This window comes from Roseateles sp. T103, assembly GCF_057219915.1.
Window position 1 is genome coordinate 54729 of sequence record NZ_JBXVVS010000006.1, and the last position, 57671, is coordinate 112399.

Annotated in this window: 40 protein-coding genes (2 of these 40 cut by a window edge); 20 read left to right on the forward strand and 20 right to left on the reverse strand. The window is 67.9% G+C overall.

Annotated elements, in window-relative coordinates; genetic code table 11:
• Nucleotides 1-1154, forward strand: the 3' portion of a protein-coding gene (locus tag AC2EBS_RS16370) for a M3 family metallopeptidase (RefSeq protein ID WP_484729510.1). 880 nt of this gene lie to the left of the window's left edge; only the last 1154 of its 2034 coding nucleotides appear in the window; the start codon falls outside the window, past its left edge; the stop codon is at nt 1152-1154.
• A 12-nt stretch (nt 1155-1166) separates the two neighbouring features.
• Here the strand turns inward: AC2EBS_RS16370 and AC2EBS_RS16375 are convergent, their stop codons facing one another.
• From AC2EBS_RS16375 to AC2EBS_RS16390, 4 genes are all read right to left on the reverse strand, one after another.
• Nucleotides 1167-2015: an HAD family hydrolase gene (locus AC2EBS_RS16375; protein ID WP_484729511.1), complete on the reverse strand. Its 849-nt coding sequence runs from the start codon at nt 2013-2015 to the stop codon at nt 1167-1169.
• Nucleotides 2016-2128: 113 nt separating this feature from the next.
• On the reverse strand, nt 2129-3862 hold the full coding sequence (locus AC2EBS_RS16380) for a PhoH family protein (RefSeq protein ID WP_484729512.1): 1734 nt from the start codon (nt 3860-3862) through the stop codon (nt 2129-2131).
• A gap of 267 nt (nt 3863-4129) precedes the next feature.
• Nucleotides 4130-4609, reverse strand: a complete 480-nt coding sequence (locus tag AC2EBS_RS16385; protein WP_484729513.1) for a peroxiredoxin — start codon at nt 4607-4609, stop codon at nt 4130-4132.
• 120 nt (nt 4610-4729) lie between these two features.
• Nucleotides 4730-5104, reverse strand: coding sequence for an Mth938-like domain-containing protein (locus AC2EBS_RS16390; protein WP_484729514.1), 375 nt, complete (start codon nt 5102-5104; stop codon nt 4730-4732).
• A 123-nt stretch (nt 5105-5227) separates the two neighbouring features.
• Between AC2EBS_RS16390 and AC2EBS_RS16395 the strand changes: the two genes are divergently transcribed.
• From AC2EBS_RS16395 to speD, 6 genes are all read left to right on the forward strand, one after another.
• Nucleotides 5228-6454, forward strand: a complete 1227-nt coding sequence (locus AC2EBS_RS16395) for a pyridoxal phosphate-dependent aminotransferase (protein ID WP_484729515.1) — start codon at nt 5228-5230, stop codon at nt 6452-6454.
• A gap of 114 nt (nt 6455-6568) precedes the next feature.
• A complete protein-coding gene (locus AC2EBS_RS16400) occupies nt 6569-7879 on the forward strand; it encodes a homoserine dehydrogenase (RefSeq protein ID WP_484729516.1) in 1311 nt (436 codons plus the stop codon).
• Between the two features lie 2 nt (nt 7880-7881).
• Complete coding sequence (thrC, locus tag AC2EBS_RS16405) at nt 7882-9288, forward strand: threonine synthase (protein WP_484729517.1); 1407 nt, start codon at nt 7882-7884, stop codon at nt 9286-9288.
• 22 nt (nt 9289-9310) lie between these two features.
• Entirely contained in the window at nt 9311-10528 is a 1218-nt protein-coding gene (locus tag AC2EBS_RS16410) for a molybdopterin molybdotransferase MoeA (protein ID WP_484729649.1), read from the forward strand.
• Nucleotides 10525-10788, forward strand: coding sequence for a MoaD/ThiS family protein (locus AC2EBS_RS16415; RefSeq protein ID WP_484729518.1), 264 nt, complete (start codon nt 10525-10527; stop codon nt 10786-10788). The genes AC2EBS_RS16410 and AC2EBS_RS16415 overlap by 4 nt, the downstream gene beginning before the upstream one ends.
• Nucleotides 10789-10807: 19 nt before the next feature.
• The gene (speD, locus tag AC2EBS_RS16420) at nt 10808-11194 is read left to right on the forward strand and encodes an adenosylmethionine decarboxylase (protein ID WP_484729519.1); all 387 of its coding nucleotides are present in this window, start codon (nt 10808-10810) and stop codon (nt 11192-11194) included.
• On the opposite strand, the gene AC2EBS_RS16425 is transcribed toward speD, so the two are convergent.
• From AC2EBS_RS16425 to AC2EBS_RS16455, 7 genes are all read right to left on the reverse strand, one after another.
• Complete coding sequence (locus tag AC2EBS_RS16425) at nt 11161-12612, reverse strand: FAD-dependent oxidoreductase (protein ID WP_484729520.1); 1452 nt, start codon at nt 12610-12612, stop codon at nt 11161-11163. The genes speD and AC2EBS_RS16425 overlap by 34 nt on opposite strands.
• A gap of 314 nt (nt 12613-12926) precedes the next feature.
• Nucleotides 12927-14495: a polyamine aminopropyltransferase gene (locus tag AC2EBS_RS16430; RefSeq protein ID WP_484729521.1), complete on the reverse strand. Its 1569-nt coding sequence runs from the start codon at nt 14493-14495 to the stop codon at nt 12927-12929.
• A gap of 43 nt (nt 14496-14538) precedes the next feature.
• On the reverse strand, nt 14539-14760 hold the full coding sequence (locus tag AC2EBS_RS16435; protein WP_484729522.1) for a DUF350 domain-containing protein: 222 nt from the start codon (nt 14758-14760) through the stop codon (nt 14539-14541).
• Nucleotides 14761-14898: 138 nt separating this feature from the next.
• A complete protein-coding gene (locus tag AC2EBS_RS16440; RefSeq protein WP_484729523.1) occupies nt 14899-16494 on the reverse strand; it encodes a DUF4178 domain-containing protein in 1596 nt (531 codons plus the stop codon).
• A 132-nt stretch (nt 16495-16626) separates the two neighbouring features.
• Nucleotides 16627-17646, reverse strand: a complete 1020-nt coding sequence (locus AC2EBS_RS16445) for an SPFH domain-containing protein (protein ID WP_484729524.1) — start codon at nt 17644-17646, stop codon at nt 16627-16629.
• A gap of 85 nt (nt 17647-17731) precedes the next feature.
• Nucleotides 17732-18886 (reverse strand): MFS transporter, encoded by a 1155-nt coding sequence (locus AC2EBS_RS16450; RefSeq protein WP_484729525.1) that lies wholly within the window; start codon nt 18884-18886, stop codon nt 17732-17734.
• A 51-nt stretch (nt 18887-18937) separates the two neighbouring features.
• On the reverse strand, nt 18938-19513 hold the full coding sequence (locus AC2EBS_RS16455; RefSeq protein ID WP_484729526.1) for a diguanylate cyclase: 576 nt from the start codon (nt 19511-19513) through the stop codon (nt 18938-18940).
• 137 nt (nt 19514-19650) lie between these two features.
• On the opposite strand from AC2EBS_RS16455, the gene AC2EBS_RS16460 reads away from it, so the two are divergent.
• Entirely contained in the window at nt 19651-22338 is a 2688-nt protein-coding gene (locus AC2EBS_RS16460; RefSeq protein ID WP_484729527.1) for a sensor domain-containing diguanylate cyclase, read from the forward strand.
• A gap of 31 nt (nt 22339-22369) precedes the next feature.
• Here AC2EBS_RS16460 and AC2EBS_RS16465 read toward each other — a convergent pair whose 3' ends face one another.
• Entirely contained in the window at nt 22370-24286 is a 1917-nt protein-coding gene (locus AC2EBS_RS16465) for a glucokinase (RefSeq protein ID WP_484729528.1), read from the reverse strand.
• A 320-nt stretch (nt 24287-24606) separates the two neighbouring features.
• Between AC2EBS_RS16465 and glk the strand changes: the two genes are divergently transcribed.
• The 3 genes from glk to AC2EBS_RS16480 all read left to right on the forward strand — a co-directional run bounded on the left by glk (nt 24607) and on the right by AC2EBS_RS16480 (nt 30303).
• Entirely contained in the window at nt 24607-25617 is a 1011-nt protein-coding gene (gene glk, locus AC2EBS_RS16470) for a glucokinase (RefSeq protein ID WP_484729529.1), read from the forward strand.
• Between the two features lie 256 nt (nt 25618-25873).
• Entirely contained in the window at nt 25874-28657 is a 2784-nt protein-coding gene (locus AC2EBS_RS16475; protein WP_484729530.1) for a TonB-dependent receptor, read from the forward strand.
• Between the two features lie 101 nt (nt 28658-28758).
• Nucleotides 28759-30303, forward strand: coding sequence for a tryptophan halogenase family protein (locus tag AC2EBS_RS16480; RefSeq protein WP_484729531.1), 1545 nt, complete (start codon nt 28759-28761; stop codon nt 30301-30303).
• A 48-nt stretch (nt 30304-30351) separates the two neighbouring features.
• Here the strand turns inward: AC2EBS_RS16480 and AC2EBS_RS16485 are convergent, their stop codons facing one another.
• From AC2EBS_RS16485 to AC2EBS_RS16510, 6 genes are read right to left on the reverse strand one after another with little or no spacing between them, the layout of a single operon-like run.
• Nucleotides 30352-31239 (reverse strand): aldo/keto reductase, encoded by an 888-nt coding sequence (locus tag AC2EBS_RS16485; protein ID WP_484729532.1) that lies wholly within the window; start codon nt 31237-31239, stop codon nt 30352-30354.
• Nucleotides 31230-33923, reverse strand: coding sequence for a glycoside hydrolase family 13 protein (locus AC2EBS_RS16490; RefSeq protein ID WP_484729533.1), 2694 nt, complete (start codon nt 33921-33923; stop codon nt 31230-31232). The genes AC2EBS_RS16485 and AC2EBS_RS16490 overlap by 10 nt, the downstream gene beginning before the upstream one ends.
• Nucleotides 33924-33925: 2 nt before the next feature.
• Nucleotides 33926-34816 (reverse strand): maltose ABC transporter permease MalG, encoded by an 891-nt coding sequence (gene malG, locus AC2EBS_RS16495; protein WP_484729534.1) that lies wholly within the window; start codon nt 34814-34816, stop codon nt 33926-33928.
• 10 nt (nt 34817-34826) lie between these two features.
• Nucleotides 34827-36446: a maltose ABC transporter permease MalF gene (gene malF, locus AC2EBS_RS16500; RefSeq protein WP_484729535.1), complete on the reverse strand. Its 1620-nt coding sequence runs from the start codon at nt 36444-36446 to the stop codon at nt 34827-34829.
• A complete protein-coding gene (gene malE / locus AC2EBS_RS16505) occupies nt 36443-37675 on the reverse strand; it encodes a maltose/maltodextrin ABC transporter substrate-binding protein MalE (protein ID WP_484729536.1) in 1233 nt (410 codons plus the stop codon). The genes malF and malE overlap by 4 nt, the downstream gene beginning before the upstream one ends.
• Nucleotides 37672-38793, reverse strand: coding sequence for an ABC transporter ATP-binding protein (locus AC2EBS_RS16510; protein ID WP_484729537.1), 1122 nt, complete (start codon nt 38791-38793; stop codon nt 37672-37674). Before AC2EBS_RS16510 ends, malE begins: the two co-directional genes overlap by 4 nt.
• Before the next feature lie 441 nt (nt 38794-39234).
• Between AC2EBS_RS16510 and AC2EBS_RS16515 the strand changes: the two genes are divergently transcribed.
• The 7 genes from AC2EBS_RS16515 (at nt 39235) to AC2EBS_RS16545 (ending at nt 50229) form a co-directional block, all read left to right on the forward strand.
• Nucleotides 39235-41688, forward strand: coding sequence for a glycogen/starch/alpha-glucan phosphorylase (locus tag AC2EBS_RS16515; RefSeq protein ID WP_484729538.1), 2454 nt, complete (start codon nt 39235-39237; stop codon nt 41686-41688).
• A gap of 20 nt (nt 41689-41708) precedes the next feature.
• Nucleotides 41709-43880 carry a 1,4-alpha-glucan branching protein GlgB gene (gene glgB, locus AC2EBS_RS16520; RefSeq protein ID WP_484729539.1) on the forward strand — a complete coding sequence of 724 codons (2172 nt, stop codon included), beginning with the start codon at nt 41709-41711 and terminating at the stop codon, nt 43878-43880.
• Nucleotides 43877-44812 (forward strand): alpha/beta hydrolase, encoded by a 936-nt coding sequence (locus AC2EBS_RS16525; protein ID WP_484729540.1) that lies wholly within the window; start codon nt 43877-43879, stop codon nt 44810-44812. The genes glgB and AC2EBS_RS16525 overlap by 4 nt, the downstream gene beginning before the upstream one ends.
• Nucleotides 44809-46941: a glycogen debranching protein GlgX gene (glgX, locus tag AC2EBS_RS16530; protein ID WP_484729541.1), complete on the forward strand. Its 2133-nt coding sequence runs from the start codon at nt 44809-44811 to the stop codon at nt 46939-46941. The genes AC2EBS_RS16525 and glgX overlap by 4 nt, the downstream gene beginning before the upstream one ends.
• A gap of 43 nt (nt 46942-46984) precedes the next feature.
• A complete protein-coding gene (malQ, locus tag AC2EBS_RS16535; RefSeq protein ID WP_484729542.1) occupies nt 46985-48496 on the forward strand; it encodes a 4-alpha-glucanotransferase in 1512 nt (503 codons plus the stop codon).
• Between the two features lie 9 nt (nt 48497-48505).
• Nucleotides 48506-49708 (forward strand): cation:proton antiporter, encoded by a 1203-nt coding sequence (locus tag AC2EBS_RS16540; RefSeq protein WP_484729543.1) that lies wholly within the window; start codon nt 48506-48508, stop codon nt 49706-49708.
• A gap of 155 nt (nt 49709-49863) precedes the next feature.
• Nucleotides 49864-50229 carry a hypothetical protein gene (locus AC2EBS_RS16545; protein WP_484729544.1) on the forward strand — a complete coding sequence of 122 codons (366 nt, stop codon included), beginning with the start codon at nt 49864-49866 and terminating at the stop codon, nt 50227-50229.
• Nucleotides 50230-50239: 10 nt separating this feature from the next.
• Here the strand turns inward: AC2EBS_RS16545 and AC2EBS_RS16550 are convergent, their stop codons facing one another.
• Together AC2EBS_RS16550 and AC2EBS_RS16555 are read right to left on the reverse strand one after the other, a co-directional pair.
• The gene (locus tag AC2EBS_RS16550) at nt 50240-52144 is read right to left on the reverse strand and encodes a glycoside hydrolase family 13 protein (RefSeq protein WP_484729545.1); all 1905 of its coding nucleotides are present in this window, start codon (nt 52142-52144) and stop codon (nt 50240-50242) included.
• Nucleotides 52141-53790 carry an alpha-amylase family glycosyl hydrolase gene (locus AC2EBS_RS16555; protein WP_484729546.1) on the reverse strand — a complete coding sequence of 550 codons (1650 nt, stop codon included), beginning with the start codon at nt 53788-53790 and terminating at the stop codon, nt 52141-52143. Before AC2EBS_RS16555 ends, AC2EBS_RS16550 begins: the two co-directional genes overlap by 4 nt.
• Nucleotides 53791-54016: 226 nt before the next feature.
• Here AC2EBS_RS16555 and AC2EBS_RS16560 point away from each other — a divergent pair, with 226 nt between their 5' ends.
• Together AC2EBS_RS16560 and AC2EBS_RS16565 are read left to right on the forward strand one after the other, a co-directional pair.
• Nucleotides 54017-56815 carry an alpha-1,6-glucosidase domain-containing protein gene (locus AC2EBS_RS16560; RefSeq protein WP_484729547.1) on the forward strand — a complete coding sequence of 933 codons (2799 nt, stop codon included), beginning with the start codon at nt 54017-54019 and terminating at the stop codon, nt 56813-56815.
• An 87-nt stretch (nt 56816-56902) separates the two neighbouring features.
• A protein-coding gene (locus AC2EBS_RS16565) for a CDC27 family protein (RefSeq protein ID WP_484729548.1) crosses the window boundary here: on the forward strand, nt 56903-57671 show its 5' portion. It continues 431 nt past the right edge of the window; only the first 769 of its 1200 coding nucleotides appear in the window; it begins with the start codon at nt 56903-56905; the stop codon falls past the right edge of the window.

The following is a 57671-nucleotide window of genomic DNA, read 5'->3' on the forward strand; positions in this document are numbered from 1 at the left end:
TGCGCCGCCGCATGGCCAAGGACGGCGAGACGGCGATGAAGTTCCTCGACGAGGTCAAGGCCGCGGTGCTCGAGGGCGAGCGCGCCGATGTCGGCGAGCTTAGCGCGGCCAAGGCCCAGCACCTGGGCACCCCGCTGGAAGCGACCAAGGTGGAGCGCTGGGATGCCAGCTTCTATGCCGAGCGCATTCGCAAGGCGCGCTTCTCGGTGGACCAGGAGGCCTTCCGCCCCTACTTCCCGCCACAGGAGAGCCTGCTGTTCTCGATGCGCATCATCGAGCAGATGATGGGTGTGAAGTACACGCCGGTGAAGACCGAGGCCTGGCATCCCGAGGTGCAGGCTTTTGCGGTGAGCGATGCCGCTACGGCCAAGCCGCTGGCCTCGCTCTACGTGGACCTCTATCCGCGCGACGGCAAGTACAACCATGCCGCCGTCTGGCCGCTGCGCTCCAGCAGCACGGCCACCGGCCGCCTGCCGATGGCCGCACTGGTGGTCAACTTCGACCGCAAGGGCCTGACGCTGGACGAGGTCGAGACCTTGCTGCACGAGCTGGGCCATGCGGTGCACAACAACCTGTCCACCACCCGCTATGCGCTGCAGGGCGGTACCAGCGTGATGCATGACTTCGTCGAGGCGCCCTCGCAGATGCTCGAGGACTGGGTCTACGACAAAAAGGTGCTCAAGCTGATGGCGGAGGTCTGCCCGCCGTGCAAGACGGTGCCGGACGAGATGGTCGGTCAGGCCCGCGCGGCCAAGGACTTCGGCAAGGGCTCGCAGTACGGCCGCCAGCATCTCTATGCCAGCTATGACCTGACGCTGCACAGCAGCCCGGGCAAGGCCGATCCGATGGGCCTGTGGGCCCGCATGGAAGGCGCGACGCCGCTGGGCCATGTGCAGGGCACGATGTTCCCGGCTGGATTCGCGCATCTGTCCGGCGGCTACGGCGCCGGCTACTACGGCTATCTGTGGAGCCTGGTGCTGGCGATGGACCTGCGCGGCGAGTTCAAGGCCGACAAGCTGGGCACCGAGGTCGGCGCGCGTTATCGCAACACCGTGCTCGGGCAGGGCGGTCAACGCCCCGCGCCCGAACTGGTGCGCGACTTCCTCGGTCGTGAGCCGAGCAACAAGGCCTTCTTTGACTACCTGCGCCGCTGAGCCGGCGCCGGCTTAGGCCGGCGTGGGGCGGCGCCAGTCGGCCTCGATGAAGCGCAGCACGCTGTCCTCGTGGTGCGCACCGATGACTTGGTGCGCGGCCTCCTTCACCGCGGCGATCGCGTTGCCCATCGCGATGCCGCGGTGCGCGGCGCGCATCATCGAGACATCGTTGATGTGGTCGCCGAAGACGACGATCTCGCGCTCGGCCAGGCCATAGCGCTCGGCCAGCGTGCGGATCGCCTGGTCCTTGCTGGCGCGGCGGTCGTGGACGGTGAGCCAGGGCCAGTCGGGCTGGTAGAGGTCCTCGTTGAGATGGGTCTGCACCGCATCGCCGCACAGCGCTTCGATCTCAGCCTGCAATGCCGCGAGCGGCTCATGCCGGTCGACGACGACGAGGGTGACCAGCGGATCACGCAACTCGTCGGCCATGCGTTGCGTGTGGCGCAGTCGCGGGTCGCCATTACCGATGCGCTCGTCGACGAAGGCCTGCTGGCCGGCGTTGTGCGTGCTCTGCCAGAACAGCTGGTCGCCCTTGGGCCCGTGCGTGGCGCAAAAGGGCATCAGGCCGTGACGGCGCACCAGCGCGAACAGCGCCTGGCCCAACGCCGGCTCCATCGCGTTGACCAGCTCATGGCGGGCGCTGACCATGTCGCTGAGATAGGCGCCGTTGGACGAGATCACCGGTAGCTTCAGCGGCAGTCCTTCGAGCAGGCGCTGGATCGACACCACATGGCGCGCGCTGGCCACGGTGAATATGAGCCCCTCGTCGAGCAGTCGCGTCAGGCCGGCGCGCGTGTTATCCGAGAGTTGCCCTCGCGGATCCAGCAGCGTGCCGTCCAGATCACTGACATACAGCGTCATCTCTCGGCCCCCCGGCATACAGCGTCATCTCTCGGCCCCCCGGCTTGCGAATACGCTGGCCGGCCCCCCGTTGGGGCAGACCGCCCGCCTTGGGGCGGCCCGGCGGAGGGCGGTCACAGCACTTCGGAAGCGAAGTCCGCCAGACGCGAACGCTCGCCGCGCGCCAGCGTCACATGGCCGCTGTGAGCCCAGCCCTTGAAGCGGTCCACCGCGAAGGTCAGGCCCGAGGAGCCTTCGGTCAGGTAGGGCGTGTCGATCTGCGCGAGGTTGCCGAGGCAGACGATCTTGGTGCCCGGGCCGGCGCGGGTGATCAGCGTCTTCATCTGCTTGGGCGTGAGGTTCTGCGCCTCGTCGATGATGACGTACTTGTTCAGGAAGGTGCGCCCGCGCATGAAGTTCAGGCTCTTGATCTTGATCTTGCTGCGCACCAGATCGTTGGTGGCGGCGCGACCCCATTCGCCGGCGCTGCTGTCGCCACGAGCCAGCACTTCGAGGTTGTCGTCGAGCGCACCCATCCACGGCCCCATCTTCTCTTCCTCGGTGCCGGGCAGGAAGCCGATGTCCTCGCCCACCGGCACGGTGACGCGGGTGACGATGATCTCGCTGTAGCGGCGCTCGTCCAGCACCTGCTGCAATCCGGCGGCCAGCGTCATCAGCGTCTTGCCGGTGCCGGCCGTGCCGGTCAGCGTGACGAAGTCAACGTCGGGGTCGGTAAGCAGATTGAGCGCGAAGTTCTGCTCGCGGTTGCGTGCGGTGACGCCCCAGACGGCGTTCTTCTGATGGCCGAAGTCCTTCAGCGTCTTCAGCACCGCGGTCTTGCCGGTGATCTCGGTCACCTTGGCATACAGCGGCGCGGCGCCGGGTGCTTCCAGGTAGACGAACTCGTTGACCAGCAGCGAAGGCACCAGCGGACCGCTGATGCGGTAGTAGGTGTGGCCGCCCTGCTGCCAGCTTTCCATGGTCTTGCCATGGCGCTCCCAGAAATCGGCCGGCAGTGCCTGCACACCGTTGTAGAGCAGGTCGGTATCTTCGAGCGCCTTGTCGTTGCGGTAGTCCTCGGCAGCCAGGCCCAGCGCGCGGGCCTTGATGCGCATATTGATGTCCTTGGACACCAGCACGACTTCGCGCGTCGGTTGCTGCGCCTTGAGCGCCTGCACCACGCCGAGGATCTGGTTGTCGGCCTTGCCCTGCGGCAGGCCGGCGGGCAGCGGGGTGTCGACCAACTGCGTCTGGAAGAACAGCTTGCCGCCGGCTTCGCGGTGACCGGTATGGTCCAGCGGCAGGCCCTTGGCCATTTCGTCCAGCGTGGCGTGCTGTAGGCTGGCAGCCAGCGAGTCGAGCTCCCGGCTGACCTGGCGCACATTGCGCGCCACTTCGGACATGCCCTTTTTGTGGCCGTCCAGTTCCTCCAGCGTGATCATCGGCAGGTAGATGTCGTGTTCCTCGAAGCGGAACAGGCACATCGGGTCGTGCATCAGCACATTGGTGTCGAGCACGAACAGCTTCGGCGCCTCGGCGGCCTTGGGCTTTGCGACTGCCTTGCTGCGCGGTGCCGCTTTGGGCGCTGTAGCGGGACTTGTTGCCTGCAGCACTGGGCTGCGCGCCACCGGCACGGCGGCAGGTGCCGCTGAAGCGACTGCGGTCGCCGGCAAGGCCGGACTGGCAGTTGCGACCTTGCGGCCGTTGGGACTCTTGCGCGCTGGAACAGGGCGTTCGACGGCAGGGTGGGGCGGATTTGCGGCGACGGCCAGACGTGGCGTCTGGGGTTTGCTGACCGTCAGGTTGGCAGCGAATGCAGAGGCGTCTAGGCGGCTGGCGCGCTTGGTCGGAGGCTTGGGCAGAGGCATGGGGCGGAATGCAAGGCGCCGGCAGGCGCTGTCATTGGCAAAAGATAGCCGTCAGCCCCCGAAAAGCAAAAAGCCGCAACAGCACAGGCTTCGTTGCGGCTCATCGACTCTGCGGCAGGGCACTCAAGCATGAGTCCATTATGCACAAAGCGACATGACGCAAGCCAAGCGGCGACCAGCGCTGCACTGATGCAACAAAGCCGGCTGCAACGCAGTTGCGAGCCGGCTTGCGGTGGATACTGAGACGCTTGGGCAGGGATGCGGCGCTTAGGCGGCTTCCTTCTTCAGCGACTTGACGGCCTTGAGCACTTCGTCCACGTGACCGGCGACCTTGATGCCGCGCCACTCGGCGCGCAGGATGCCGCTTGCGTCGATCAGGAAGGTCGAGCGCTCAATGCCCTTGACCTTCTTGCCGTACATGATCTTGTTCTTGACCACGCCGAACATGTGGCAGAGCTTTTCTTCCGTGTCGGCGATCAGTTCGAAGGGCAGTTCCAGGTTCTGCTTGAACTTGTCGTGCGAAGCCATGTTGTCGCGCGAGACGCCCAGCACCACGGCACCGGCCTTGACGAAGTCCTTGTGGCGGTCGCGGAACTGCATGGCTTCGGTGGTGCAGCCGGGGGTGTTGTCCTTCGGATAGAAGTACAGCACCACGGTCTGGCCCAGGAAAGCCTGTGGTGTGAACTTCACGCCGCCGGTGGCAAGAGCTTCAATGTCCGGAAGGGGTTTGTTGAGCGCTGGCGTCATGAGGCGTTCTATAGAGGCTGGCCCGGTTGGGCTTAGCCGCGAATTATACGTTGAACGCCCAGGGCCGATTCCGGGCCCGCCTGTCGCCCGTTGGTGGGATGGCGCGACGCCGCGGCAAACTCAGGTCTCGATCAGCAGGGCAGCCAAGACTGCCCGGCCCTCGCTGGCCAGCACGTTGTAGGTCCTGCAGGCTGCGGCGATGTCCATGGTCTCGACACCGATGCGTGCAGAGATCAGGGCGCGATAGAGCGAGGGGCGCGGGAAGCGCAGCTTCGCGCCGCTGCCGAAGACGACCAACTCCGGCTGTTGCGCGAGGATCTGCTCGAAGTGAGATTCGTCCAGATCCTCGAAGCTGGCGACAGGCCAGTCGCGGACTTCGCCTCGCCACGGCACCAGCAGGCTTCGCTCATGAACGCGGCCGTTCACCCACACCCGTGAGGCATCGTGCTTGGAGATCGTGTTACCGCCCTGCGGCTGGTCGAGCTGAAACTTCATCTGCTTGCTGGGGCGCTGCGCTCAAGCCGCCGCGGATGGGCACAAACCCTGTGGTCAAATCGGTGGTTTTCGGCCCTGCAGCATAACCCCTGAGGCCATTCCCCTGACCGGAGCCCCGTCTTGATGAGAACCTTCGCGAAGTCCAGCAAGCTCGCCAATGTCTGCTACGACATCCGTGGCCCGGTGCTCGACAAGGCCCGCCAGATGGAGGAAGAGGGCCAGAAGATCATCAAGCTGAACATCGGCAACGTCGCCGCCTTCGGCTTGGAGCCGCCTGACGAGATCGTGCAGGACATGATCCGCAACCTGCCGTCGACGGCCGGCTACACGGACTCCAAGGGGCTGTTCGCGCCGCGCAAGGCGGTGGTGCACTACTGCCAGGAGAAGAACATCCGCGGTGTGACCGTGGATGATGTCTATCTCGGTAACGGGGCCTCCGAGCTGATCGTGATGGCTCTCAACGCCTTGCTGGACAACGGCGACGAGGTGCTGTTGCCAGCGCCGGACTATCCGCTCTACACCGCCGCGGTGGCACTGTCGGGCGGCACGCCGGTGCATTACATGTGCGATGAGCAGAGCGACTGGATGCCCGATATCGAGGACATCAAGCGCAAGGTCACGCCGCGCACCAAGGCCATCGTCATCATCAACCCGAACAACCCGACCGGCGCGCTCTATCCGGAGAGCGTGCTGCGGGAGATCGTCGAGATTGCGCGCCAGCACCAGCTGATCGTGATGGCCGACGAGATCTACGACAAGACGCTCTACGACGGCAACACGCACACCAGCATCGCCTCGCTGGCTGACGATGTACTGTTCCTGACCTTCAATGGCCTGTCCAAGAACTACCGCTCCTGCGGCTACCGCGCCGGCTGGATGATCGTCTCCGGCGAGAAGCGCCACGCCAAGGACTACATCACTGGCCTGAACATGCTGGCCTCGATGCGCCTGTGCGCCAATACGCCGGGCCAGCTGGCGATCCAGACCGCACTGGGCGGCTACCAGAGCATCAAGGATCTGGTTGCCCCGGGCGGCCGCCTGTGCCGTCAGCGCGATCTGGCCTACGAACTGCTGACGCAGATTCCTGGCGTCAGCGTCGTCAAGCCCAAAGCGGCTCTGTATATGTTCCCCCGCCTGGACCCCAAGATCTACCCGATCGAGGACGACCAGCAGTTCGCGTACGAGCTGCTGGCCGAGGAAAAGGTGCTGATCGTGCAAGGGACGGGCTTCAACTGGACAGCCCCCGATCACTTCCGCCTGGTGTTCCTGCCGAACACGGACGATCTCCGTGATGCCATCGGTCGCATCGAGCGCTTCCTGGCGCATTACCGCAAGCGCCACGGGACATGACCCACCCCCGGAGCGCCCGCGGCGCTCCCCCTCGAGGGGGCGCACTCGGTGGCCTGGCAGAGCCAGTTCCACGGGTGCCGCTCGGAAAGAAATGACGAGATAAGTGAGTACGAGATGAAAGCGATCAAAGTCGGCCTGCTGGGCATCGGCACCGTGGGCAGTGGCACCTTCAATGTGCTGCGTCGCAACCAGGAAGTGATCCGCGGTCGCGCGGGTCGTGGCATCGAGATTGCGATGGTGGCCGACCTGAATGTCGAGCGTGCCCGCGAGATCGTCGGCGACGCCGCCGTGGTGGTCAGCGATGCCCGCGAGGTGATCGCCAATCCCGAGATCGACATCGTCGTCGAGCTGATCGGCGGCTACGGCATTGCCAAGGCCCTGGTGCTGGAAGCGATCGCCGCAGGCAAGCATGTGGTCACCGCGAACAAGGCGCTACTCGCCGTGCATGGCACCGAGATCTTCGCGGCAGCGCATGCCAAGGGCGTGATGGTGGCCTTCGAGGCTGCGGTGGCCGGCGGCATCCCCATCATCAAGGCGCTGCGCGAGGGCCTGACCGCCAATCGCATCGAGTGGGCGGCCGGCATCATCAACGGCACGACCAACTTCATCCTTTCGGAAATGCGCTCCAAGGGCCTGGACTTCGGCGTCGTGCTCAAGGAAGCGCAGCGCCTGGGCTATGCCGAGGCCGACCCGACCTTCGACATCGAGGGCGTGGACGCCGCGCACAAGGCCACCATCATCTCGGCCATCGCCTTCGGCATCCCGGTGCAGTTCGACAAGGCCCATGTGGAAGGCATCACCAAGCTGCAGGCCGCCGACATCAAGTACGCCGAGCAGCTGGGCTACCGCATCAAGCTGCTGGGCATCACGCGTCGCCGTGAGAATGGCATCGAGCTGCGCGTGCACCCCACGCTGATCCCCACGCAACGCCTGATCGCCAATGTCGAAGGCGCGATGAACGCGGTGGTGGTGCAGGGCGATGCCGTCGGTACCACGCTGTACTACGGCAAGGGCGCCGGCTCCGAACCCACCGCGTCGGCGGTGATCGCTGATCTGGTGGACATCACCCGTTTGCACACTGCCGACCCCGAGCACCGCGTGCCGCATCTGGCCTTCCAGCCCGGCTCGATGAGCGACACGCCCATCCTGACTATGGAGCAGGTCGTCACCGCCTTCTACCTGCGCCTGGTGGTTGCCGACCAGGCCGGCGTGCTCTCGCGCATCACCACCATCCTGGCCGAGAACGACATCTCGATCGACGCGGTGCTGCAGCGTGAGTCGGCCGAAGGCGAGAAGCAGACCGACCTCATCATCCTGACCCACGACACCGTCGAGGGCCGCATGAACAAGGCTCTGGCGCAGATGCAGGCACTGGAGACCGTGCTCGCGCCCATCGTGCGCATCCGCAAGGAAGAGCTGGCCTGATCATGCGTTACATCAGCACCCGCGGCGACAAGACCGAGCGCCGATTCTGCGAGATCTTGCTCGAGGGCCTGGCGCCCGATGGCGGGCTCTACCTGCCCGTGCAGTACCCCAAGGTCGACGATGCGACGCTGACCAAGTGGCGCGGCCTGGCCTATGCCGACCTGGCCTTCGAGATCCTCAGCCTCTACATCGACGATATCCCCGCCGAGGATCTACGCGCCATCCTGCGCCGCACCTACACGGCCGAGGTCTTCGGTACGCCCGAGATCACGCCGCTCAAAGTCCTGGAGCCGGGCCTGGCGCTGGAAGCGCTGTCCAACGGCCCGACGCTGGCCTTCAAGGACATGGCCATGCAACTGCTGGGCCAGCTCTTCGAGTACGAGCTCAAGCGCCGCGGCGAGACGCTGAACATCCTGGGCGCCACCAGCGGTGACACCGGCAGCGCCGCCGAATACGCGATGCGCGGCAAGCAGGGCGTCAATGTCTTCATGCTCAGCCCGCACGGCCGCATGAGCCCCTTCCAGCAGGCGCAGATGTTCAGCCTGCAGGACGCGAACATCCACAACATCGCCATCGAAGGCGTGTTCGACGACTGCCAGGACATCGTCAAGGCGGTGTCCAACGATCTGGACTTCAAGCGCCAGTACAAGATCGGCACCGTCAACTCGATCAACTGGGCGCGCCTGCTGGCGCAAGTCGTCTATTACTTCGCCGGCTACTTCCAGGCCACGAAGTCCAATAGCGAGAAGGTCAGCTTCTGCGTGCCGTCGGGCAACTTCGGCAATGTCTGCGCCGGCCATGTGGCGCGCATGATGGGCCTGCCGATCGCCAAGCTGGTGGTGGCCACCAACGAGAACGACGTGCTCGACGAGTTCTTCCGCAGCGGCGTCTACCGCGTGCGCGGCTCGGCCGAGACGCACGAGACCTCCAGCCCGTCGATGGATATCTCCAAGGCGAGCAACTTCGAGCGCTTCGTCTACGACCTGCTGGGCCGTGATGGCGCGCGCACCAAGGCGCTGTTCGGCGAGGCCGTGGCCAAGCAGGGCCGCTTCGAGATCAGCGCCGACGAGTTTGCGCGCATCACCGGCTACGGCTTCGTCTCCGGCCGCTCCACGCATGCCGACCGTCTGGCGACCATCCGCAGCTGCTACCAGACCTACGGCGTGCTGATCGACACGCATACCGCCGACGGCCTCAAGGTCGCGCGCGAGCAGCGCGAGCCTGGCGTCACCATGCTGGTGCTGGAGACCGCACTGCCGGCCAAGTTCGCCGCCACCATCCAGGAGGCTCTGGCGATCGAGCCGCCGCGTCCGGCGGGCCTGGAGAACATCGAAGCCCTGCCCAAGCGCGTCACGGTGATGCCGGCTGACGTGCAGCAGGTGAAGGACTTCATCCGCAGCCATGTCTAACGATGCGGTGAAGCGCCCGGTGATGCAGAGCCTGGACGAGGCGCTGCAGAGCCTGCTCGCACGCGTGACGCCGCTGGGCCGTGTCGAGACTCTGCCCACCGCCGAGGCGCTGGGCCGCGTGCTCGCCGCCGACGTGGTCTCGCTGCTGGACGTGCCGCCGGCCGACAACACCAGCATGGACGGCTATGCGCTGCGCGCCGCCGACGTGCTGGCACCCGGCACCGTGCTGCCGGTGGCGCAGCGCGTGCCTGCCGGTGTGGTCGGCACCACGCTGCAGCCCGGCACTGCGGCGCGCATCTTCACCGGCGCACAGATTCCCGCTGGCGCCGATGCGGTGGTGATGCAGGAGCAGTGCGAAGCCATGCCCGCTGAATCGGGCGAAGGCCTGGGCAGCGTGCGCATCAACGCGTCCGTCGAAACCGGTCAATGGATCCGGCGCCGTGGCGAGGACGTGCAGAAGGGCTCGGTCGTGCTCGCCGCCGGCCACAAGCTCGATGCGCAGGCGCTGGGCCTGGCCGCTTCGGTGGGTGCGGCATCGCTCGCGGTGGCCTGCCGTCCGCGCGTCGCGCTGTTCTCCACCGGCGACGAACTGGTGATGCCGGGCGAGCCGCTGAAGCCCGGCGCGATCTACAACAGCAACCGCTTCACGCTGCGCGGCCTGCTCGAAGGTCTGGGCTGCGAGGTGGTCGATTTGGGCATCGTGCCCGACAAGCTCGATGCCACCCGCGCCGCGCTGCGCGAGGCGGCTGCGAAGGCCGACCTGATCCTCACCTCCGGCGGCGTCTCCGTCGGCGAGGAAGACCATCTGCGTCCCGCCGTGCAGGCCGAGGGCGAGCTGGACCTCTGGCAAATCGCGATCAAGCCTGGCAAGCCCTTCGCCTTCGGCAAAGTTCAGCAAAGTTGGTTCATCGGCCTGCCCGGCAATCCGGTCTCGAGCTTCGTCACCTTCCTGCTGCTGGTGCGCCCGGTGATCCTGCGCTTGCAGGGCGCCACGCGGCTAGCGCCGCGGCGCTATCCGCTGCCTGCGGCTTTCGCCTGGCCCAAGCCGGACCGGCGCCGCGAGTTCCTGCGGGTGCGCATGGGCGAGGGCGGCGCAGGGCTGGAGCTGTTCCCCAACCAGAGCTCGGGCGTGCTGAGCTCGGCGGTGTGGGGCGACGGGCTGGTCGACAACCCACCGTCCAGCGCGATTGCGCCCGGCGATACCGTGGCTTTCATCCCCTTCGCTGAACTGCTTTCATGAGCGCGAGCCCCACCATCACCGTGCGCTACTTCGCTTCGCTGCGCGAAGCGCTGGGCCCCAGCGAAACGCTGCCCTGGCAGGCCGGGCAGACGCTGGCCGAGCTGCGCGATGCACTGATCGCTAGCGACGCCGTGCATGCCCAGGCGCTGAGCCGCGAGCGCGCGCTGCGCTGTGCGCTGAACCAGCAGATGGCCAAGGAAGACGCCGCGATCCCCGCCGGCGCCGAGGTGGCCTTCTTCCCGCCGGTCACCGGCGGCTGAACCCCGCTACACGCAGCGCATGCAAGGCCTGCACCTGACGGCGGACCTGCGCGGCTGTGACGCCGCCCTGCCACTGATGATCGATGCCGATGCGCTGCGCACGCTGTGCATCGCTGCGGTCCAGGCCGCGGGCCTGAGCGCGGTGGCCGAGCTGTTCCATCGCTTCACGCCGGCGCCGGGTGAGAGCCAGAGCGGCATCACCGGCGTCGTGCTGCTGGCCGAATCGCATCTGGCGGTGCACACCTGGCCCGAACTGGGCGCGGTGACGCTGGATGTCTACGTCTGCAATCTGGGGCGTGATAACAGCGCGCGGGCCGAGGCGCTGCTTCAGCGCCTGATCGATGCCTTTGCGCCGCGGCTACCGGTACAGAGTCAGGCGCTGCGTCGCGGCGAGCTTGCGCCTTGAATGGCGGCGCTGCTGAGCAGCCGTTGCGCCACCATCACGCCTTGCGTGTAGGCCTCCTCGAACACCGAATAGCCCGCCACGTCGCTGTGCGCGAAGTGCATGCGTCCATGCGCCTGGTCGCGCAGCGCTGCCAGCGCTTGCGATCCGCGCACGCCCGGAACCGGGATCACCATGGCGTGGCCCCAGCGCGCCAGCGCGACCTGTGTGACTGCCTGCGGCAGGTCGGCATGCGTGGCGGCGAGTTCGGCGATCACGCGCTGCGCCCAGTGCTGCCAGCTGCCCTGCAGCAAGGCGCCGCGTTCGCTGCGCGGCAGTGCCCAGTAGTGCGTGATCAAGCCCGGCTGCGGCGTCGGGTCCAGCGCCTGATGTCGCGCGTCCACATAGCCCAGTGCCGGGCTGCCGTAGACGACGCTGTCCCAGGCCGGACCCACGCCGGGGCGGGCGATCAGCTCGGGCGTGTTCAGGCGCAGATTGCTGACCAGCCAGGGCGAATAGGGCAGCTGTAGCTGGCGCAGCGCTGCGGGCTGCGGCTCCAGCAGCCGGCGCGCGACGAATAGCGGCGTGGCCAGCACCAGCTGTGCGGCGCGCCAGCGCTCGGGGGCCTGCGCGATTTCGTTCCACGCCAGCAGCTCGATGCCAGCGCGCTGCTCGCGCACGCGCAGCACCGTGCGTCCGCCGTGGATGCGGCCAGTGAGTTGCTGCGCCATGCGCCTTGTCAGCCAGGCATTGCCTTCGGGCCAGGTCAGCACGGCTTCTCGCTCGCCTTCGGCATCGCCCGTCGCGTGAAAGCCATGCCGGCTGGCGAAGTAGTGGATGCCGGCCCAGGCCGAGACCTCGGCGATGCCGGCGCCGTAGTCGTCGCGACAGCAGTAGTCCAGGTACCAACGCAGCGCGGGGTCGTTCAGGCCTTCGCGGTCCAGCCACTGCGCGAAGGTCTGCGCGTCCAGCGTGGCATGGCCGGCACTCCAGCGCGCGCGCCGCGTGGGCATCGCGAAGCCCAGTTCCTTCTGTGCGCGGCTGACGGCGGCGGCGAAGCGGCGGTACTGCTGCAGCCGCTGCGGCGTCGACGCGTCGGCGGGCGGCAGCAGGCCTTCGTGCCATGCGCCTTCGAAGAACAGCCGCTCCTGCGGCGCGTGGCAGAGATGGCGCTCGTCATAGACGGTGCGGCCAAGCTGCTGGCGTGCTAGGCCCAGCTCGTGCAGCAGCTGCTGTACTTCGCGAGCCTCGGCGCCGGGCAGCGGCAGGTAGTGTGCGCCCAGGGGGCAGGGCTGGCCGTCGATGCGGTGGCCGCGAGCATTGCCGCCGGCCTCGTCCTCCAGCTCCAGCAGTGCCACGTCCACACCGGCCTGGGCCAGTTGTCGCGCGCAGGCAAGACCTGACACCCCGCCGCCGACCACCAGCACCTGCGCCCTGCGCACGGGACCTTCGTCCCAGCGTGGGGCCTGCGCCCCGTCGCGCAGGCGATGGCCGCGCTCCGCCGACGCGCCGACCCATCCACCTTGCAGCTCGAGCTCAGGGGCGGGACCACAGCCAGCCACTGCAGCTGATGCGCACGAAAGCAGGAAGCCTCGCCGACCCAACCGAGCGACGTCCGAGGATCCGGCTTTGCCGGGCCGCCGGACGTGCCCTCTCGAGGGGGCGACGCCCGGACACGGGCAGTCCTGAGGACTGCTCGTGCCTGGCGTCGGCCGAGAGCTCTGTCCCAAGGCGCGCGAAGCGCGTAGGGGGGGAGTCAATGGACCTTGCCCCATTCGGCTTCGAATTCCTGCACCAGCAGCTGGTTGGACAAGCGGTTCACGCCGGTATCGACGCGCGCCATGTCCGGCGGGAAGTGCAGCATCGTCGGCAGGCCCTCGACGCTGAGGAAGCGCAAGCCCGTTGGCAGCGCGCGCGGCGGCGTCCAGGGGCGACGCGAGGCGATCACGAAGCCCCATTCACCGAAGCTGGGCACATGGGCGTGGTAGGGCGTGGTGCTCAGCCCAACCGATTCGATGGTCGTCACCACGGTCCAGAAGCTGCGCCGCGCCACCAGCGGCGAGGTGGTCTGCACCACCGCATAACCGGCGGCCGACAGATGCTGGTCCACCAGCTGGTAGAAGCTGGCGGTGTAGAGCTTGCCCAGCGCGAAATTGCTCGGGTCGGGGAAGTCGATGACGATGACGTCGAAGACCTCGCTCGTCTGCTGCAGCCAGCCGAAGGCGTCGGCATTGACGATGCGCAGCTTGGGGCTCTTCAGCGCATCCTCGTTGAGCTTTGTCAGCAGCGGCAAGCTGGCAAAGAGCGCGGTCATCTGCGGGTCCAGTTCGACCAGCGTGACCTGCTCGACGCTTGGGTAGCGAAGCACCTCGCGCACCGCCATGCCGTCGCCGCCGCCGAGCACCAGCACCTTCTTCGGCGCGCCGTGCGCGGCCAGCGCTGGATGCACCAGGCTCTCGTGGTAGCGGTACTCGTCGCGCGAGTGGAACTGCAGATTGCCGTTGAGGAAGAGCCGCGTGCCGGCACGGCTCTCGGTGACGACGATGCGCTGGTAGTCGCTGCTCGTCTTCAGCACGATGTGCTCGCCGTAGAAGCGCTCCTCGGCCCAGCTGGTCAGCTGTTCGGCCTGCAGCATGGCCGTGCCGAGCAGGAGCAGCGACAGTGCGCAGGCCCAGGCATGGCTGGCGAAGGCGCGCAGCTGGCTGCGGAACAGCCACAGCGCCCACACCGCCACCAGCACATTGAGCAGGCCGAAGAACACGCCGGTGCGGATCAGGCCCAGATGCGGCACCAGCAGCAGCGGAAAGGCCACCGCCACCAGCAGCGCGCCCAGATAGTCGAAAGTCAGCACCTGCGAGACCAGCTCGCGCAGGCCGTAGCGCTGGCCGAACTGGGCCTTGAGGATACGCATCACCAGCGGGATCTCCAGCCCCACCAGCGTGCCGACCAGCAGCACCAGGCCATAGAGCAGCACGCGAAAACTCATGCCATGCTCGGGCGGCAGCAGGCTGTGCACCGCGAACAGTGCCGCGGGCATCAGCCCGCCGATCACGCCGACCAGCAGCTCGATCTTCAGGAACTGCGCCACCAGCTGGCGCTCCACATAGCGGCTCAGCCAGGAGCCCAGGCCCATCGCGAACAGATAGCTGCCGATGATGGTGCTGAACTGCAGCACCGAGTCGCCCAGCAGATAGCTGGCCAGCGCACCCGCCGCCAGCTCGTAGACCAGACCGCAGGCGGCGATGACGAAGACGCCGGCGAGCAGCAGCAGCTCGGGCAGGGAGATGCGCGTGGGCGCGTCGGGCGAAGAGACAGGTGCGGTCAAGACGGAGCTGGCTCGCTGGCAGTAGCGGGACGCGGTGTCGTCATCAACCCTTGATCGCCGCCGCGACGATCATGCCGATGGCGATGCACTTGGCTGCGACCACCATCGCCAGCGCCATGTTCTTGTGCTCGACGATCTCTTCCCAGAGCTTGTAGGGCGTGAGCTTGTCGACGATGACGAAGCTGATCCAGAACACCAGCACGCCGATCACCGCATAGAGCACGGAACCCAGCACCACGGCGGGCTTGAGCCATTCGATATCCATCTCAGTTCTCCTCAGTAGCCAGTTCAGTCAATTGCGCGGCGCAGCGCGCGCAACATCCAGCGGAGCCCGAGGATCCGGCTTTGCCGGGCCTGCGGGCTCGCCCCCTGGAGGGGGCGCGCGAAGCGCGTAGGGGGTGATTCATTTATGTCCGCCGGATCCGCCGCTGTAGCCACCGTAGGAACCGCCGCCGGAACCGAAACGCACGCCCGAGCCGCTGCTGGCGCGCTGCTTGCACTGCTGATACTCGTTGCTGTTCTCGCCATAGGCCTGCTTGGTGCTCTTGCACTCATCGCTGCTGCAGGCGCGCAGCAGCGCGAACAGCAGCGCGATGATGAACAGGCCGATGACGATATTGCGCAGCAGCGTGCCCGCATCGCCGCTGAGGCTCTTCGCGTCACGACTGATCGCCGCGCTCATCTGCGGTGCCAGCGCGAAGGCCTTGTGCACCTCGGCGGCATCCAGCGTGCGGCCGTGGCTCCAGGTTACCTCGTTGCCGGCTTGTTCGCGGCTGAGCAGCTCGGTGCGCGTACCGCCGGTCTTGCCTTCGTAGTCGCTGACCAGCGCGCGTTCCTCGCGCCTGACGCGCCAGTAGAACTCGCCCAGCACATGGGTGACCTTGGCGGTGTAGGTCCAGCGCTTCTTGAAGCTCTTGCCCTGCCATTCGACGCGATCGCCCTTGCCCTGCGGCGCGCCGGTCAGCGGGCGCACCAGGCTCCAGCCTTCCTCGGTGTCGACGAGGAAGGCGAAGCCCTCGGTCTTGTTGAAGAGCAGGTACTCGCGCCAGAAGGTCTGCTCGTCCTCGGCGCTCTCGGGAATGTCGCAGCGCTCCAGATAGCCGACCACCTGCCAGGGCAGCGGCTTGCCGCCCATCAGTGCCAGCTGGCCGGTGCTGCCCAGCGGGATCTGCGGCTGCATGCCGACTTCCTGGGCATAGTGCGACAGGCCAGCACCGAGCTGCTCGTCCGCGGAGATGTCCACCACCGACTGGCATTGCGCGCAGACGATGGATTGGCTGTTCTCAAGCCGCGGCGTCAGCGCCGCGCCACAGCTGGGGCAGGCGCGAGCCTTGGAGGCCAGCGTCTTGCTGCTGTCCTCGCGCAGGCCGCTCATCGCCAGCTCTTGCAGCCGAACCGAGCGGCCTACCGACCAGACGGGCGCATCGGGCTGGCTGTACTCCAGCGTGGCCACTTCGCCCTGCGTGTTGCGCAGGTCGGCAATCCAGTAGCTCTGCAGCAACTCGGGCGGGCGCGGCAGCTCGCCCTCGGCGGCCAGCAGCGTGGCTTCCACCTTGGAGGCCACCTGCCAGGGCAGGCCGGCGACGATCTGCTGCGCGCCGACGACGAGCTCATCCAGCTTCGGTGCCGGTGTGCTCAGCGGCGCATCGAAGGCGATGACGAAGGCGCCGTTGTCCTCGCTGAGCCAGGCGCTGCGGCCGCTGTCGAAGAGGATGTACCATTCGTTCCAGGCGCCGTCGGCATAGCGCAGCTGCAGCCGGCCGACGACGGCGAAGGCTTCGCCGGCATAGCGGCCGACAGCGCCGATCTGCAGCGGCGAGTAGTCCTCGAACAGCTCGGCGCTGATGCCAATCTTGCGCAGCGCCTCGCCCTCGCGCACCAGCGTCGAGCGGCAATAGCTGCACACCGCGCTGGCCGAGGCCGCGCTGGCGAACTCGACCGGCGCGCCGCAGTTGGGGCAGGCCGCCTGCCAGCGGCGTTGACTATTGCTATTGACCACTCAATGTAGCCAGGAGCTAGACCAGCGCAGTCAGCGAGTTTGCCGAGCGGAGCCCGAGGATCCGGCTCTGCCGGGCCTCTGGGCTCGCCCCCTCGCAGGGGGCGCGCGAAGCGCGTAGGGGGTGGGCCACGGCTAGCCCAGCTTCTTCAACAATTCGGCCTTCTTGGCGGCGAACTCCTCGTCGGTGAGGATGCCCTTGGCCTTGAGGTCGCCGAGCTTCTCCAGCATGGCCATGATCTGCTCGGGCGTCTGTGCCGCTGCGGCGCCGGCACCGACGCCCAGGCCCTGGCCTAGCTGCTGCGCCATCACCTGGCCCAGCGCGAGGCCGGCACCCAGGCCCATCGCATCGCCGGCGACGCCACCACCGCCACCGGCACCTTCGGCCAGCTTGGGCATGGATTGCGCGGTCTGGTATTGCATGAACTGGCCCATGTTCTGCCCGATCATGCCCATGCCGATCTTCTGGTCGAGCACCTTCTGCAGCTCTTCGGGCAGCGAGACGTTCTGCACCGTCACCGCGTCGAGCTGCAGGCCCAGCTTGGTGAATTCTTCTGCCGTCGCGCCCTGCAACTGCTTGGCGAACTCCACCTGGTTGGCGGCCAGATCGAGGAAGGGGATGCCGCTGGCCGCCACCGCGTCGCTGATGTGCTGCAGCATCAGGCCGCGCAGCTGCGCCTCGACGTCCTGCACGGTGACGCGCTCGCGCGTGCCGCTGACCAAGGTGTGGAAGAGCTTAGCGTCGGTGATGTGCCAGGCGTAGTTGCCGAAGGCGCGCAGGCGCACCGCGCCGAAGTCCTTGTCGCGGATCGTGATCGGCTGCGGCGTGCCCCAGCGCTGGTCCAGCTGCGCGCGGGTGCTGAAGAAATAGACGTCGCTCTTGAACGGCGACTCGAAGAGCTTGTCCCAGTTCTTCAGGTAGGTCAGCACCGGCAAGGTCTGCGTCGTCAGCTTGTACATGCCGGGGCCGAAGACATCGGCGATCTGGCCTTCGTTGACGAACACGGCCAGCTGCGACTCGCGCACCGTCAGCGAGGCGCCGTTCTGGATTTCCATGCCGGCCATCGGGAAGCGCCAGGCCAGTGTGCCGTCGCCGCTCTCAGTCCACTGCAGGACGTCGATGAACTGTTTCTTGATGAAATCCATCAGTGCCATGGCTGCTGCTCCTCGATGAAGGACGAACAAGGCGCGCGGTCTGCGTCGCCCGCGCAAGTATCACGCAGCGCCGCAGGCTTGCGGCTCACACCTGCGGGGGGCTGCTGCCGGCATGGCGGCGCGAGGCCGAGGCGCCGATCAGCATCGTGGCCGCCATGCCCCAGAACAGCGGCGCCACGCCGAGTGCCGAGCCCAGTGCGCCGAAGACCAGGGGCATCACCGTCTGGCTGCCGTTGATCAGTGTGGTGCGCAGGCCCAGCGCCTCGGCCGCGCGGCCCTGCGGTGCCGTCTGGTGCAGCAGCGTCAAGATGGTCGGCTGCGGCGCGCCCAGGCCCAGCCCGAGCACGAAAGTCAGCGCCATCAGCAGCGCCACGCTCTGCGTGAACGGGATCGCCACATAGGCAAGACCTGACACCAGCAGCGCCGCACCCAGCAGCCCCCAGGGGCGCACGCGGTGCGCGATGAAGGGCATGGCCAGCCTCACCGCGAAGGTGGCGGCAGCGAAGGAACCCATCACGATGCCGATCTGCGCCGGACGCAGGCCGATCTGCGCCCCATAGACCGGGATGGCGAAGTTGTAGATGTCCCAGCCCACCGTGAGGATGGCCATCGCGATGAAGAGCCGCCGCAGCTCGGGATCGCGCAGCAGCTCGAAGACATGGCCGCGTTCGCCGGTCTGGGGCTTCTCGGCATGCGGGCTCTCGGGCAGCAGCCGCGCCAGCATCGCCAGCACCGGCAACACGGTGAACAGCGCGAGGATCAGGAAGCAGGCCCGATAGCCCAGGCTCTCGATGGTCATGCCGGTGAGCAGCGGCGCCACGAAGCCCGAGGTCGAGAAGCCGATCGCCACATAGCTGAAGTTGGCCTGCCTGTCCTCGGGCGCGCTGAGCTCGCCCACTGCGTGGTAGGCGGCCACGTTGATCAGCATGAAGGACAGGCCGACCAGCACCGCGGTGATGTACAGGCTCCAGCTCTGGCCGACGAGAAAGGGCACGAGCGTGCCGATGCCGATGCCGGCCGAGCCCAGCAGCATGGGCTTGTGGATGCCCTTGCGGTCTATCCAGCGGCCGGCCTTGACCGAACTCAGCGCCGGCAGCAACGCATAGAGCGCGACCAGCGAGCCGACCGCGAAGGTGGTGGCCCCTTCATGGATGGCATAGAGCGAGACTGCGATCCGGCTGCCGTTGAAGGCCACATGGTTCAGCACCAGCAGGACGATGATCAGGGGCAGCGGTCGCATCGCGGCCCATTCTAGGCACGCGCGGCGAGCGGCCCTTGCTGGTGTGTGCGCTTACAGGGCTGGCCAGCTGGCTGGGGCAATGGCCAGACGCTGATGCCAGTCCGAGGGCAGGGTGCCGGCCCAGACCAGGTTGTGATGCGGTTGCAGGCGGCGCTTGGCGAAGGTCATGCGGGCGTCGGCCAAGGCCAGCAGTTCCTGCGGGCGCCAGTCCTGGGCTTCGGGAGTCGCTGCCGCGCCGACCGTGACCGTCAGCGGACGCTCCAGTTCGGCGAAGGCTTGTGCGACAGCCGCACGCAGCTGCTCGGCCAGCGCAGCTGCGGCCGCCAGGTCCAGCCCCGGCAGCAGCAGCGCGAACTCGTCGGCGCCCAGGTGCACCACGCTGGCCTGGGCGGGGCGGTATTGCAGCAGCAACTCGGCCAGCTGGCGCAGCACGGTGGCGGCGCGCTCGGGATCGGCCTGATCGCAGAAGTCCTTGAAGTGATCCAGGTCCAGCGTCAGCAGGGCCAGGGGCGCCCCGGCGCTGCGTGCCGACATCGCGGCTTTGTCGAGTGCGGCGTTGAGCACCTCTCGTTCCAGCAGGCCCTCCATTCGCAAGGGTTCGAGGAGAGGGGGAAAGGCGATGCTCATGCGCTGCTCCTGAGGCCAAGGTGTCGTCGCATGCTAGCGACGCAGCATGCAGCTGCGATGCTCCATAACCCTGCGTCCGGCGTCCCGTGGGTCGTGCGCCTCACTAGAATGGATTTCACAGTGCAAAGGCATCACGCATGAAGAGCCCTCCCGACGGCATCGATAGCATCACGGCCGAAGAGGTCACCGCCGTCCGGTCCGTACCGCGTTTCGAGATGCTGGCCCCGCACTGGCTGCTGCTGGTGCTGGGCCTCGTGCTGCTGGTGCTGATCGCCGTGGCGGTCAGCGGTGCCGCCAAGCGCGTCGAGCGCGAGGAGATGGGGCACTTCCGCGGCGAGCTGATCCATCTCGCCGAGGTCGTCGACGAGGTGCTCTCCGGGCAGCTGCAGGCGATCGACAGTTCGCTGCAGCTGCTGCGTGCCGAGTACCGCGAAAAAGGGGGCGATCTGCAGCGCAGCGCCGCATTGCTGCGCCAAGGGCCGCTGAAGGGGCTGGATGTTCAGGTCAGCGTGATCGGGCCCGATGGCCACCTGGTCTTCAGCGACGTGCCCGGTGCCCAGCCCGGCGTCTATCTGGGCGATCGCGCGCACTTCCGCTTCTTCGCCGACGGTGCCGCAGACCAGCTCTACATCAGCGATCCGGTGACCGGTCGCATCACCCGGCGGCTGGGGCTGCAACTGGCCCGCCCGATCCTGGACAAGTCGGGCGGCTTCATCGGCGTGGCGGTGATCTTCCTGTCGCCCGACCAGCTCACCCGCTTCATGCAGCCGCTTGCGGTGGGCTCGGACACCATCATGTCCGTGCTGTCCACGCGCGGGGCGCTGCTCAGCCGATCGCGCGACTGGCAGAGCCACAGCGACTTCCGCCTCAGCGAGGAGCAGCTCGCCGAATACCGCCGTCAGCGCACCGGCTTCGCGCTGCGCAGTTCGGCGGTGGATCAGGTCGAGCGCGGTCTCGCCTTCCGCTGGCTGCAGGACTACCCGCTGCTGCTGGTCATCGCCCGGGAACCCACGGCAGCACGGGCCGAGATACGGGCGCAGCAGCAGCCGGTGCTGATCCTGGGCGGCGGCGCGGCGCTGCTGCTGGTGCTGGGCCTGGGCTGGGTGGCACATGTGCTGCGCCTGCGGCACAGCGCCGAGCTGAGGCTGCTGGATGCACACGACCACCTGTTGATGGCGCAGCGCATCGCGCGCTTCGGCAGTTGGGACCTCGATCTGGTCAGCCGCGGTCTGAGCCTGTCAGCCGAGACCTACAGGATCTTCGAGCTGGACGACAGCCTTGTCGGCGCGGCCGCCTACGCCGCGGCCATCGAGCGCATCCATCCGGATGATCGCGAGCACGCACGCCAGACCTATCGTGCGGCGGTGCGGCGACTGCAGCCCTACGAGTTCGTGCACCGGCTGCTGCTTCCCGATGGGCGCATCAAGTGGATCCATGCCCGTGGCAGTGTCAGCCACGATCTCGCCGGCCGTCCGTCGCGCGTGGCCGGCATCGTGCAGGACATCAGCGAGCGCAAGCGCGAGGAAGCCGAGCGCGAGGCGCTGACGCGCGATCGACTGCTGCTGCTGGAGTCCACCGGCGAGGGCATCTTCGGCATCGACGGCAAGGGGCGCTGCAGCTTCATCAACCGGGCCGGTGCGCGGCTGCTCGGCTACGAGCCCGGCGAGCTGATCGGCAGCAATATGCATGCGGTCACGCATCACCGCCGCAGCGATGGCAGTCCCTACCCTTTGGAGGAATGCCCGATCTACCGGGCAAGCATCTCCGGCCAGTCCTGCCGCCACAGCGACGAGGTGTTCTGGCACAAGAACGGGCAGGCGATACCGATCGAGTACGCGGCCTATCCGGTGCTGGACAACGGCCGCGTCAGCGGCACCGTCGTCACCTTCACCGACATCTCGGCACGCAAGCTCGCCGAGCAGGAGTTGCGCATTGCCGAGGCGGCCTTCCAGACCCAGGAGGGCATGTTCGTCACCTCGGCGGACGGCACCATCGTGCGCGTCAACCAGGCCTTCGTCGACATCACCGGCTACACGGCAGAAGAGGCCGTGGGGCAGAACCCGCGCTTTCGCAGCTCGGGCCGGCAGGATGCTGCCTTCTACGAGGCGATGTGGGCGCGTCTGCAGGAAAGCGGTGCCTGGAAGGGCGAGCTGTGGAACCGGCGCAAGAGCGGCGAGGTCTACCCGGAGTCGGTCACCATCACGGCGGTGCGTGGCAGCCAGGGTCAGGTGACGCACTACGTCGCGACCATGCACGACATCTCCGAGCGCAAGGCTGCCGAGGAGACCATCCGCAGCATGGCCTTCCTGGACGCGCTCACTCAGCTGCCCAACCGGCGCCTGCTTATGGACAGGCTTCAGCAAGCCCAGGCCTTGAGCGCGCGGAACCACTTCTACGCGGCGCTGCTGTTCATCGACCTCGACAAGTTCAAGCAGCTCAATGACCAGCACGGGCACGACAAGGGCGATCTGCTGCTGCAGCAGGTGGCGCGCCGCGTGCAGGCCTGCGTGCGCGAGAGCGACACGGTCGCGCGTCTGGGGGGCGACGAGTTCGTCGTGCTGCTCGAATCCTTGTCGCCCGATGCGGGCGAGGCGCTGGTCCAGGCCGAGAAGGTCGGCACCAAGATGCTGACGACGCTGAACGAGGATTACGACCTGGCGGGCCTGGTCCACCACAGCACGCCGAGCATCGGTGTCACACTGTTCAGCGGCCAGCAGGTCAGCGGCGACGAGCTGATCAAGCAGGCCGATCTGGCCATGTATCAGGCCAAGGCCGCGGGGCGCAACCAGCTGCGCGTCTTCGCGCCGTCGACAAGCGCCGACTGAGTGGCTGGCGCGGCCTGGCGTACGCCGCCGGTCAGCGGCTGTGCGAGGTCATCTTGGACAGCGGTGCGGCCAGGCTGACGCCCGGCGCAGCGCTGCGTGCGCCCTTGCTGACGATCGCGTTGCCCGGCTGAACGGCCGACTCCTCCAGTTCGGCGCGCACCTCGGCGGCGTCGCCTATGGCCTGCGGATCGCGCCGCATCGCCACGCCCACCGCGAGGATGTCGATCACCAGCAGGTGCAGGATGCGGCTGATCATCGGCAGCTGCGTGGCGACATCTTCCACATGGTCGATGATCAGCGCCGCATCCGCCTTGCGGGCCAGCGGAGACTGCCCGGCGGTGATCGCCACCACCGCGGCGCCGCGTTCGCGGGCCTTCTCGGCCACCTCGATCAGCTCCGGCAGCTTGCCGCTGGAGCTGATGATGACGGCGACATCGCGCTTGCCCATCACGCCGGCTGCAAGCGACTGCAGGCGCGGGTCGGTGTGGGCGCCGCAGGGCACGCCAAAGCGCAGGAACTTGAATTGCGCGTCCTGCGCCACCACGCTGTAGTGCCCGACTGCAAAGAACTCGAGGCGCCCGGCATGCAGCAGCAACTCGATGGCGCGATCGATCATGTCGCGGTTGAGTGCGCTGCGCACCTGCAGGATGGCCGAGGCCGTATTGCCGAGGACCTTGGCGCCGAGTTCGACCATGCTGTCGTCCTGGGTCACCTGGATGTGGGTCACCGGCACGGTACCGGTCAGGCCGGAAGCAAGGCGAAGCTTGAAGTCGGACAGCCCCTCGCAGCCCATGGACCGACAGAAGCGGATCACGGTCGGCTGGCTGACGCTGGCAGCGCGGGCAATCTCAGCGATCGGTGCGTTGAGCACCGTGCGCGCGTGTGCCAGCACATGGTCGGCGACGCGCACCTCGGCTGGCGACAGCTGCGCGCGCGCTCGGCGGATCTGGTCGAGTATGGCCGCACCAGCGCCGTCGCCGATGCGGCGCAGCTGGGCATCCAGGATCGCCGAGGCGCCGATGAAGGTCGCGTGCTCCGCCGTGATGACATAGGTGGGGATGGCTGCCAGATAGGTGCTGAAGCGCCCCTTGTCCTCGAAGCGGCGACGGAACGGTGAGGCGTCGAAGGCGGCGCCCAGGCGCGGCACGATGCCGCCCCCGATGTAGATGCCACCCAGCGCGCCCAGGGTGACGGCCAGGTTGGCGGCAGCCGTGCCGAGCAGCGCGCAGAACACCTCCAGTGTTTCGGCGCAAACCGGGTCGGTGCCGTCCAGCGCGCGCTGCGTGATGTCCGGTGCCTGCAGATGGGCAGGCGCCACCCCGGCACGCTCGGCGAGCGCACGATAGATCAACTCCAGGCCAGGTCCGGAGAGCAGGCGCTCGAAGGACACATGGTCGAAGTGCTTCCAGGCGTGGCGCAGGATGGCAATCTCGCGCTCGTCACGCGGCGAGAAGCTGGTGTGGCCGCCTTCGGTGCCCAGTGCCACCCAGCCGTCGCCGGCCGGGATGAGCCCCGATACGCCCAGGCCGGAACCCGAGCCGAGCAGGCCGATCACGCTGGGCTTGTTGGCGACGCCGCCACCAACCTGGCGCACGTCGCGGGGCGACAGACGAGGCAGCGCCATCGCGAGCGCAGTGAAATCGTTGACCACCACCAGCGTGTCCAAGCCCAGGCGCAGACGCATCTCCTCGATGGAGAACTGCCAGTGGTAGTTGGTCATGCGCACCAGATCGCCCTCGACCGGGTTGGCGATCGCGACGCCGGCACAGCGAATCTCCAGGCCGGGCAGGGAGGCCAGGTAGGTGCTGACTGCAGCATGGAAATCCGCATGGTCGGCGCAGCGCAGCGACGCGATGTGCTCGAACTGCCCCAAGGCGGTCTCAACCGCGAAGCGGGCATAGGTGCCGCCAATGTCGGCAATCAGGCGAGGCTTGTCGAAGGCAGTCATGGCGCGATGGGCTTGGGCCGTACGGCCGAAGTTGCTGCGCGTGATTATGGACTTCGATTCCAGGCCTGCTCGGGGCAAATCTGTCGATTACAGCTAGATCATCGACTCGTGGATCTGTAGCTTGACTACTGGATCGGGTGGCGTAGACCCTGGATGGGCGAGGCCTCCCCGGAAAGATCTCGGTGTTTGCCCTTGGTGTCAGCCTTCGGCATCGCTTCTCGGTTGATTTGAGAATGTAGTTTGGCTACATTGATCGCCATGAGCTCTGTAGTTTCCCTTGTGACCCGGCCGCTGTGGGCGTGCTGCTGGAGTTGGACTTGATGGCGGCGCGGTCCTCGTCTGTCTGTGGGCGTGGCTTGTCCTGCCTGGTGGCGGATATCGGTGGCAGCAATGCGCGCTTCGCCTGGGCGACTGCGGGCCGGGTTGAGCATGTGCTGACGCTGTCGGTGGCTGAGCATGCTGGCGTGGCCCAGGCGGCGGCCTGCTATCTCGATTGGCTGGCTTCCCGGCTGGGGGGGGCTTACCGGCCTCCTGTTGCTGCAGCCCTGGCGGTGGCGGCGGCCGTGTCGGGCGACTGGGTCGAGTTGACCAACAGTGGGTGGTCGTTCTCGCGCGCCGAGCTGGCACGGCAGCTGGGTCTGCAGAACCTGCTGGTGTTGAACGACTTCGAGGCCCTTGCGCTGTCCCTGCCAGGATTGCGCGACGACCAGTTGCGCGCACATGCCGCATCGCCGGTGGCTGCCGGCACGCTGGCCGTGATCGGGCCAGGAACGGGTCTCGGGGTGGCTGGCGTGGTCCACACGCCCTGCGGATGGCTTGCCTTGCCGGGCGAAGGCGGGCACGCCACGTTGGCGCCGGCGGACGACTTCGAGTCGGCGCTGCTGGCCTGGGTGCGGCGAGAGCATGCGCATGTGTCCGCCGAGAGGTTGTTGTCCGGCATCGGTCTGCCGCTGCTGCATGCGGCAATTGCCGCTGTCGAGGGGGGGCCGGCTGAGATTCTGGCTGCGGAGCAGGTGGTCGAGCTGGGGGTGTCCGGCGCCGATCCGGTGGCCTCGCGCACGGTCGATGTCTTCTGTGCGCTGCTGGGTGGATTCGCGGGCAGTGTGGCCCTGACGCTGGGAGCGCGCGGAGGCGTCTATGTCGGGGGTGGCATCGTGCCGCGCCTGGGAGATCGCTTCTTCGCATCGGCCTTCCGCGAGCGGTTCGAGGCCAAGGGGCGCCTGCGGGCCTATCTCGCACCGATTCCGACCGCTGTGATCACGGACACGATGGCGGCGCTGGGTGGTGCCGCCTTGGCGCTGGAGCAGTGTCAATCGAGCTCGGCTCAATGAATGTAGTTTGCCTACCAAACTTGAGTGCGGCCTAGTGCCGAGCTTCAGTCATTTGAAAGTTTCTCTGTGAATCAAGAATTTGAATGGGCACTCGCAGCGAAGAGCGCCTGAAGTAGAGGTTTTGTGTGGTTGTAAAAATCTAGTTTTGGTACAAATACAAAGAATAGTAGAGGGATTTCTGTCAATCTGCCGGTGCCTCTGACCGGCATTCAGCACACGCGCACGCGCGATCAAGATCGAACGTAGGAGACAAGCGATGAAAGAAGCGAAGAACAGGTCCGGTTCCCGTCAGGAGGCACCGGCGTCCGTCCTCCGGATGAGTCCAGTGGCTGTTGGCTGCGGCGTGCTGCTGCTGGTGGCGGCGCAGGCGGCCCAGGCTCAACAGGCCACGGCCACGCTGGACACGGTGACGGTCACCGGCATCCGCAAGGGCATCGAGGACGCCATCTCGGTGAAGAAGAACTCGAACAGCATCGTCGAGTCGATTTCGGCCGAGGACATCGGCAAGCTGCCTGACAACAGCATCGCCGAATCTATCGCCCGGCTGCCCGGCCTGGCTGCGCAGCGCACCCGCGGGCGAGCATCGCAGATCAGCGTGCGCGGCATGGCACCCGATTACGCGGCGACCCTGCTCAATGGCCGCGAGCAAGTCACCACCGGCGACAGCCGCGGCGTGGAGTTTGACCAGTACCCGTCCGAGCTGGTCAGCCGCGTGGACATCTACAAGTCGCCGGATGCCGGTCTCGTGGGTCAAGGTTTGTCCGGCACCTTCAACATGCAGACGGCACGGCCCCTGGCCTTCAAGGAGCGCACGGCGGCGGTCAACTTCCGCAAGCAGCGCAACGGCGTGGGCACCGTGGCCGAAGGTGACGGCAGCCGCTTCAGCGCCTCCTACATCGACCAGTTCGCCGATCGTAAGCTCGGTGTGGCGCTCGGCTTTGCGCGCCTGGATGAGACCACGGGAATGACGGAGCGCTTCGATTCCTGGGGTGGCGGGACGACAAGCTACAACGGCAGCACCGTCAACGTGCCCTACAACGGGTTCGGCCTGTTTGCCGACCAGACGGCGCAGACGCGCGATGGCGCCATGGCAGTGATTCAGTTCAAGCCCTCGGACAACTTCGAGAGCACGCTGGACCTGTATTACTCCAAGTTCGACCAGGTCAAGAGCACCAAGGGATTCCAGGCGCCGTTGAACGATTCCTGGGTCGGCGCTGCTGGCAACGGCTACGACCGCGCCGGCGTGCTGAGCAATGCGACGCTCAGCGGCAGCAACGTCACGCAAGGCACGTTCAACAACGTGCGTGCCGTCGTCCGCAACGATGCTGAAGACCTGAACGACCGCCTGAACTCGGTGGGCTGGAACAACAAGGTCAAGCTGCAGGGCGACTGGAAGCTCGAGGCAGACCTGAATCACTCCACCGCGAAACGCCGCGGCGCCATCATCGAGACGACCGCTGGCGTGGCTCAATCCACGCTGGGTACGGCTCCGATGGACACGCTGACCTTCACCAATGGCCGGAGTTTCTCGCCCGGCTTCAACTACACCGACCGCAACATCATCAAGCTCACCGATGTGCAGGGCTGGGGTGGTGGCGTGAACTCGCCGCAGGCTGGCTATTCCAAGCTGCCTAACGTCAATGATGAGCTCAATTCGGGTCGTCTGTCGCTGCACAAGACCCTGAAAGATCACTGGCTGGTCTCCGGCTACGAGATCGGTGCGAACTACACCCAGCGCGAGAAGACCCGCGCCTACGTCGAGGGTCGCCTGGTCATCGTCGGTGGCAATCCGCTGGGCGCCGTTGCTATGCCTGGGACTGGCACGATGACACTGGGTGGCATCAGCTTTGCCACCTTCGACCCCACGTCTGCGATCGGGCCTGTTTACGAGGTGGCGCGAAAGCTGCACCCGGACATCTACAACAAGGACTGGACGGTCGAGGAAAAGCTCAGCACCGGCTTCATGCGTGCCGACCTCGACACCACGGTGTTCGGCGTGCCGATGCGAGGCAATGTCGGTTTGCAGTTGGTGAACACGAAGCAGCAGTCGACCGGATTCAACGTCGACCGTGGCAACTGCCCGAGCGACCAGAACTGCCCGGCACTCAACAACACCGCGGGCACGAATTACACCGATGTGCTGCCCAGCGCGAATCTGAACTTCGAGTTGGCCTCGGACCAGATTCTGCGTGTCGGTCTGGCTCGCACGATGGCTCGGGCGAATCTCAACGAGATGCGCGCCAGTCTGGGTCTGAACGTGGCGACCTTCAACGACAACGGGACCCAGCGCGAAATCTACAAGGGTGACGCGGGCAATCCGGCGCTGAAGCCGACGCGCGCCAATGCGCTGGATGTGGCCTATGAGAAGTACTTCGGCACCCGCGCTTATGTGGGTGTGGCGGGCTTCTACAAGGACCTGCGAACCTACGTGCTGCGCCAGGATGTCGCCTTCGACTTCACCAACTACCTGTCGCCGTCGACCAAGAAGCTGCCCAGCAATATCGGCGTGCTCACCATGCCGCTCAATGGCAGTGGCGGCACGTTGCAGGGTCTGGAGCTGAGTGGCTCGTTGCCGCTGGGCATGCTCTGGAAGCCGCTGGACGGCTTCGGCATCCAGGCCAATTACAGCTACACCGACAGCTCGGTGAAGCTGTTGGTGGCGGGTGTGAATGCCGACGGCATCGGCTCGATCGATATTCCGTTGCCGGGTCTGTCGAAGAACGTCACCAACCTGACGCTCTACTACGAGAAGTATGGCTTCTCGGCTCGAGTGGCAGCACGCAAGCGCAGCGACTTCATCGGTGAGGTCAGCAGCTTCACCGGAGACCGGCAGCTGACCTGGGTGAAGGGCGAGACGGTGACCGATCTCCAGCTGGGCTACGAGTTCCAGCGGGGCATGTTCAAGAACCTGTCGCTGAGCTTCTCGGTGAACAACCTCGGCAACGAGCCGTTCATTCGCTATGGCAACAGCCCCAGCGACATCCGCGAGAACACCAAGTACGGCAAGACCTATCTGCTCGGCCTGAACTACAAGCTCTGATATCGGCCTGAAGGTCCAATCATGATCAGCCCCTGTCGGCTTGCCAGGCCGCAGGGGCTGTGTGCTTGCTATCAGGCAACTGCGCCAAGGAGTGAGGAGTGATGAAGGAGCAACAAGCCATCGGCGCTCAAGCGATCAGTACCGTGGTCATCGTCGGCGGCGGTACGGCGGGGTGGATGACCGCAGCGGCCTTGGCGACTGTGCTGCGCGGGCGGTGTCAGATTCGTCTGGTCGAGTCGGAGGAAATCGGGACCGTCGGCGTCGGCGAGGCCACGATTCCGATGATCCAGCTGTTCAACAAGGTGGTCGGCATCGACGAGAACGAGTTCGTCGCCGCCACCGACGGCAGCTTCAAGCTCGGCATCGAGTTTGTGAACTGGGGTCGGCAGGGCGACCGCTATATGCACGGCTTCGGCCGCTTTGGCCAGGACCTGTGGACGGTGGGCTTCGACCAGTACTGGCAGAAGATGTACCAGGCCGGCCGCGCCGAGGACCTGGCCGCGTATTCGATCAACCGCATGGCGTCGCTGGCCAATCGCTTCATGCCGGCGCGGCCCGACATGGCCGGCTCACCGCTGGCCGACATCGTCCATGCCTACCACTTCGATGCCGGCCTGTATGCGCGCTATTTGCGCGGCATCGCCGAGTCACGCGGCGTGCAGCGCAGCGAGGGACGCATCGCCCGTGTCTCGCAGCGCCACGATGGCGGGCCGCGCGATGGCGACGTCGATGCCGTGGTGCTTGCCAGCGGCGAACGCATCGAGGGCGATTTCTTCATCGACTGCTCGGGCTTCCGCGGCCTGCTGATCGAGCAGACGCTGGGCACTGGCTATGAGGACTGGACGCATTGGCTGCCCTGCGACCGGGCGCTGGCCGTCCCCTGCGAATCGGCGCCCAAGCTGCTGCCCTACACTCGCTCCACCGCGCGGCAGGCCGGCTGGCAATGGCGCATTCCGCTGCAGAGCCGCATCGGCAACGGCCATGTCTATTGCAGTCGCTTCATCAGCGACGACGAGGCGGCTGCCACGCTGCTGGCCAATCTCGACGGCAAGCCGTTGGCCGACCCGCGGCCGCTGCAGTTCAAGACCGGCATGCGGCGCAAGTGCTGGAACCGCAACGTCGTCGCGGTCGGCCTGGCCAGCGGATTCATGGAGCCTCTGGAGTCGACCAGCATCCACCTGATCCAGACCGCGATCGCACGCATCATCGCCTTCTGGCCCGACCGCGGCTTCGCGCAGGCGGATATCGACGAGTACAACCGCCAGTCGCGCTTCGAGTACGAGCGCATCCGCGACTTCATCATCCTGCACTACAAGCTCACACAGCGCGACGACACGCCGTTCTGGCGCCACTGCGCGGCGATGGAGGTGCCCGAGACGCTGCAGCGCAAGATCGATCTCTACCGGCGCCACGGCCGCATCGTGCGCGAGGGCAACGAGCTCTTCGCCGAGGTGGCCTGGCTGCAGGTGATGCATGGCCAGAACCTTCGTGCCGAGGGCTACCACCCGCTGGTGGATGTGCAGCCCGAGGCGGAGATCGAGGCCTATCTGCGCGAGGTGCGCGACGTGATCGCCAAGTGCGTGGATCGCATGCCAGGCCATGCCGAGTACATCGCGTCGCACTGCGTGACGCTCAAGCGCCAGTAGGGGCGCGGATCGCGCGGCAGGTCGGGCGTACGGCTTTGCGGTCGCGCCTCAGACCATGGCCGGCCACTGTGCCTGCCAGGGAGCGAACGCCTGGCGCAGCAGCGCGACCGCCTCTGGCGGCAGCGGCCCTTGCTCGACGGCGGCGATGTTCGCGCGCAGATGGGCCAGCTTGCCGGTGCCGACGATGGCGCTGCTCACGCCGGGCTGATACGCAGCGAAGCGCAAGGCCAGCTCGCCCGGATCCTGGCCGTCGAGCCGCTCGCGCAAGTTCATGGCCTGCCAGCGCAGCCAGTACTGACCCTGGGCAGGGTCGTCCGGCTGCTGCGCATGCCGCCACACAGAGCCGGCCAGCGGACGCTTGGCGATGAAGCCCAGTCCACGTGATCGCGCTGCGCTCAGGTGCTGCGCGAGCACCGCCTGGTCGCAGACACTCAGCGAGGCCTGCACGCTGTCGAAGGCCCCGCTCTCGATCGCGAAGCTCAGTGCCGCGTTGTCGCCCGCATAGGCGGCAGCACGCACCTTGCCGGCCGAGCGGCAGTCCTGCAGCGCGCGCACGACCTCGCCGCGTTGCAGCGTCTCCAGCGGGCAGGAGTGCAGGTGCGCGATGTCGATCGCTTCGGTGCGAAGCACGCGCAGTGCGCGCTCGACGCCCTGCACGATGCAGTTGTAGGTCCAGTCCGGCACGCCATCGACGCCATAGCCGAGCTTGGTCGACAGCACGAACTCGGCGCGGCGGTGGGCAATATGGCGGCCGATGCGTTCCTCGCTGAGGCCGTAGCTGCGGGCCGTGTCGATCAGCGTGCAGCCCAGGTCCAGCGCGCCGTTGAGCAGCGCGGCGGCCTCGGCCTCGCTCAGGCTGGCGTCGGCAATGTGCATCGCGCCCAGACCCAGCGCGCTGACGCGCAGCCCGGTCCTGCCGAAGGGCCTCAGTTCCACGTCAGCACGCGGCCGAAGAGCGGCGGCACCTCGAGATCCAGCTGGCCATCGCGCGCCTGCAGCGGCGCGCCATCGCCGAGCGCATCGACCCAGCGTGCATCGCGCAGCGCTGCCGGCAGGCTCAGGCGCACGCGGCGTGGCGTCTCGGCATTGTTGGTGGCGGTCAGCGCCCAGCGATCGCCATCCCGACGCAGCAGGACGATGACGTTGGCGTCCGCATGCAGCGGCGCGTCCAGCGTGCCGTGGCGCAGCACCGCATGCTGCTGGCGCATGTGCGTCAGGCGCTTGAAATCGGCCAGCAGGGCCTGGTCGGGCTGGCCGCCCTCGTCGGCCCAGGGGTAGGGCCGGCGGTTGTCGGGATCGTCGCCGCCGGCCAGGCCGACCTCGTCGCCGTAGTAGATCGCCGGCGAGCCGGGGTAGATCATCTGGAACAGCACCGCCAGGCGCAGCCGCTGCTTGGCCTGGGCCTGGACGCGCGCATCGCTGTCGTCGCGCAGGCCGAAGTGATGCAGCGCACGGGCCTGGTCATGCGTGGACAGCAGGTTCATCAGCGCGAACAGCGACTGCTGCGGATAGGCTTCGCGCAGCAGCTCCAGATTGGCATAGAGCTTGTCCGCCGCGCCGCCGGCCGCGTAATCGAGCACGGTGTTGCGGAACACGTAGTTCATCGTCGAATCGAACATGTCGCCGAGGAAGTACTTGCTCGCGTCGAACCAGGTCTCGGCCACGGTCAGCGCATCGGGCTTGTGGGCCTTCAGCGCCGCGCGCCATTCGCGCCAGAACTCGTCCGGCACCCAGGGCGCCACGTCCATGCGCCAGCCGGCCGCGCCCTGGTCCAGCCAGTACTGCGTCACCGCCTTGGGCCCGCCATAGGCGAAGGCGCGGAAGTCCTTGGAGCCCTTGTCCAGTTCGGGCAGGTCCTTCACGCCCACCCAGCCCTGGTACTGCTCGCTGGGATCGCTCTTGCTCGCATCGATCCTGAACCAGCTGGCATAGGGCGAGCGCGGATTGAGACGGCCGCCGTCGAAGGCGCCGCCGGCGGGGTAGTTGTTGAAGCGGTTGAAGTAGGGCGAGTCGCTGCCGACGTGATTCAGCGAGGTGTCGGGGATCACGCGGATGCCGCGCCTGGCTGCTTCCTCGCAGAGCCGGCGGAAGTCGGCGTTGCTGCCGAAGGCCGGGTCGATCTGCAGATAGTCGGCGGTGTCGTACTTGTGGTTGCTGGCGGCGCGGAACACCGGTGTCATGTAGATGGTGTTGGCGCCCAGCTCGCGGATGTAGTCGAGCTTGTCGATGATGCCCTGCAGGTCGCCGCCGTAGAAGTCGTTGTTGTGGACCGCATCTGAGCCGTCGCCGCTGCCCGGGCGATAAGGCAGCTCCAGCCAGTGCGGATGCTTCTCCACTGAATGGTTCTGGTACTTGTCGCGTCCCGGCTGCGGATCGTTGCGCCTGTCGCCGTTGCGGAAGCGGTCCGGGAAGATGTAGTAGTAGACGATGTCGCGCGCCCAGGCCGGCACCTGGAAGTCCGCCGCATGGATGGTCTGGCGGTAGCGGCGGATGCGCTGCGCGGCGGCCGGCAGCTCCTCGACCAGCCCCAGTCCCATCGAGCCCTTCTCGCGCGTCCAGTAGATGCTGTCCTTGTTGTTGGCGTAGACGTAACGCCGGCCCTGGATGCTGACGACGAAGTAGTAGCCGTAGACCGCCGGCTCGGCGAAGCGGTAGCTGGCGCGCCACTGCGCGCGCGCGCCGGCATCGCTGCGCTGCATCGGCACGCGGGCGATCTCCTCGTACTGCAGCACCTCCTGATTGCCTTCGAGTTGGCGGCGCTCGATCACCAGCTCGGCGCTGTCGACACCGGGTAGCGCGTCGAGCATGTAGTCGATGCGCGAGCCCGCGGGCTGTGCGCCGAAGGGGGACTTGTGCGCCGCGGCGCGCGAATCGAAGCGCAGGCTCAGCGCCACCGGGTCGCTGATCGCCTGCGCGCCGCTGCCGGGGCGTCGCGGCTGCAGCGCGAGGCGGTGCTCCTTGCCGCTGAGGACCAGACGCAGCGTGTGCGCGCCTTCGAAGCGCAGCCGGTGGTTGCCGCCGCCGTCGGCGAAGGTACGGGCCGGCGTCCAGGCCGCATCGGCGATCTTGAACTCGTGCTGACCGCTGAGCTCCAGGTCGAGCTCGTAGCCGTCGCAGCGGTACTCGAAGGCATAGTCGTCGAGAGCTGCCCAGTTGTTCATGCTGCCGCGCAGATAGAGCACGGTGTCGCCCAGCGGGGCGGCCGGGCAGGCGCTGATCTCCAGCGCCGCGGCCTGATGGTTCTTGTCGTCCATGCGCAGCACCAGCTTGTGCGGGCCGCCGGCGAAGTGGCGGCGGATGTCGGGGCCCTTGGCGCGCAGCTGTGCCGGCATGCCGCCGAAGTCGGCATCGGCGGACCAGTCCTCGTCGCCGATCTTGAAGCGCTGCTCGCCGTCCAGGCTGGCGATCAGCTCGAAGCGATTGCAGACATAGCGAAAGCGATGCGCGTCCTCGGCGGCCCAGCTGTTCATGCTGCCGCGCAGGTACAGCTCGCGCTGGCCAAGCGGATTGGGGCGGCAGACATCTGCGGAGGCCTGCGCGGCTGAAGGCAGGCAGCTGGCCAGGAACAATACGCCGCTGGCGAAGCGGACAAGCCGCTTGATCTTCGAGGTGGGCAGCATGCTCAGCCCTTGACGCCGCCCGCCGTCAGGCCGGAGACGATCCAGCGCTGCGCGAGCAGGAAGACTGTGGTGATCGGCAGGCCCGACAGCACGGCCGCCGCGGCGAAATCGCCCCAGAGGAAGCGCTGCTCGTGCAGGAAGTACTTGGAGCCGACGGCCAGCGTGAGCTTGGCCTCTTCGCGCAGCAGCACCGAGGCGACCGGGTACTCGATGATGCAGCCGATGAAGGCCAGCACGAACACCACCATCAGGATGGGCAGGGCCATGGGTAGCAGCACACGGCGAAAGGCCTGCCAGGCGCTGGCGCCGTCCACCTTGGCGCATTCCTCGATCTCGGTGGGGATGGTCTCGAAGTAGCCCTTGACGGTCCAGATGTGCGTGGCGACGCCGCCCAGGTAGGCCAGCACCAGGCCGGCGTGGGTCTCCAGCCCCAGCGCCGGCACGTAGTTGCCCAGCGTCTCGAAGATCGCGTAGATCGCCACCAGCGCGAGCACCGGCGGGAACATCTGCAGCAGCAGCATGCCGTTGAGCAGCGGCATCTTCATGCGAAAGCGCAGCCGTGCGAAGGCATAGGCCGCGGTGGTGGAGGTGGCGACGATCGCAATGGCCGAGATCGTTGCCACCTTGACCGAGTTCCACAGCCACAGCAGCACCGGGAAGGGCGGCTGCACCAGGCTGCCGTCCTCGGCGCGGTGCGGGATGCCCAGCGCCAGCTTCCAGTGCTCCAGGCTGATCTCGCTGGGGATCAGACTGCCGGTGGCGAAGTTGCCCGGCCGCAGCGAGATCGACAGCACCGCCAGCAGCGGAAACAGCGTCAACGCCAGGAATGCCCAGAGCAGCGCATGTGCCGCCCAGACGCGCCAACGTGCCTGACGGCTACGAACGATTGCCATGGAAGCGCCCTCAGCCTTGCGCCTTGCGCATGAGACGTAGATTCAGCAGCGACAGCGCCGCCACCAGGAAGAAGATCAGCGTGGAGATTGCCGCGGCCAGGCCGAAGTCGGCGCCCGAGTCCTTGAACGCGATGCGGTAGGTGTAGGAGACCAGGATGTCGGTCTGGCCTGCCGGGATCTTGGTGCTGAGGAAGTCGGGCCGGCCATCGGTGAGCAGCGCGATCAGCACGAAGTTGTTGAAGTTGAAGGCAAAGGCCGAGACCAGCAGCGGCGACAGCGGCTTGATGATCAGCGGCAGCGTGATGCGGCGGAAGTTGGTCCAGGGTCCGGCGCCGGCAATGGCCGAGGCTTCGTACAGATCGGCCGGGATGCTCTTCAGCAGGCCGCTGCACAGGATCATGATGTAGGGGTAGCCCAGCCAGACGTTGACGATCAGCAGCATGGTCTTGGCCAGCAGCGGATCCGCGAACCAGGCCGGCTTCACGCCGAACAGCGCGTCGAGGATGGCGTTGATCTCGCCGAAGTTCTGGTTGAACAGGCCCTTGAAGACGAGGATGGAGATGAAGCTGGGCACCGCATAGGGCAGGAAGAGCAGCGTGCGGTAGGTGCCGCGCCAGCGCAGGTCTTCCCAGTTCAGCAGCGAGGCCAGCAGCATGCCGATCGCGGTGGCGAAGAACACGGTCAGGGCCGACAGCGTCACCGTCCAGCCGAAGATGGCGAGGAAGGGGCTGCGGAACTCGGCATCCAGCACCATGCGGGCATAGTTCTGCCAGCCGACCGAGACCTTGAAGCCGGGCTGCAGGCGTTCGCCGCTGGCGCTCTCGAAGAAGCCGGTGTCATGGTTGGGGCGGAACTGCTGGCCGTCGCTGGCGCGCTTCAGGCTGCCGTCGGGCTGTGCGATCCAGTGCGGACGGATGGGGCCGAATTCGCGCAGGCCTAGGTAGCGCAGCTGCTGCGCCTCGCCGGTGGCGCCGGGCAGCTGCAGCACCAGGGCGCGCAGGGCCTCGCGCAGCTGCACGCGCTCGCGCAGCGTGAGCTCGGGCGATGCCGGCGCGGCAGCGCCTTCGGCGCTTTGCAGGCTCACCGCTCCCGCGGTCAGCCGGCCCTGGGCCAGCGCCAGCGGCGGCGTGATCCAGCGCGGCTCGGCGCTGAGGGGATCGCGCAGCATCAGGCGTTGGGCCTCGCCGTCGCGGTGCAGGCTGAAGGCGAGCACCTGATCCTCCACCGCGTCGTGCTGCTCCAGCAGATAGGCGCGGGCGCGCTCCTCGCTGAGCAGGTGGGCGGACGAGTAGTTGGTGAAGCCGATCTGCGCGGTGTAGAGCAGCGGGAAGGCGACGAAGACGCCCATGGCCGCGACGCCCGGAAACAGATAGCGCGACGCGAAGGCGCGCTGGCTCAGGTAGACGTAGAAGCCCGCGCTGAACAGTGTCAGCGCGCCGACGGCCCACAGCGTCTGCCCGGAGACATAGATGCGGAACACCAGGTACAGCGCGCCCAGCAGCAGCGCGGCCGTCACCGGCCAGCGCAGCAGGCCGGCCAGACGCGCCAGCACAGACGGCGCCTGGCGGCCGTAGCGCTCGCCCAGTGGCGAGGCGATGGCTGCCGTCGTTGAGCTGTCGGCGGCGCTCATGGCTTGGCGCTCCGTTGCTGCTGGTGCAGCATGCGCGCGGCCGCACCGTCCAGTGCGGCTTGCGGGCTCTGCAGGCCGTTGCTGATCGCTTCCAGCGCCGCGTCCATCGCGGTCCAGAAGCGGCCGACTTCGGGAATGTTGGGAATCGGTTCGCCCAGTCGTGCGTTGTCCATGCTCGCCTTGATCAGCGGGTTCACCGCCAGCTGCGCGTAGAAGGCCTTGTTGGCCGGCACGCCGATGGGCACGTCGTCGTCGAGCTGCTTCAGCGCCTCGGGGCGCAGCAGGTGCTGCTCGATGAACTCGCGCGCCAGATCCTTGTTCTTCGAGGGCGCGGCGATCATGCAGCCCAGCACGCCGACGAAGGGCTTGCTCGGCTTGCCGGGGATCACCGCGGGAATCGGCGCGACGCCGATGTCGATCCTGGCGCGGCGCGCGTTCTCCCAGGCCCAGGGGCCGGAGATCATCATCGCGACATCGCCGCGCGCGAAGGCCGATTCCATCTCCGCATAGCGGGCGCCGCGCGGCATGTGGCCGTCGCGCACCAGGCGCTCGATCATGCGTGCGCCGGCAAGCGCGCCGGCATTGTTGACACCGGTGCGCGCGGGATCGAAATCGCCGCGCGCATCGCGGCCGAATATCTCGCCGCCGCCGCCGGCCAGCAAGGGCCAGCTGAAGAAGCTCTTGTTGTAGTCCCACAGGATGGCGCGCTTGCCGCGCGCGGCCAGCTGCTTGTCCAGCTGCAGCAGCTCGTCGAAGCTGGCCGGCGGCCGGCTCACCAGGGCCTTGTTGTAGATCAGGCCGGTGGTCTCGATGGCGATCGGGTAGCCCCAGATGCGGCCCTGGAAGCTCAGCGCCTGCCAGGCGGTGGCCTCGTTCTCGTCGAGCAGACGGCGGCTGGGGCGCAGCGGCGTGATCAGCCCGGCCTTGACCCATTCGCCGACGCGGTCGTGCGGCCAGCAGAAGATGTCCGGGCCCTTGCCGGCGCCGGCCGACTGCTGGAACTTGTCGGGCGCATCGACCGGATGCTCGACGACGACCTTGACACCGGAGACCTTCTCGAAGGCATCGCCGACGCGCTGCAGCCCGTTGTAGGCCTTGTCGCTGTTGATCCAGACCAGCAGGCGAGGCTGGCTCTGCGCGGCAGCGTTCAGCGCGAGCAGCGAAGCCGCCAGCCCCAGGGTCATAGCCAGGGCCAGGTACGCCGGCCTGCGCAAACCCAGCGACCTCATGCGTCGAGCTCCGGCGCCGCCTGGCGGCGGAAGGCGCGACCCTCGCCGTCGAACAGATGCAGGGCCTCGGGCGGCAGGCGCAGCTGCAGCGCGTCGCCACTGCGCACGCGGTCGGTGCCGTTGCGGCCCTCGAACTGGCAGGTCAGCGGCTCCTCGCTGCCGGGGCAGGGGCAGTAGGCGAAGGTGGCACTGCCCAGGCACTCGACGAAGGCCACGCTGCTGGCCACCGTGTTCTCGCCGTCGCCGAGCGCGATGTGCTCGGGCCGTACGCCCAGCGTCAGCCGCTCGCCGGCGCGCGCACGCGAGGCATCCACGCAGGCACGCACCAGGGTCTGCCCGTCGGCCAGACGCAGCAGCGCATGGCCGGCAGAGCCTTCCACCAGCTCGACCGGCACGAAGTTCATCTTCGGGCTGCCGATGAAGCCCGCGACGAACTGGTTCTGCGGATGCTCGTAGAGCTCCAGCGGCGAGCCCACCTGCTCGATGCGGCCGGCCTGCAGCACGACGATGCGGTCGGCCAGCGTCATCGCCTCCACCTGGTCGTGGGTCACATAGACCATGGTGGTCTTCAGCTCCTGGTGCAGCTTGGCGAATTCGTAGCGCATGCGCACGCGTAGCGCGGCATCGAGGTTGGACAGCGGCTCGTCGAACAGGAAGACCTCGGGCTTGCGCACGATGGCGCGGCCTATGGCCACACGCTGGCGCTGGCCGCCCGACAGGTCCTTGGGCTTGCGGTCCAGCAGGTGCTCGATGTGCAGGATCTTGGCGGCATGGCGCACCGCGCGGTCGATCTCGTCCTTGGGCACCCGTGCCAGCTGCAGGCCGAAGGCCATGTTGTCGTACAGATTCATATGCGGGTACAGCGCATAGGACTGGAAGACCATGGCGATGCCGCGCTCCGCCGGTGGTACCTCGTTGACCAAGCGACCGCCGATGCGCAGCTCGCCGCTGCTGATGTCCTCCAGTCCGGCGATGGTGCGCAGCAGCGTGGATTTGCCGCAGCCCGAGGGGCCGACGAAGACCATGAACTCGCCGTCGCGGATCTCCAGATCGATGCCATGCAGGATGCGCGTGGCCCCGTAGGCCTTGCTGACGGCTTGCAGCTGAACGTCTGCCACTTGTTCGGTCCTCCGCGGCGCCGACCTTGCCGGTCAGCGCCGCTTGTCTCTCGCGGGGTTCTTGTCGGTGGCCGGCTTCTGGGCGGGCCGCGGCAGCTCCGGACCCATAGGCGCCGGACTGAATGTAGAGAATATACATTTGTAGTGCGCGATTCACAATCGAATGGCATCGAAATAAATCGAGTGAAACCTATGTAAAACAATGGGTTGCATCGAATCCAGGGATTTCCCTGTGTAGTCGAACTACAATTCTTCGGGTTGCTGCGCGATACTTCTGCGCAAGCCGCGCCTTGTGGCTTGCCGGCAACGTGCGGCGGCTGGCGCCGCCGCTGGTGCTGCGCTTCGCTGCGTGCCGTACCGATGAACTCCAGACGACGTCCGACCATGCCTGCCTCCGTCCTCCAGAAGCGCTCCGCACCCCAGACCCTGAAGGGGAACTCCATGTCCGATATCGCCACCGCCGGGCTGCCGGCAGCCTTTGCCTCGGCCCTGCAGCGCGAGCTGGCCCAGTCCGCCGATGGCGCCACCCGCGACGCCTTGCTGCGTGCGGCGGCGACGGCAAGCCGCGAACTGCTGGTGTCGCGCTGGGCCGCCACGCAGCAGGCCGATGCGGCGCGCGGGCTCGACCCGGCCGTGGCGCCGGTGCGCCGCGTGCACTACCTGTCGATGGAGTTCCTGATGGGCCGGGCGTTGGGCAATGCGATCGCTGCGCTCGGTCTGGATGACACGCTGCGCCAGGCCTTTGCGCAGCAGGGTCAGGTCTTGCCTGAGGTGCTGGAGCGCGAGCCCGACGCGGCGCTGGGCAACGGCGGCCTGGGGCGTCTGGCCGCCTGTTTCCTCGACTCCTTTGCCGAGCTGGGCCTGCCTTCCTTCGGCTATGGGCTGCGCTACCAATACGGCATGTTCGCGCAGGCGATCCAGAACGGTCGTCAGGTCGAGACGCCGGACGACTGGATGGCCAAGGGCAACCCCTGGGAGGTGGCGCGGCCCGAACTGCGCTATGCCGTCGGCTTCGGCGGTCGCGTCGTGGTCGAGGCCGACGGCACGCGCCGCTGGCTGCCGGCCGAGCACTTGGTGGCCCAGGCCTGGGACTTCATCGTGCCGGCGCATCACAGCGAGCGCGTCTCCACGCTGCGCCAGTGGCAGGCCAGCGCCGCCGCGCCGATCGACTTCGCGGCCTTCAGCCGTGGCGACTACGCCGGCGCTGCCGCACATCGCGTGGCTGCCGATGCGCTGAACTGGGTGCTCTATCCCGACGACAGCACCGAGGCCGGCCGCACGCTGCGGCTCAAGCAGGAGGCCTTCCTGGTCAGCGCTTCGCTGCAGGACATGATCGCGCGGCACCTGCGCGAGTTCGGCTCGCTGCACACGCTGGGCCGTGCCAACGCCGTGCATCTGAACGACACGCATCCGGCGCTGGCGCCGGCCGAGCTGATGCGTCTGTTGCTCGACGAGCACGGGCTGGGCTGGGATGAGGCCTGGTCCATCACGCGCCAGGCGGTGTCCTACACCAACCACACGCTGATGCCCGAGGCGCTGGAAACCTGGCCGGTGCGCATGTTCGAGGCGCTGCTGCCGCGGCATCTGGAAATCATCTACGAGATCAACCATCGCTTCCTGCAGCAGGTGCGCGCGCAGTGCCCGGGCGACGATGCGCTGCTGGCGCGGGTCTCGCTGATCGACGAAGGGGCGCCCTGGGGCGGCGAGCGCCGTGTGCGCATGGCCGCACTCGCCATCGTGGCCTCGCATCGCGTCAATGGCGTGGCCGCGCTGCACTCCGAGCTGATGGTGCAGACCATCTTCGCCGACTATGCACGGCTGTTCCCCGAGCGCTTCCACAACGTCACCAACGGCGTGACGCCGCGCCGCTGGCTGCAGCAGGCCAACCCGGCGCTGTCCTCGGTGATCGATGCGCGCATCGGCCGCGGCTGGCGCCAGGACCTGGGCGAACTGGCCCAGCTCAAGCCACTGGCCGGCGATGCGATGCTCGGCGCCGAGTTCATGGCGGTGAAGCAGGCCAACAAGCAGCGTCTGGCCGAGCGCATCCGCCGCGAGCTGGGCCTGGTGGTCAGCGCTGACAGCCTGTTCGACGTGCAGATCAAGCGCATCCACGAGTACAAGCGCCAGCTGCTCAACATCCTGCATGTGATCGCGCGCTACCAGGCCATCGTCGCCGAGCCGGGCGCCGACTGGGTGCCGCGCACGGTGATCATCGCCGGCAAGGCCGCCTCGGCCTATGCGATGGCCAAGAGCATCATCCAGCTCGCGCACGATGTGGGCCGCGTGGTCAACAGCGATCCGCGCGTCGGCGACAAGCTCAAGCTCGTCTACCTGCCCAACTACGGCGTCAGTCTGGCCGAGACCATCATCCCGGCGGCGGATCTCTCGGAGCAGATCTCCACCGCCGGCACCGAGGCCTCGGGCACCGGCAATATGAAATTCGCGCTCAACGGCGCGCTGACCATCGGCACCTGGGACGGCGCCAATATCGAGATGGCGCAGGCCTTCGGCGAGGAGAACATGTTCTGCTTCGGCCTGCGCGCCGACGCGGTGGCGCAGCTGAAGTCGCTGGGCTACGACCCGCGCCTGTATGTGGAGGGCAACCGCACGCTGCAGCGCGTCGTCGACGCGATCGCCAACGGCGACTTCTCCGCGGGCGATACCGGCCGCTACCGCGCGGTGGTCGACAAGCTGCTGTCCAGCGACCCCTATCTGCTGATGGCCGACTTCGCCAGCTACCTGCAGGCGCAGCAGCAGGTCGACGCGCTGTACCGCGACCGCAAGGCCTGGGCGCAGCGCGTGGTTGCCAACGTCGCGGGCATGGGCTGGTTCTCGGCCGACCGCACAGTGGCTGAGTATGCCGAGCGCGTCTGGTCGGTGAAGAGTCTGGGCTGACAAGACCTGACCCCGCCACCATGCTGGACGAGGCGCAGACCCAGGCCCTGATCGAGGCGCGGCATGGCGATCCCTTCGCCGTGCTGGGCTTGCATCTGGACGCCGACGACGGCCGGCTGTGGATGCGCGCACTGCTGCCGACTGCGGCCGGCGTGATGCTGCTCGAGGCGGCGAGCGGTCGCCTGGTGGCCACGCTGCCGCATCGCCAGGGTGGCCTGTTCGAGGCGCCGCTGCCGCGCCGGCGCAAGCGCTTCGACTACCGGCTGCAGGTGCGCTGGGACGACGGTCACCAGGGCAGCTATGCCGATGCCTATGCCTTCGGTCCCTTGCTCGCTGCAGAGGACCTGCAGTTGCTCGCCCACGGCGAGCATCCGCGGCCCTATACGGTGCTCGGTGCGCATCCGCAGACCCTGGCGGGTGTGGCCGGCGTGCGCTTTGCCGTGTGGGCGCCGCAGGCGCGCCGCGTCAGCGTCGTGGGCGACTTCAACAACTGGGATGGTCGGCGACATGCGATGCGCCTGCGCCACGAGGCGGGTGTGTGGGAGATCTTCATCCCGCATGTCGCCGTCGGCGACCGCTACAAGTACGAGCTGCTCGGCGCCGATGGCACGCTGCTGCCGCTGAAGGCCGATCCATTTGCCTTCGCGGCCGAGCTGCGCCCCGACACCGCCAGCCTGGTCGCGCCGCTGCCGCCGGCGATGACGCTGCCTGAAGCGCGTGCGTTGGCCAATCGCCGCGATGCGCCGATCAGCATCTACGAGGTGCATGCGACGTCCTGGCGCCGTCCTGAGGGCCGCTTCCCCAGCTGGGACGAACTGGCCGCGACGTTGCCGGCCTATGCGGCGCAGATGGGCTTCACCCATATCGAGTTGCTGCCGATCGGCGAGCACCCCTTCGACGGCTCCTGGGGCTACCAGTGCCTTGGCCTTTACGCTCCCTCGGCGCGCTTCGACCCACCAGAGGGCTTCGCGCGTTTCGTCGCCGCCTGCCATGCGGCCGGCCTGGGGCTGCTGCTGGACTGGGTGCCGGCGCATTTCCCGATGGATGCCCATGGCCTGGCGCGCTTCGACGGCACGCCGCTGTACGAGTACGCCGATCCGCGCGAGGGCTTGCATCGCGACTGGAACACGCTGATCTACGACTTCGGCCGGCCGCAAGTGCGCCAGTTCCTCGCCGGCAGTGCGCTTTGCTGGTGCGAGCGTTGGGGTGTGGACGGGCTGCGCGTCGACGCGGTGGCCTCGATGCTCTACCGCGACTATTCGCGGCCCTCGGGCGAGTGGCTGCCCAATGCGCAGGGCGGGCGCGAGAACCTCGAGGCGATTGCGCTGCTGCGCGAAATCAACCGCCGGCTCGGCGCGGAGGCGCCCGGCGCGGTGACGATGGCCGAGGAGTCGAGCAGCTTTCCGCGGGTGTCGGCGCCGGTCGATGCCGGCGGCCTGGGCTTCCACTACAAGTGGAATATGGGCTGGATGAACGACACGCTGGCCTATATGCGCGAGGACCCCGTCCATCGCCGTTGGCACCACGACAAGCTGACATTCGGTCTGGTCTACGCCTTCGACGAGAACTTCGTGCTGCCGCTCTCGCACGACGAGGTGGTGCACGGCAAGGGTTCGCTGCTGGGCAAGATGCCGGGCGACGACTGGAGTCGTTATGCGAACCTGCGCGCCTACTACGGCTTCATGTGGGGCCACCCCGGGAAGAAGCTGCTCTTCATGGGGCAGGAGTTCGCGCAGCCCGGCGAATGGAATCACGATGCCGAGCTGCCATGGGGCCTGCTCGACGACGCGCGCCATGCCGGCGTGCAGCGCCTGGTGCGCGACCTCAACACGCTCTACCGCGAGCTGCCGGCGTTGCACCGCCTGGACTGCCAGCGCGAGGGCTTCCAATGGCTGAGCGTGAACGAGCGCGAGCTCTCGGTGCTGGCCTGGGCGCGCTTGGACGGGCAGGGCGGCATGGCGGTGGTGGTCTGCAATTTCACGCCGGTGCCGCGCGAGCAGTTCCGCCTGCCGGTGCCACCCGGCGCGAGCGCCTGGCGCGAGCGGCTCAACACCGATGCGGCGATCTACGGCGGCAGCAATCTGGGCAATCTGCAGGCCGCGCTGCCGGTGGCGGCGGACGGCGCGATCCGGCTGACGCTGCCGCCGCTGGCCACGCTGATCCTGCTGCCGCACGAGGAGCCCGGCGCATGAAGCGACGAGACTGTCTGCAGCAGGCCGCGGCGCTGGCCGCGCTGGGCGGCGCCCCCTTGCTGGCCCAGGGCGAGGACAGGCCGGCGGCGCAGGTCCGCTTTGGACGGCTGGAGCGGCTGGCGCTGCCGCAGTGGCGGCACGTCGAGCCGCGTCCGGTCGACGTCTGGCTGCCGCCCGGCTATGACGGCCAGCGCCCGCATGCGGTGCTCTACATGCACGATGGGCAGATGCTCTTCGACGCGCGCAGCACCTGGAACCGCCAGGCCTGGGCGGTGGACCAGGTGGCGGCGCCGCTGCTCGCCGAGGGTCGGCTGCGCGACTTCATCGTCGTGGGCATCTGGAATGCCGGCGAGGCCCGCCATGCCGAGTACTACCCGCAGGCCTTTCTGCGCTCGCTGGAGCCGCCGGCGCTGCGCGAGCGCTACATCGCCCAGGCCCTGCAGGGCCGGCCGCGCGGCGATGCCTATCTGCGCTTTCTCGTCGAGGAGCTGAAGCCGGCGGTCGATGCCCGTTACGCCACGCGGCGCGAGCGTGCGCACACGCTGCTGATGGGCTCCAGCATGGGCGGGCTGATCAGCGTCTACGGCCTGTGCGAGTACCCGCAGGTCTTCGGCGCCGCCGCTGCGCTGAGCACGCACTGGATCGGCATCCATGAACGCAATGACGCGCTGCCTGCCGCGGCGCTGGCCTATCTGGAGCGCCAGCTGCCGGCTCCTGAGTCGGTGCGGCTCTACCTGGACCGGGGCGACCGGGAGCTGGACGCGCTCTACGACCAGGCGCAGGCGCAAGTCGATGCGCTGCTGGCGCGCAAGGGCTATCTGCCGCCGCGCCATCAGTCGCGCCTCTTCCCCGGTACCGGCCACAACGAAACCGCCTGGAGCGCACGGCTGGCCGAGCCGCTGAACTTCCTGCTGGGAGCAACGCCCGCATGAGCCCGACACTGCCCGGTGAACTGCAGGACGGCCGCCACGAGCCGCTGGGCGCGCAGGTTCGCGACGGTGGCGTCAACTTCGCCGTCTTCTCCGAGCATGCGACGCGCATCGAGCTGTGCGTCTTCGATGCGGCGGGCCAGCGCGAGCTGCGCCGCTATGCGCTGCACGGTCCTGTCGATGGCGTCTGGTGCGGCTTCCTGCCCGGCGTCGGCGCTGGTCTGGTCTACGGTCTGCGCGCGCACGGGCCGCATGCGCCGCATGAAGGCCACCGCTTCAATCCGCAAAAGCTGCTGCTCGACCCCTATGCGCGCGAGATCGTCGGCCGCTTCAGCTGGCGGGCCGAGCACCACGGCTATCCCTTGGGCCACCCCGACGGTCCGCAGGCGCTGGACGAGCGAGACAACGCGCTGCATGCGCTGAAGGCCCGCGTGGCTGCGCCGCTGGCTGCCCCCAGCCCGCGCGCCAGCGCGCCGCGCATCGCCGCGCAGGACCTCGTGCTCTACGAGGTGCATGTCAAAGGCTTCTCGATGCAGCACCCGAGCATTCCGGAGGCGCTGCGCGGCAGCTACGCGGCGCTGGCGCATCCGGCGGCGATTGCGCATTTCAAGGCGCTGGGCGTGACCACGCTGTCGCTGCTGCCGGTGCATTACGCAATCGATGAGCCGCATCTGCCGGGCCTGGGCCTGCACAACTACTGGGGCTACAACACGCTGGGCTTCTTCTGCCCCGATCCGCGTCTGGCCAGCGCTGCGGTGCGCGGCGAGCCGTCGGCCGTGGTGCAGGAGTTCCGCGCCATGGTGCAGACGCTGCACGAGGCCGGGCTGGAGGTGGTGCTGGATGTCGTCTACAACCACACGCCCGAAGGCAATGAGTACGGCCCGACGCTGAGCCTGCGCGGCCTGGACCAGAAGAGCTACTACCGGCTGGCCGAGGACGACCCCGGCCGGCTCGAGAACCTGACCGGCTGCGGTAACACGCTCAATGTTCGCCACCCGCGCGTCGCGCAGCTGGTGCTGGACTCGCTCCGCTACTGGGTGCAGCAGATGGGTGTCGACGGCTTCCGCTTCGACCTGGCGCCGGTGCTGGGGCGCACGCGGCACGGCTATGACCCGCAGGCCGCCTTCTTCACCGCGCTGCGCCAGGACCCTGTGCTGAGCAGCGTGCACCTGATCGCCGAGCCCTGGGATGCCGGCGACCATGGCTACCAGCTGGGTCGCTTCCCCGGCCGCTTCCTGGAATGGAACGACAAGTTCCGCGACGCGGTGCGCGGCTACTGGCTGGCCGAGCAGCTGGCGCCCGCCGCGCGCGTGGGCCGCGGCGAGTTCGCGCGGCGCTTCGCCGCGTCTAGCGATCTGTTCCACCATGGCCAGCGGCCGCCGACGGCCTCGGTCAACTTCATCGCCGTGCACGACGGCTACACGCTGGACGATCTGCTCAGCTATGCGCGCAAGCACAACGAGGCCAATGGCGAGCACAACCGCGACGGCCGCGATGGCGAGCTCTGCGCCAACTTCGGCGTCGAAGGGCCCAGCGACGATCCCGCCGTGCGCGAGGCGCGCGAGCGCGTGCGCCGCGCGATGCTGGCCACGCTGCTGCTGGCCCAGGGCACGCCCATGCTCAATGCCGGCGACGAGCTGGCCAACAGCCAGCGCGGCAACAACAACGCCTACTGCCAGGACAACCCGATCGGCTGGCTGGACTGGCAGCAGCCGCAGCGCGAGGACCTGAGCGCCTTTGTAGTCCGGCTGCTGCAGCTGCGCCGTGAGCTGCCGCTGCTGCACCACGGCCGCTGGTTCGTTGCCGGTGGTTCGGGCGATGCAGCGAGCGAGGCCTGCATCCAGTGGCTGCGCCCCGATGGCCACGAGATGCAGGTGCACGACTGGCACGATGCCGCGCAAAGCGCGCTGGCCTGCCTGCTGCGTCACGCCGGCAGCGCCACGCCCGAGCTGGCGCTGCTCTTCAACCCCGAGCCGCAGTCCTGCGATTTCGTGCTGGCGGCTGGCCGCTGGCGCGTGCTGCTGGACAGCAGCGGTGAGCAGCCTGCGAATGCGGCTGTGACTTCACGCCTTCAGGCCGGTGGCCGCAGCCTGCTGCTGCTCGCCTGCCAAGACGCCCAGAATCCGCACTGATGCGGCCTGAACCCGCCGACCAACGTCTTCGACATCCCAGACCATGGATCTGAACCAACGTACCGCCGGTGTGCTGCTGCACATCACCTCGCTGCCCGGACCGCACGGCATGGGCGACTTCGGCCCCGATGCCTTTCGCTTCGTCGACTGGCTGGCCAGCGCCGGCCAGCGCCTGTGGCAGCTGCTGCCGACCACGCCGATCGGCCCCGGCGACAGCCCCTATCAGGGTGTCTCGGCCTTCGCCGGCAGCCCCTGGATGGTGGCGCTGGAGCCCTTGATCGCCAAGGGCTGGCTGGCTGCGCCGGAGCTGCCGGACTTCGATGCGCAGCGCGTGGACTACGGCCGCGTGACGCCATGGCGCGAGGAGCAGCTGCGCCTGGCCTGCAGAGGCTTCTTCGCCGCGGCCAGTGCTGCCGATCGCGCGACCTTCGCGGCCTGGTGCGCTGCGGAGCGCGACTGGCTGGAGGACTATGCGCTGTTCATGGCTATCCGCACGCCGAGGAAGGGCCAGCCCTGGTGGGAGTGGGACGCTGCGCTGGCGCGGCGCGATCCGGCGGCACTGGCGCAGGCACGCAAGGAGCATGCGAGCGAGCTGGACTTCTGGCGCTTCGTGCAGTGGTGCTTCGACGAGCAGGCGCGCGCGCTGAAGGCCTACGCGAACGCCAAGGGCGTGTCCATCATGGGCGACCTGCCGATCTTCGTCGCGCACGACAGCGCGGACTGCTGGTCGCGCCCGGACCTCTACCACCTGGACGAGAACTTCCACACCACGGTCGTTGCCGGCGTGCCGCCGGATGCGCTGTCGGCCACCGGCCAGCGCTGGGGCAATCCGCTCTACCGCTGGGAGTGCATGGCCGAGGAGAACTATGCCTGGTGGACCGCCCGCGTGCGGCGTGCGCTGGCGCAGGTGGATGTGTTCCGCATCGACCACTTCCGTGGCTTCGCCGGCTATTACGAGATCCCCGGCGACAGCCCCGACGCCAAGCGCGGCCGCTGGGTCCAGGGGCCGGGCAGGGCGCTGTTCGACGCGATCGAGCAGGCGCTGGGCAAGCTGCCCATCGTGGCCGAGGACCTGGGCTTCATCACCGACGATGTGCACGAGCTGCGTCAGGCCTGCGGCTTCCCCGGCATGAAGATCCTGCAGTTCGGCTTCGGCGGCGACGGCACGCACGAGTTCCTGCCGCATATGTGGCCACGCGAGAGCGTGGCCTACACGGGCACGCACGACAACGACACCGTGCGCGGCTGGTGGGACAACGCCAGCGCGCGCGAACGCGCCTTCGCGGGCAGCTACCTGGCCTGCGGCGAGCACGATGTGCACTGGGCGATGATCCGCGCCTGCTGCAATTCGGTGGCCAATCTCGCCGTGTTCCCGATGCAGGACGTGCTGGGGCTGCCCAGCGCCCATCGCATGAACATCCCCGGCATCCTGGGGGGCAACTGGGGCTGGCGCTTCAGCTGGGAGATGGTGGGCAGCGAGCCCGCGCGCGTGCTGGGCCTGATCACCGCGGCCAGCGGCCGCGGACCTTTCGAACTGCTGCGCCTGCCGCACTGAGGCGACGCCGTGACGACGACCGAGATCTATCTGATCGCGCTGGCGATCATCTTCAGCCTGCCTTATCTGGCCTGGAGGTTCTCGGGCATCGACCATCTGGCGCCGCTGGTGGTGGTGCAGATCGTCGGCGGCATCCTGCTCGGGCCCGGTGTGCTGGGCCGCGCCTTTCCCGAGTACTACAGCTTCGTCTTCTCGGCGCCGGTGGTGCAGGCCCTCAATGGCGTGGCCTGGTGGGCGGTGACGCTGTTCGTCTGGATTGCGGGTGTCGAGCTGGACCTGCGCAAGGCCTGGGCCGACCGGCGCGAGAGCGGCATCACCGCCGGCCTGGCCTTGCTGGTGCCGCTGTTGCTGGGCGCCGCTGCCGCCGCGCTGCTGCTACTTTTCCCTGGCTGGATAGGCGCGCAAGCCCAGCGCTGGCAGTTCGTGCTGGGTGTGGGCATGGCCTGCGCGGTGACGGCCTTGCCCATCCTGATCCTGCTGATGGATCAGCTGGGCCTGCTGCGTCAGGCGCTGGGCCAGCGCATCCTACGTTATGCGAGCCTGGACGACCTGCTGATCTGGGCAGTGCTGGCACTGATCCTGATGGACTGGACGCGCTTGTGGCGACAGGCGCTGTTCCTGCTGGTCTTCGCGCTGGCCGCCTGGGGCTTCCGGCAGCTGATGCAGCGTCTGAAGGCGGCAGACCGCTGGCAGTGCAGCCTGATCTGGCTGGCTGTGGTGGCTCTGGGTGCGGACTGGGCGGGTCTGCACTTCATCGTGGGTGCATTCCTTGCCGGCGCAGTGCTCGACGCGGAGTGGTTCGAGCAGACGCAGATGGACCTGTTGCGAGCCCATGTGCTGCTGACGGTGATGCCGGTGTTTTTCCTCAGCACCGGCCTGCGCACCCGCTGGGACCTGGGCGGCGGCGCGGTCTTCCTCGCCGCCGGCCTGCTGCTGCTGGCCTCGGTGGCCGGCAAGCTGATCGGCGTGCAGCTGGCCGGCCGTGTGCTCGGCTGGCCGCGCGGCGAGGCCACGCTGATCGGCTGGCTGCTGCAGACCAAGGCGCTGATCATGATCATCTTCGCCAACATCCTGCTCGACCGTCAGCTGATCAGCAGCGATGCCTTCACCGCACTGCTGCTGATGGCGGTGGGCTCGACCGTGCTGACCACTCCCATGGTTCGCCCGCTGCTGGCGCGGCGGCAGCACAGCCAGTCTGAGGCGGGGCACTGAGGGTCTTCGTCGACGAGACCGCGGGGCCCCGCGTTCGCGGGGAAACAGGGCATTCCCTGGGCGTGCCGCCACATCCGGCCGCTTAGGCTGTGAGCCTTCGCAGCCCTGCGAGGACGGGCAGATCCCCAGCCTCGCGCATCCCTGAATCACGAGTCATGATGCCGATCCGTTTCCCGCACGCCGTCGCCGCCAGCCTGCTGGCCTCTTTCGCTCTCGCTGCCTCCGCGGCCCAGGCTGCCGATGCCGAGGTCCTGCGGGCCGAGTGCGCGGCTCGGCACGAGGTGGCCCTCAAGTCCGGCGCCGCCAACGAGCATGTGTTTGTCTACCACCGCGGTGAGCTGCGCGGCGAGCTGCAGCCGGGCCAGGCGCTGCCCTGCAGCGCCGGCCAGTACCAGGCCTATGTCGCCAGCCTCGACCCGGCACGCCTGATGGCGCTGCAGCCCACCGCTGCGGGCAAGCCGTCGGCGATCGAGGAGCATGTGTTCACCTACAAGAAGGGCGTGCTGCAGTCCGCACGCTGACGGCGCGCGGCTAGCGCTTCAGTTCCAGCACCTGCACCGAGCGGGGCGGAACGCGGTACTGTTCGTCCAGACGGTGGACCTCGCCGCTGATCACATCCAGCGCGGCACTGCCCGGCTTGAGCAGCTCGGCATAGCGCGGCAGGTCCAGCGCCTGCGGTTGCGCGCTCTTGTTGATCACCACCATCACCGTCTGGCGCGCGTCGACGCGGAAGTAGGCGTAGACGCCGCCCAGAGGATTGAAGTGCAGCAGCCGGCCCTGGTGCACGGCGCTGGCGGTCTTGCGCCATTGCAGCAGCCGGCGCATGAACTGCTGGAACTCTAGCTGCGGCGCACTGAGACCGCGGCCGCTGACTGCGTCCGCGGCGTCGCCGTGCCAGCCGCCGGGAAAGCCGGCGCGCACCCGCCCGTCGTCGCGCTGCAGCGGGCTGGTCATCAGCAGTTCGCTGCCGTAGAAGAACTGCGGCGTGCGCCGCGTCGTCGCGATCACTGCGACGGCCATGCGCGTCAGCGCCAGATCCTCGCCCATCGCGCTGAAGATGCGGTTGGTGTCGTGGTTGCCCTCGAACAGCACCATGCGCTCGGGCTGCGGATAGAGCAGGTCATTCAGCATGGCTTCGTAGAGCTTGCCCAGGCCGCTGCCGTAGCCGGCGCCCTCGGGCTCGAGCAGCGCGTCGCGCAGCCGCCAGTGCAGCGGGAAGTCCATCATCGACGGCATCGGCCCTTTGTAGCCGTCGCGGTTGCGATGGCCGTCCAGCCAGTAGGCCACCATCAGCGGGTTGTCATGCATCTCCTCGCCTACGAGGCCCAGGCGCGGGTACTCATGGCGGATCGCGCGGGTCCAGCGCGCCAGGAACTCCTTGTCCGAATAGGGATAGGTGTCCACGCGCAAGCCCGAGAGGCCGGCGTATTCGATCCACCAGATCGCGTTCTGCGTCAGGTAGGTGGCCAGCAGCGGCTGGCGTTGGTTGAGATCGGGCATCGTGGGCACGAACCAGCCCTGGGTGAAGCCGCGGATGTCGGCCTGCGCGGCGTAGGGGTCCTGCACCGTGCCGTGGCGGTGGTTGGTCTCGACATAGGGCTGGGCAGGGTGGACCCAGTCGCGCGCTGGCAGGTCCTTCATCCACCAGTGGCCGCTGCCGATGTGGTTGGGCACGATGTCCTGGATGAAGCCGATGCCGCGCGCTCTGGCGGCGGCGACCAGGTGGCGGTAGTCCTCGTTGCTGCCCAGGCGCGGGTCGATGCGGTAGAGGTCGGTGGGCGAGTAGCCGTGGTACGAGTACTCGGGCTGGCGGTTCTCGAGCATCGGTGTGGGCCAGATCTGCGTGAAGCCCATGCCGGCGATGTAGTCCAGCCGATCGACGATGCCCTGGATGTCGCCGCCATGGCGCGCGCCGGGGTCCTGGCGGTCCAGGCGGTCGCCCAGCGCCGGATCGTGATCGTTGGCCGTGTTGCCGTTGGCGAATCGGTCGGGCACCAGCAGGTAGATCGCATCGCGGCTGTCGAAGCCCTGGCGCTGCGCCGAACCGGGGCTGCGCGTCTGCAGTGGATAGCGGTGGCTGAGCACGGTGCGGTCGCCGTCATCGAGCAGGCGCAGCAGCAGCTCGCCGCTGCGTGCGCCGGGCGCGATCTCCAGATCGACGAAAAGGTAGTTCGGGTTGTCGGTGCGCGTGCTGCCGAGCAGGCGCACGCCGGGATGGCGCAGCGCCGGCTTGAGCCGGCCGATGTCCTGCCCGTAGAGCATCAGCTGAAGCCGCGGCTGACGCATGCCGACCCACCAGCTGGGCGGCTCCACCCGTTCCAACGCCGTTGGGGCGGCCACCGCATGCGGCGGCGTCAGCAGGCTGGCCAGGCTCAGCGCAAGCAGTGCCAGGAAAGCGAATCGGGGGCTGAGCAGGGAGATCATCTTGGGACTCATCGGGGCAGGACGCGGAACACCGCGACAGACTGGGCGGGCAGTTGCAGCAGGGCTTCGCTCGGCGTGCGGCTGCGGGCGGCTGTGGCGCCGGACTGACCGGCCCGCGGATACAGGCGCTGCAGCCGGTGACCGGGCGGCAGGCCGCTTGCCGTCCACTGGCGGGGGCGATCGTCGTAATTCAGCACGACCAGCGTGTGCTCGCGCTGCCAGCGGCGCTGGAAGGACAGTGCCGCACCCTCCGACTGCGCCGCCAGGTAGCGGCCGCGCGAGATCGAGGGCAGGGTGTTGCGCAGCTTCAGCATCGCCTTGTAGAAGTTCAGCAGCGAGCCGGGCTGGGCCTGAGCATCGCGCGCATTGTGCGTGGCTGCATTGGGGGCTACCGGGCGGAAGGGCTGAGCCGCGCGGGTGAAGCCGCCATCGGCCGTCCAGCTCATCGGGCTGCGCAGCGGCAGGTCACCGTCCAGTTCGGCCACGCCGGCCATGCCGATCTCCTCACCGTAGTAGATGAAGGGCGTGCCGGGCAGCAGCAGGTAGGTGGCCGCCGCCAGCTTGTAGCGCGCCTCGTCGCCGCGGAACTGGTCCCAGGCCCGATCGCCGGCGAAGCGGTCGTGGTTGGAGAGCATGGTTGCCATCGTCGCCGGCGCGGTCTCGAAATAGCGCGCCACCGCCGCGGCGGCCTCGGCGTCGCCCTTGGCGGCCTTGACGATGTACTGCTCCAGGCCGAAGGCGAAGGCGGCGCCGCAGATGCCGGAGCCTGCATAGACCTGCGGCTGCGCGGTCGCCTCGCAGACGGCATAACGGTTGGGGTAAGCGCGTATCTCTGCCGCAAAGCGGGTGCTGAGCTGGCGCGATTCGGGCTGGTCGTTCCAGTCTTTGGCGCTGTTCTCGACGAGGTGCGGCATTGCATCCAGCCGGAAGCCATCGAGCCCGCGGTTCAGCCAGAAACGCATGCTGCCCAGGTGGTAGTCCACCACGGCGGGGTTGCGCAGATTGAAGTCGGGGAAATCCGGACCGAAGGTGCCGAGATAGCGTCGGCCGTCGGCGGCCTCGTACCAGGGGTTCTTGCCCCAGATATCCCAGCCTTCGATGCTGCCTCCAGGCGCCTGATCCTCCCAGACGAACCAGTCGCGCAGCGCTCCTGCAACCGCGGCCTGGAACAGCGGGCTGCTGCGAGCCCCGTGGTTGGGCGCGTAGTCGAGGATCACGCCGATGCCGCGGGCATGCGCGGCTTGGATCAGCGCATCGAAATCGGCCAGGCTGCCGTACTGCGGTTCCACCGCGCGGAAGTCTTCGGTCGCGTAGCCGTGGTCGCGGTCGCCGCTGACGGTGATCGGCATCAGCCAGATGCCGCGCACGCCCAGCTCGCGCAGGTAGTCCAGCCGCTGGATCAGGCCGCGCAGGTCGCCGATGCCGTCGCCATCGCTGTCCTGATAGGCGCGCACGAAGATTTCCATGAAGGCACCCTGATGCCAGCCGGGGGCCAGCGCGCTGGCGGATGCCTGGCGCGTCACGGCGCGCGTGTCGAGGGGCGGGCTGGAGGCGGGCGTGGCGGCGCTGCCTCCGGCGAGGGTCAGCCAGGCCAGCAGCACGGCACACAGCCGGGCCAGCGGATGCCGTGCGCATCGGGTCGATGACAGGTGGAGCATGGGGCGAGGGCTTCAGTCGGGCGATGGACGGGGCGGCGCCGAGACAGGCTGGCGCCACTGCTGTTGGTGCAAATGTAGCAAAGCTACACATAACTTGTGACTGGATTCCGGTTGGCTCTCGCTTGATGCGCTGAGTTTCCTTGGGATTGCTCGAGACTGGTGTGTGAGGATGAGTAGTTTTGCTACTATCTGTGAGCGAGATGCCGTAACTGGAGGAGACATGGCGTTGAAGGGTTCAGGAGTGCGCGGGCGCTGGCTCGTCTGGGCTTGGGTCGGCCTGGCTGCCACACGGGTCTGGGCGCTGGAGGCGACCCCGTCGGTCGCCGAGTTGCAGCAGGCCTGCGATGCCGAGGGATCCGCCCAGCTGCTGCAGGCGGTCGATGCGGCGTCGCCCGAGGCTGCGGCGGCGCATTGGTTGTCGCGCCGCGCCCTCTTCTGGGCGGGTGCTGCATCCGCGCGGGACGGCGAGCGATTCGTGCTCTACCACTCGGCGGCCGGGCGTCTGAGTGCGGCCGAGGGCGAGGTCGTGCGGGGGGCGGACGGTGCTCTGCGGCTCAGGCCTGCGGGCCGCGCCGTGCCCGGCGCCTTCGCACGCAGCCATGCCTACCTCGGCGACGGCCAGCTGCTGGTGCCGCAGGGGCTGCCGGATCGGCGCTTGCGCGCGCTCTTGCGCGAGCAGCTGTGGTTGGTGCGCGAGGACGCGGCGGGCCGCGTGCTGCAGCGCACCGCGCTTCAGTTGGCCCCGGTGCTCGACCGGGTCTTCGCTGCGGCCGAGCGGGTCGACGATCTGGGCGTGACGCTGGCGCAGGCAGGCCGGCCGCAGGCGCGCTTTGCGCTATGGGCGCCGACAGCGAAGGCCGTGGCCCTGTGCCACTACGAGAGTGCCCGCGGCAGCGCGCGGCGCGCGCTGGCCATGCAGCGCGACGAGGCCAGCGGCGTCTGGCGCGTGCAGCTGTCCGGCGATCTGGTCGGCGGCTACTACAGCTATCTGGTCGAGGTGCACCAGCGCGGCGTCGGCCGCGTGCGCAACCGCGTTGCCGACCCCTATGCGATCAGCCTGAGCGCCGACTCTCGCCGCGCCTACATCGGCGATCTGCGCTCGGCGGCGCTGAAGCCGCCAGGCTGGGACGCTTCGGCCATACCCGAGCGGGTGCGCCACAACACCGACATGGTGGTCTACGAGCTGCATGTGCGCGACTTCTCGCGCGACGATGCTTCGGTACCCGCGGCGCGCCGAGGCCGCTACCAGGCCTTCGCCGAAGCGGACACCCAGGGCATGCGACATCTGCGCCTGCTGTCCGAGGCCGGTCTGACCGATGTGCACCTGCTGCCAGTGTTCGACTTCGCCACGGTGCCTGAAACCGGCTGTGTCGAGCCGTCCGTGCCGGATCCGCGCCGCACCGGCCCGGCCAGCGAGGCTCAGCAGGCGGCGGTGATGGCGCAGGCCGCACGCGACTGCTTCAACTGGGGCTACGACCCGCTGCATTTCAATGCGCCCGAGGGCAGCTTCGCCAGCGATGCGGACGACGGCGCGCGCCGCGTGATCGAGCTGCGCGAAGCCGTCATGGGTCTGCATCGCACCGGACTGCGCGTGGGCATGGACATGGTCTACAACCATGTCTCGGCTTCCGGCCAGCATGTGCACTCGGTGCTCGATCGCATCGTGCCCGGCTACTACCTGCGCTACGACGCGCTGGGCCGGATCGAGCGCTCGACCTGTTGCGACAACACCGCGACCGAGCATCGCATGATGGCCAAGCTGATGAGCGACTCGGTGCTGCTGTGGGCGCGCGAGTACAAGATGGCCTCCTTCCGCTTCGACCTGATGGGCCATCAGCCACGCTCAGTGATGGAGGCCATGCAGCGCCGGCTGCGGCGTGAGCTCGGGCGCGAGGTCCAGTTCATCGGCGAAGGCTGGAACTTCGGCGAGGTCGCCAATGGCGCCCGCTTCGTGCAGGCGTCGCAGCTGTCGCTGGCCGGCAGCGGCATTGCCAGCTTCAGCGACCGCGCGCGCGATGCGGTGCGCGGCGGCAGTGCCAGTGATGGCGGCGAGGCGATGGTCCGCCGCCAGGGCTGGATCAACGGGCTGCACTATGCGCCGAACGCGCTGGGTGGTGCTGCGACTCGAGAGGAGCTGCAGCGCGCTGCGGACCTGGTGCGCGTCGGTCTGGCCGGCACGCTGCGCGACTACGTGATGCGCAACCACCAGGGCCAGGAACTGCCGCTGTCCCGCATCGACTATGCCGGTCAGCCCGCCGGCTATGCGGCCGCGCCCGGCGAGGTGGTGAACTACGTGGAGAACCACGACAACCAGACGCTGTTCGACACCAATGCGATGCGCCTGCCGCTGGAGACCTCGACCGAGGACCGTGCGCGTGTGCAGCTGCTGGGTCTGGCCACCACGCTGTTCAGCCAGGGTGTGTCCTATGTGCATGCCGGGGCCGAAATCCTGCGCAGCAAGTCGCTGGACCGCAACAGCTATGACTCAGGCGACTGGTTCAACCGTCTGGACTGGAGCCTCACCGAGCACCATTTCGGTACCGGTCTGCCGCCGGCTCCCGACAACGCCGCCCACCATGCGCAGATGCGTCCGCTGCTGGAGCTGGCCGAGCGCATCCGCCCCGCGCCGGCACAGATCCGCTGGACCCGCGATGCCTTCGCCGACCTGCTGCGCATCCGCGCCTCGTCAGCGCTGTTCCGCCTAACGAGCGCCGACGAGGTGAGGGCGCGCCTGCGCTTCATCGACGGCGGTGCGCAAGCGCAACCGACGCTGATCGGCGCCGAACTGGATGGGCGCGGTCTGCCTGGCGCGGGCTTCGCGCGGCTGGCCTATTTCATCAACGTGGCGCCCGAGCCGGCCGCGCTGGAACTGGCCTTCGCCCGCGGCCAGGCCTTCGAGTTGCACCCGGTGCATCGCTCGCCTCAGGCGGCGGACCGGCGTGTGGCCGAGCAAGCGGCGTTCCAGCCCGACAGCGGTCACTTCCAGATCCCGGCCCGCTCGGCGGTGGTCTTCGTGCTGCGCTGAGCCGCCCTTCGTCGCCTGCGGCTGGCGGCGCGCCGCCGAGGGTGCTAAGTTGCCGACCTGGGCCCGACTCTTAGAGGAGCGCTGGCGATGGCAACCCTGGTACGACTCTTGGTGGCGCTGGTGGCGGTCGCGCTGGCCGGCTGTGCCACGCCCACGGCCGGACTGGACGGCAGCCGCCTGCTGCGTGACGAGCTGTTCGGGCCCGACACGCGGCCTCCCGGCACCGAACAGGTGCTGGCACTCAGCGAGGAGATGCAGGCCTTCCTCGATCAGGTCATCCGCCCGCAGGCGCGTCGGGTCGGTGCGCGCCAGGGGCTGCTCGATGCGCTGGCGCCGCGCAGTCCGCTGAAGCTGGAATACGACGCCGACTTCACCCGCAATGCCGCCGAGGCCTTTGCGGCGCGGCGCGGCAATTGCATGTCTCTGGTGCTGATGACGGCCGCCTTCGCCAAGGCGCTGGATCTGCCGGTGCGCTACAACGATGTCTTCGTCGAGTCGCAGTGGCGCCGCAGCGGGCAGCTCGACCTGGTCAGCGGGCATGTCAACCTGACCCTGGGCCGCAGCCTCGGCGAACGCGGCGTCTCTGCCGACGGGCGCGATGCGCTGATCGTTGATTTTCTGCCCGGCGAGGATCTACGCGGTCAACGCAGTCGCGAGATCGAGGAACGCACGCTGGTGGCGATGTACATGAACAACCGCGCGGCCGAGCGTTTGCTGGAGGGCGATCTCGACCAGGCCTATTGGTGGCTGCGCTCGGCGGTGCGCAGCGATCCGCGTTTCCTCGGGGCCTTCAACACCCTGGGCGTGATCTATCGCCGCCTGGGCCAGCTGGAGCTGGCGGCGCAGGTGTTTCGTC

What these genes read in the sequence shown, in the direction of transcription:
- AC2EBS_RS16550 (WP_484729545.1), bottom strand. Translation starts at nt 52,144, where the DNA reads ATGAGTCCCAAGATGATCTCCCTGCTCAGCCCCCGATTCGCTTTCCTG.
- thrC (WP_484729517.1), top strand. Translation starts at nt 7,882, where the DNA reads ATGCGTTACATCAGCACCCGCGGCGACAAGACCGAGCGCCGATTCTGC.
- glk (WP_484729529.1), top strand. Translation starts at nt 24,607, where the DNA reads ATGGCGGCGCGGTCCTCGTCTGTCTGTGGGCGTGGCTTGTCCTGCCTG.
- AC2EBS_RS16415 (WP_484729518.1), top strand. Translation starts at nt 10,525, where the DNA reads ATGAGCGCGAGCCCCACCATCACCGTGCGCTACTTCGCTTCGCTGCGC.
- AC2EBS_RS16385 (WP_484729513.1), bottom strand. Translation starts at nt 4,609, where the DNA reads ATGACGCCAGCGCTCAACAAACCCCTTCCGGACATTGAAGCTCTTGCC.
- AC2EBS_RS16450 (WP_484729525.1), bottom strand. Translation starts at nt 18,886, where the DNA reads ATGCGACCGCTGCCCCTGATCATCGTCCTGCTGGTGCTGAACCATGTG.
- AC2EBS_RS16465 (WP_484729528.1), bottom strand. Translation starts at nt 24,286, where the DNA reads ATGACTGCCTTCGACAAGCCTCGCCTGATTGCCGACATTGGCGGCACC.
- glgB (WP_484729539.1), top strand. Translation starts at nt 41,709, where the DNA reads ATGCTGGACGAGGCGCAGACCCAGGCCCTGATCGAGGCGCGGCATGGC.
- AC2EBS_RS16435 (WP_484729522.1), bottom strand. Translation starts at nt 14,760, where the DNA reads ATGGATATCGAATGGCTCAAGCCCGCCGTGGTGCTGGGTTCCGTGCTC.
- AC2EBS_RS16390 (WP_484729514.1), bottom strand. Translation starts at nt 5,104, where the DNA reads ATGAAGTTTCAGCTCGACCAGCCGCAGGGCGGTAACACGATCTCCAAG.
- AC2EBS_RS16400 (WP_484729516.1), top strand. Translation starts at nt 6,569, where the DNA reads ATGAAAGCGATCAAAGTCGGCCTGCTGGGCATCGGCACCGTGGGCAGT.
- AC2EBS_RS16475 (WP_484729530.1), top strand. Translation starts at nt 25,874, where the DNA reads ATGAAAGAAGCGAAGAACAGGTCCGGTTCCCGTCAGGAGGCACCGGCG.
- speD (WP_484729519.1), top strand. Translation starts at nt 10,808, where the DNA reads ATGCAAGGCCTGCACCTGACGGCGGACCTGCGCGGCTGTGACGCCGCC.
- AC2EBS_RS16490 (WP_484729533.1), bottom strand. Translation starts at nt 33,923, where the DNA reads ATGCTGCCCACCTCGAAGATCAAGCGGCTTGTCCGCTTCGCCAGCGGC.
- AC2EBS_RS16545 (WP_484729544.1), top strand. Translation starts at nt 49,864, where the DNA reads ATGATGCCGATCCGTTTCCCGCACGCCGTCGCCGCCAGCCTGCTGGCC.
- glgX (WP_484729541.1), top strand. Translation starts at nt 44,809, where the DNA reads ATGAGCCCGACACTGCCCGGTGAACTGCAGGACGGCCGCCACGAGCCG.
- AC2EBS_RS16460 (WP_484729527.1), top strand. Translation starts at nt 19,651, where the DNA reads ATGAAGAGCCCTCCCGACGGCATCGATAGCATCACGGCCGAAGAGGTC.
- AC2EBS_RS16395 (WP_484729515.1), top strand. Translation starts at nt 5,228, where the DNA reads ATGAGAACCTTCGCGAAGTCCAGCAAGCTCGCCAATGTCTGCTACGAC.
- AC2EBS_RS16410 (WP_484729649.1), top strand. Translation starts at nt 9,311, where the DNA reads ATGCAGAGCCTGGACGAGGCGCTGCAGAGCCTGCTCGCACGCGTGACG.
- malQ (WP_484729542.1), top strand. Translation starts at nt 46,985, where the DNA reads ATGGATCTGAACCAACGTACCGCCGGTGTGCTGCTGCACATCACCTCG.
- AC2EBS_RS16380 (WP_484729512.1), bottom strand. Translation starts at nt 3,862, where the DNA reads ATGCCTCTGCCCAAGCCTCCGACCAAGCGCGCCAGCCGCCTAGACGCC.
- AC2EBS_RS16525 (WP_484729540.1), top strand. Translation starts at nt 43,877, where the DNA reads ATGAAGCGACGAGACTGTCTGCAGCAGGCCGCGGCGCTGGCCGCGCTG.
- malE (WP_484729536.1), bottom strand. Translation starts at nt 37,675, where the DNA reads ATGAGGTCGCTGGGTTTGCGCAGGCCGGCGTACCTGGCCCTGGCTATG.
- AC2EBS_RS16375 (WP_484729511.1), bottom strand. Translation starts at nt 2,015, where the DNA reads ATGACGCTGTATGTCAGTGATCTGGACGGCACGCTGCTGGATCCGCGA.
- AC2EBS_RS16555 (WP_484729546.1), bottom strand. Translation starts at nt 53,790, where the DNA reads ATGCTCCACCTGTCATCGACCCGATGCGCACGGCATCCGCTGGCCCGG.
- AC2EBS_RS16445 (WP_484729524.1), bottom strand. Translation starts at nt 17,646, where the DNA reads ATGGCACTGATGGATTTCATCAAGAAACAGTTCATCGACGTCCTGCAG.
- AC2EBS_RS16455 (WP_484729526.1), bottom strand. Translation starts at nt 19,513, where the DNA reads ATGAGCATCGCCTTTCCCCCTCTCCTCGAACCCTTGCGAATGGAGGGC.
- malG (WP_484729534.1), bottom strand. Translation starts at nt 34,816, where the DNA reads ATGGCAATCGTTCGTAGCCGTCAGGCACGTTGGCGCGTCTGGGCGGCA.
- AC2EBS_RS16515 (WP_484729538.1), top strand. Translation starts at nt 39,235, where the DNA reads ATGTCCGATATCGCCACCGCCGGGCTGCCGGCAGCCTTTGCCTCGGCC.
- malF (WP_484729535.1), bottom strand. Translation starts at nt 36,446, where the DNA reads ATGAGCGCCGCCGACAGCTCAACGACGGCAGCCATCGCCTCGCCACTG.
- AC2EBS_RS16480 (WP_484729531.1), top strand. Translation starts at nt 28,759, where the DNA reads ATGAAGGAGCAACAAGCCATCGGCGCTCAAGCGATCAGTACCGTGGTC.